Raw genomic sequence first — 56,218 nt, forward strand, 5'->3', positions numbered from 1 at the left:
GACAGGCGGAAATGGGTCGCAAAATGCAGGTCGCGCTCGATGGCGAGTCCGAACGGCAGGCGGACGCTCTCGATTTCCGAAAGACTGAACGATCCGAGTTCGGGGGTTCCGAAGCCGAGGTCGGCCAGTCCGAACAGGGTGTCGCCGTCTTCGTCCAGTTCGGTCGCGAGCCATGTCGCCGCCCCGACCGGGCTGAAGAGTTTGACGACCGGAACCGGGTCGGGCTCGGGGCGGCCTTCGGCCTGGGCTGCGGCATTGGCGGCGGCGTTGGCGCGCAGCCGGTCGCGAAGATCGGGGGTCAGGAGGATCATGCCGCCGCCCTCTCCGTCTCACAGGCGACGGACGCGGCGGCCTCGTCCGCCTCGGGCGCATGGGACAAAAGATAGTCGGCGGCCTTGGACGCCTGCCCGGCGGCGCGGAAGATGGCGCGATTGTCGGAGCGCAGGACGGTCAGCCAAGAGGCCAGATAGTCGGCGTGTCGCACGGTCGGGGCGACGCCGAGCGCGGCGCACAGGAAGGCGGAGCCGAGTTCGGCTGCCAGTTCCTCGCGGGCGTAGGCCGGAGTTCCGAAGCCGCCCGACTGGTCGCGACGGAGCCGGGTCGGGTGGCCGGTCCAGTGGGTCAGTTCGTGCAGCACCGTGCGATAGTAGTTGATCTGATCGAAGAAGGCGGGCTGCGGCGGGATGCGGATATAGTCCTCGCCGGGGTGGTAATAGGCGCGCTCGCCGCCGATGCGGACATCGGCCCCGCTGGCGGCGATCAGGGCTTCGGCTCGCGGGACGATCTCGCGTTCAGGCATGGGCGCAGGCCCGAGATCGGCATTCGCGGCGAGCCGGTCCAGTCCTTCGCACTGGTCGAGATTGAAGACGGTGAAGCGCTTGAGGAAGGGTACGACGCGGGCGTCCTCGCCGGTTTCGCGGGCGCGCTCCTTCTCGGCCTCGGGGGTGAAGCGGTCGGCGTAGACGACGGTCGTCCCGCGCTCGCCCTTGCGCACGGAGCCGCCCGCCGCGAGGGCCTGACGGAAGGTCAGCCAGTTCTGCGAGGCGTAGCCTTCGGAAAAACCCGCGCCCCACAGAAGCAGGACGTTGACGCCCGAATAGCGGCGGCCGGTGGCGGCGTTTCTCGGCAGGCCCGGGCGGCCCGCCCCGGCGCGGCCCCACGGCCGGACCCACGGGAAGGTCCCGGCTTCGAGTTCGGCGATGATCTTGGCCGTCACCTCGTCATAGAGGTTGGCGCGCGGTTCGGCGGCGGGCGAAGCCCGCCCCTTCCCTTTCACTGTCCTGCGCCCGTTCGGGCGGCGCTGCGGCTGGCTGTCCTTACGCATGGCGATCCTCCTTCCCGCCCCAAACCCCACAGCCTCTCCCGGAAGCGGGGGGTGGACGGCGAAGGCGTCCTGCAGGACGCGCCCTGCAAGGCGGGCGTCACCCAAGGGGCCGGAGCGGAGCGGAGGAGCGGCAAAGGGCCGCTTGGCGCGCGCCGGGGCGCGTCCAGAAGGGCGCGTCGGCCACCTCCCGCGCGCCGGGAGAGGTCCAGAATAAAGCCGCCGCGCGAAAGCGCGGCGACCATCAAGGGATGGCATCGCGAAGGCTGGCTGTGCTGCAACTATCCGCAGCTACTAGTTGGCGTCAGCCCATTCCGCTAAAGCCCCCCAGCACTTCTTCGGAGAACTTGACCTGCTTCATCGGCATGTCGGCCTTGCATCCTCTGAATGCCCGTGATGCAGACAAGCTTGGCGCTCCGGAGGCGGGTTGTTCCTTCATGGCCCTCGGCGTAGATGCGGAGCGGAAAGTCGCCGTCCCCGGCCATAACGCGGAACTCGAAGGTCTGCTCGTGCTTGCACGCCTCCTCCATGAAATGCTCCGTAAAAACTAACTCTCCAGCAGAATCTCTCGAGCCCCCGGCCGACATGAAATGGCGGCGTCGGGTTGGCCTCCACGGATCGGGAACCGTATCTCGCCATTTCGATCCGGAGTCGAAAGCGCAGTCGATCTGTTTCCGTTTTGGAGCGCACACCGGGTAGAGGGATCTTCGCTGCGGATCACGACCGTCCGCAACCGCGGAACGAACATTCGCTGCGGGCCAGCAGCTTTACCTGTCGCCTCACGATATTGCGCCATGGCCAGATTGATCGTGGACATTGGGACGGTCGAGCCAGACGCGGACCACACTCTTAGCTCCATGCCGATCGAGGCTCCGGAGGCTGGTGATCCTTGAACGGTCACGACTGGATTGCGCCGATACAAGTCCGCGGTCAGCGGCATGTCGATCGCGCCGACACGATTAGCCCTGTAGGTCTGCCCCGCGACCGCGACGGTGAGTTGGCTCGCAGTCTCCGCTGGGTCGACGGGCACGATCCGGATTCTGAAATGCAGTCGGGAAACGAGGTCGGGATCAAGGTTCAAAACCCGACCCAAATGGACGGGATCAACGAGGTCTCGATAACGCGCCGTGGCCGTTTCACCCGCCGCGCCCGCAACCTGCGCAAGCGAAAGCAAGCCGACCGCACAATAAACGCCGGCTTTGGACATTCTAAGTCCTCCGTAGTTCGATCGATGTTCGTCAAACAGCTCTACGGAAGCCGCGTCCTAACACCCGATTCAAACTGAATGGGCTCAACTGCGACGTTACGCAGCAAAGGGACGCCCTCATTGCCTGTTGAAGCCATCTTCCAAGATGCAGGCGAGTAATTTCGCTTTGCGACACTCGCCCCCGAGCCATCGGCCGGTGAGCGCAAGGAAGCCGTTCCTGCTATGCGCTCAGCTTATGAACCTCGATCCGGCGCGACGTCGCCTCGACGCTGATTTCGAAATGCTCCGCCTGCACGACCTCGGTGACGGCGACAGGCCGATAGGCGACGATGTTGCATCCGCCGCGATGACGCAGGCTGTCGTATACAAGTCCTGACGCCCCCGATGTCCTTACGCCTTCGCCGAACGCCTGCGCGGCCTCATAACGGTTGGAGGCGTAGGCGTCAGGCAAGACGTGCTGCCGACCGCGAATGTCGCGATAGTCGCCGATCAAGACGGAGGTATAGTTGCGATAGGTCCGCCGCATCCCCTTCACTGATCGCGCCACGGCTTCGCGGCGCAGGTGATGGCCGACTTCGGCGGCTGCGGTGATGATCGACGCCGCCGCATACCAGGCGCCGAGGTCCGGACCGCTGAACCGCATGCCGCCCGGCGCGACATGGAGGAAGGACGCCATGACAATGCTCGCATTGGCGCGACCGTAGACCCACTGATCGCGCGGCAGGCGGTCGATCCGTTCGGCGACCAGACGGTCGTTGGTCCATCCGGCCAGCTCCATCACCGCCGCGGCATCGGCCGCCGTGGCGACGGTATCGAACAGACCAATCGGTGGAAAGCGCGACGGCACCAGCCGGTGGGCCGGACGGGGCGCAGCGACGAGCTTCTCCATCAGCTGAAGACGATCTCGCTGTCGTCATAGGCTTCGAACGCCGCATCGAGGGCGTTGGGAGCCATGTAGGCCCCGCCCCGCGCAGCGTCGAGGAAGCGTCGCACCGTCATCAGACCATCCTGGGTCCCGTTGGTCACGAGGTTGATAGGCGGATGCCCGCCGAACACCGCCGCATCATGCGGCCGAAGCAGCCAGTCGACGCCTTCACGCTCATCGGCGAACAGAACGCCCAGGGCCTGATGGATGCCCAACAGCGCCGAGATCCGCGTCAGCACATCGACGTCGAGCGTGATCTCGCCATGCTCGCGCGCTTGCTTGCACCAGTTGTGATAGGTCGAGCGGGACGGGTAGCCGAGGATCAGGCGGCGCTGCTCCTCGTTCAGCCCCCATAGATCGGCGATGGCGGTGAATGTGCGAAGCGCGGGCGCGCTCAGACGGCGCCGGTTCGCCGGGGCGAAGCGCGCCACATCGAGGCGCGGCAGCTCCGCTTGAGGACCGCGACCGGAAACGATGCCTATTGCCATGACCATCTCCTAACAAATCTGGACATAGTCCATATTCGGCCAAATATCAACCGCCGAGCCTCGGCTCCCGCGCACGGCGACGAACTGTCAAGGGCCGATGCGCTCATCTCGCAGGCGACAGCGCCGATAAGGCTCCCAATCAACGCATCAGGCGTTCACCGCCGCGCGGTCGGCCTTGTTCGGGTCGAGACCGTCGCCGTGCGGACACTCGCGCGCGCGGCCTTCGGCTGGTCGAAGCCGCCTCGGCCTCGAAAATCACAACCGCGCCGCTATTTCCGTCGCCTCCCTGACGACGATGTGCGTATCGGGGAACAGTGAGAACAAGAGCCGCCGATCCTCGTCAGTCGTTGGAAACCAGAAGGATCGAACCCTCACACGGCCAAGCGCGGCGGCCGCAAAGGCTGGGTCGGCGAGCGCAAATCCCATCGGCCCGTAGCCGCCTTCCGGTGTCGGGAAGCCAGCGAGCGTGAACCATGCAGATGAAACGCCCAGGTCCTCCCCATAGCGACGGTGAGCGGCCACGATCCTGCGCACAAGGTTGCGCGTGAACACACGGGCCTCGGCGACCGTCGCCTCATCGACGTCGGGCGCGACGGCTCTTTGCCGGGCGAGAATCTGATCCACTGCCGCCTCATAGATCAGTTCCTCGTCATCGGCTCCGCCGTGAAGAAGGACCGCAGAAAAAGGCTCAACGGCGACCGCCCGCATCGCCGGAAGGATGTAGTTGGCGCACGCGGAAGCGCAGAGGCCGTGGACCTCCGCCGTCCAGTCCCGGCCTTGCAGCAGATACCCGACGTCGATCCCCGTTTCGGCGTCGCCGCCCTGCGAGGAAATCGCCAGCGTGACGCCGCGTCGATCGGCGAGGCCCGCGAGGCAGTCGGCCAGGCCAGCGTCGATCGGACCGATATAGCGTAGGCGATTGTCGGGCTGGACCTCGCAGATGCGGCGACCGGCGACAATGGCGTCCACGGCTGCCTTGGCGTTTCGCCAACCGGGCGGCTCCGCCTCTTGCGATTGCGCGAGCGCTTTGGCGGGCAGCATCAGGGCGACGGCGATGAGAAGGAAACCTTGGGCGTGGCGGCGTGAAAACATGAGGCGCGTCGTCATTCCGAACGATGGCGGGTCGGGCGCCTGATCGCCCGCCCCGCCGTCTTGCTCAGTAGAGGCCGGCGAGATCCGCCGCGGGTTGAGTTTGCCGTGCGCCGTCCGAGGGCCTGTTAATCTCGATAACGGGCATGCTGACGATGCCCGAGCCGCCGCCCATCGGCGCGCTCCGTCCGCCGCCTCCTCCGCTGCCGCCGGTCGACGGCCCATCGCCCCAGGCGACCGACACATAAACGCGCCCCCCGGAGATCGAGCCGTCGGAGCCGATAGTCGCGTCAGCGCCGACGGTGACGGTGCGCGAGCTGCCGGTCGTGGTGGTGGTCGTCCCCGGCCCGTTCTGGTTTGCCGAGGTCGCGCTCGACTGGCCGCCGACGACCTGATCGAGTTCGAGACAATCGAGTGCACGCATGTTCATTCTCCTGGAATTAATGAGGTAAATACAGCGACTTCAGAACAACAAGCCGCCAATGTGCGCCGCTCTATTCTTCGCCCAAATCATCCCGTGGGTTCGTACCCAGCGCGATAAATGATGCGCGTTCCTTCGATTACTTCAGCCAGGGCGTCCCGTTCCGCAGCGGACGTTGGAAACCAGAAGCGCCCGATCTCGAGGTTGGGCAGACTGGATCGTAGAAAATCAGGGTCGACTATGGCGAAGGTGCGTCCGCCGAACCCGCCCTCGGGCTGCGGGAAGGCGGAAAGATCGTACCAGCCTGAATCTACGATCCTCCGACCCGCGAACGCCTTGTGCCGCTCGACGAGAAGACGCGCCTGTTCACGGGTGAAGCGCCGCGCTTGATCGACCATCGCTTCGCTGACATCCGGGTTCGCCGCCCGCTGGCGTTCGAGAACGCCCGGAAGGAACCATTGATAGACGCCCTCCTCATCGTAGGGCGCTCCGTGCAGCAGAACCGCCGAATAAGGCTCAACCTCGATGCGCGCGGCGACGGGCAGCAGATAGTTCGCGCAGCTGGAGGAGCACATGCCGCGAACGATCACGGTCCAATCGCGCCCGGCCATGAGTTCGGCTGCCCGGATCGCATCCGCGGCGTCGCCGCCCGGTGAACTGAGGATCAGGGTCATCCCGCTCCGCCCGGCGAAACGTTGGACGCAGGAGGTTAGCGACGGCCCGCTTTCCCCGATGAAACGAACGACGGAGTCGCCGGGGTAGCTGCATGTCACCTGGCCCGCCGCGATGGCGGCGACGGCTGAACGGGCCTGAACGAAGTCCGTTTCAGCATTCGCCTGCGCAGCCCAGGCGGGATGCTGGCAGCCTGCCGAAAGCGCGGCGAGCGCCAGTCCGGAAAGAAGGGTTGGTCGCACCATGTCCTGCACTGTGAACGCGCGGCGGCGGATAAGGAGTCCGCCGCCGCGCCCGAAGCTCAATAAAGCCCTTCCAGATCGGCCGCCGGGCCGCGCTCATTGCCGCGAGGGAAGTTCGGCGTCGTGACGACGGTAACCGTCGTTTCCGACCGGCTCCAGCTGTAACTGCCCCCGACCGATCCGGTCACACCTGTGGGCGTTTGGTTGATGTTATAGTTCACCTGGCCCCCGCGCGTATTGTTGTGGGTGGTGGTGGTGGTCGTCTGGCCATTGTTATTCGAAGGCGGCGAGCTGGGCGCCGGGGTTTGGCCGCCGGTCTGGCCGCTGGATTGGCCGCCGACGACAAGGTCGAGTTCGCAATAGGACAATGCACGCATCAATCGTGACTCCATGTAAGGGATGGTTGCGTCGGGCAGCGCTGCCGTTCGAAGCTCAGCAGAGTTCACGTAACGCCGCAATCCAAACGCTGTTCACACTCCTGTGACAACCTTGCGTTGGCGACCACAACCCGCAGTAGCGGATCGTGCGCGGGGCGCGACACAAAGCCCAGCCGCCCGACGGCAAGTCCCGTCCGCTTCACGGCGCGGTGCGGCGAAGCAACTCCGGCCCCGCTGCGGCGATCAGTCGCTCCCCGGTTCGGAGCAGGCGGACAATGCGCTTCCTCATGTCGTCGTCCGTCGACCAGTCTGTGGTAACCAGATCAGGACCGAACAGGGCGATGGCGATCTCGCGCTGGCTCGGCGCCGTTTCGCCGACCGTCCCAGGCCCGAAGGGCCATCGCCCAACGGTGCGCCCGTGGTTCCCCCCGGAAGAGCGTGGGCAACAGTCGGTCGACCCGGTGGAGGGCTTCGAACTGACCGAGCACACGCAGTCCGATATCGAGGTCCACGAACCCCGCGAGGTCGTAGGCCAGTCGGACCGGACCGCTCAGCACGCTGCCTTCCCTCACTTCGATCCGGATGGACCGAACACCTTCGCCGATGATGATCTGCTCCCGTTCGCCGCCGAGACGCCGGACGGTCGCCCGGCACGGCAGTCGGTCCAGTCGGAAGGCGTCGCCATCGGCCGCCGCGACGGGCGCGGCGCGCACGGTCAAGGCGGCCGGGTCGAAATCGGCGCGCCAGAAGACCGACGCTGGCGACCGGCGCCCGCGGAAATCGCCAGCCCTCAAATCTCCGGTCCGTCTTCGGCCTGGGTCTCGATCACGCGTCGGGTCGGAGAGCGCCGCATCAGCCGGGTCCCGACAAGCGGAAGGATGCGGCCCGCGTCGTCGGGCCGACGAGGCAGCGCCTCCCAAGTCCATCCCGCCAGGTCGAGCTCGAGCATCCGATCGTAGGCGTCGCGCTCTTTCCAAGCGGGAGGACAGCAAAAGGTCCGCGCTTCGCGCATGCCCCTCCTTTCGGTCGCCGGTCGACGGCGCGCGGCGTGTCGCCGCCGGCCAAGCATAAGCGTCAGCGTATGGAGCGATCTTCACGGATTGACCGGAATTTTCGCCCAATACCCGTCTGCGCATCGTTTCTGACGTCGCGAACTACAAGTTTTCGCACCCCAATCCCGATGAGGCGACGGCATCCGGAGCTTGCCGCGCATGATTTCGCCGCGCCTCAAAGCGACCGGCTCGCTGCAGATCAGTCAAGCACCGTCCACGCGCAAGCCTTCTTCAGGCCTCGATAGGGACACAATGTCGCAACCCTGGGTCGTAGAACTCCCCACCCACAGCTTGACAACGTTCGCCGCTGAAATTGAATAATAAGTAGCTCAAATGGCGAGCATAATCATCGGGAGGCTGATAATGCGAACACTGACAATGGATGAATGTGAATACATCCATGGCGGAAGTGGAGACGAACCCGCAACGCGGGTGGACGATATAGTCGTTACCGCGCAACGAAAATTAGATGGCGGAAATCAGAACGTCTTTTTCGGTTCTTATACGACCGGCGCCTTTTACGGTGAAGTCGGCGTGGGAGGCCGCGACGTCTATGTCGGCGGCGGCGTCGGGGTCGGGCGCGGCTTGGGCGTGAGCATGGAGCAGCAGGAAGACGTCTCCACAGGCGTAAACGTCACTCCGACCAGCGCTGGCTTCCGGACCGGAATCGGGGAGTCCTACCAATTTCTCCGTGATGGCGCCCGCGACATGCTCAATGACTTCGTAAAGGACAGGGGGCTGGATCAAATCCCGTCCTTGCAGAATATCCAGCGATGAGATTGTCACTAGGGCTGGATTGGCCAGCGTTCCTATTCGGCCCGTGCCTGGCCCTAGCGATCTCCGCTCTGGCGGGGTGCGCCCGATCGACGGAAGTTGAAGAGCCGCCCCGTTGCGCCCCTGGCGCAAGAAAGATCGACGGCGGAACGATCGAGGTTTGCGGGCAGTTGACGCCCGATGCGGTCGACAGGGCGATCGCCCTGATCGACGACGACACCAGGTCGATCCGGGTTTCCAGTCCGGGCGGCTCAGGTGTCGATGCGATCAGACTCTCGGAACAGATGACCGCCCGAAACCTACGTCTGGACGTCGTCGATATTTGCGCGTCAGCCTGCGCTCACTTTCTTTTTCTTCCAGCGCCTGCCGTATCCGTGAAGGATCGGTCGGTCGTGCTCCTTCATCACACCGATTTCGCCCTCGTGAGCGCGGCCGAAGCGGCGGGACTGAAGGCCACCGCAGAAACGCAGCGCCGCGCGGAACGGCAACGCGCCTTCTTTATCGCGCGCGGGCTGCCCATCGCCCTGCTGACCGATGCTTTTGTCCGCACCGAACCGGTTTGCATCGGACAAACTCCGGACCAGCGCCTCTTCGCAATGACGCGTTTGCGGACGCATATGCCGTCGGCAGACCTGTTGAACAGGGTCCGTCCCACCGCCGTCGATGGCTACTGGCCCAGAAGCGCAGCTGAGGCAGGTCCGATCGCGGAAACGTTCGCCCCCGAAGCCGTGCCTCTCGTTTATGGCGGTGAGGGCCTCATCGGCATCGACGGTCTTCCAAGCCTGCCGATATGCGACGAAACACACGGCGCGGGATCGGGGATGGCCGGATGAACGCCCTGAATGTGGTGCGTGAACTATCAGCCCTCGTGGTTCTGGGCGTGATCGCCTTCGTCGTCTGGAAGGTGGCGCGACGAGCAATGGGAACCCGGTTCGGTCGTCCGGACGTACCGACAGGAACCCTGTGGTGGGAATACGAGCGCCGCTTCTTTCCGCGCAAATCCGAGGAGCAAGCGCCGTCGCTCGACCTGGACGCAGCCGATCAAATGGATCGAGGCGGCGATCAATGCTCGCGGTCAGAGAGCGGCGAACGGTCACAATAGAAAGAATAACGCGGGTCCTCGACATGGCGCGCCGTCGGGCCTTCAATGACCCTCGCAATGGGGCGCAAGCGGTTCTCACCGGTTCAGTGCAGAAGGGACGGCGTTGCAGCATCCGTTCGGTAAAACACTTGTCCTGCAATCCGAGGCGGCCGAATGCGGCCTGGCCTGCCTCGCGATGGTGGCGGCCGCTCATGGTCGCAGGGAAACGCTGCCGGAGCTGCGTCGCCGCTTTCCGATTTCGCTGGGCGGAAGCAGTCTGAAGAGCCTCGTATCGATCGCCGACGCCCTGGGATTTACGGCACGGCCGGTCCGGTGCGAGCTGGACGAGCTTGCATTGCTCGAGACGCCGGCCGTCCTGCACTGGAGTCTCGATCATTTCGTCGTTCTGCGCCGGGTCGACAAGCGACATGCCTGGATCGCCGATCCCGCACGCGGAGAACGCAAGCTGCCGCTGGACGAGGTGTCAAAACACTTCACCGGCGTCGCCCTCGAACTGACGCCGTCTCCGGACTTCGAGAAGAAATCGCGCGTCGACAAGGTCCGACTGGGAGATCTGTGGAGCCGCTTGTCCGGCTTCAAGCCGTTCCTGTTGCAGGTCTTCCTCCTGACGCTGCTGCTCCAGGGCATCGGCCTCATATCGCCGCTTGCCAGCCAGCTCGTGATCGACGACGTCATCGGCCGCGCCGACCGCGACCTTCTGGTGGCCATCGTCGTCGGGTTCGGCGCACTGGCCCTGGTCTCGACCGCGGTTGAGACGTTGCGCGGCTTCATTCAACTCCACGCCGGGCAGCGCCTATCGATCCAGTTGTCCGGCAATTTGCTCAAGCATCTTCTTCGGCTGCCCACGGACTTTTTCGAGCGTCGCCATGTGGGCGACGTCCTCTCCCGGTTCGGATCTCTCGGGCCTGCACAGTCCTTTTTGACCGGCGGCCTGGTCGGCGTGGTGCTGGACGCCGTGATGGTCCTGCCGGTGGCGATCGTCATGGTCCTCTATTCGCCCATCCTCGCCGGTCTCGTTCTGATCAATCTCGTCGTGATCTTCCTGGTCAGGATGGCGGCCTTTCCAACCGTGCGTCGTTTCGCCGACGAGCAGTTGAACCTCTCGGCCAGGACTGACAGCGTCTTTCTGGAGACCGTCCGCGCCGCCCGCGCGATCAAGATCGGCGGTCGCGAGGCCGAGCGGCACGGCCTGTGGCAGAACGCCGTCGCAGAACAACAGAACGTCGCCTTCAGACAAGGCGCCTTCGGCCTCTGGGGTGGGTCGGGTCTCGGCATCTGGCAGACCCTCCACGGTCTCGCCATGCTCTACTTCGGCGCCCTCCAGGTCCTCGACGGTCACATGACTCTGGGCATGTTTTTCGCCTTCCAGAGTTACGCTGGACAGTTTTCCAGTCGGGTCAGCAGCCTGATCGGCGCCTTTTTCACCCTCCGTATGCTGGGGCTTCACCTCGAACGCCTCTCCGATATCGTTCACGCGGAAGCGGAGCGTGGGCTCGACGGTCCTGCACAGCTCTCCAAGCCGCTTTTGGGCGGCCTGGAAGTGCGTTGCCTGCGGTTTCGCTATGGCCAGTACGACCCCTGGGTGCTGGATGGCGCGGCGTTCTCGATACGGCCCGGCGAGGCGGTCGCCTTCGTCGGCCCATCGGGCGGCGGCAAATCGACCCTTCTCAAGCTGTTGATCGGCATCTACGAACCGACCGAAGGGGACGTGCTGATTGACGGTCACCCCATGCGGGCCTTGGGACTACGCGCTGTTCGAGACCGGCTGGGCGTCGTCATGCAGGACGACCAACTCCTGTCCGGCACCATCGCCGACAACGTCGGCTTCTTCGACGCCCATATCGATATGGACAAGGTCGAACGGGTCTGCCGCCTTGCCCATGTCCATGACGACGTCATGCGGACGCCCATGGGCTATCACAGCCTGATCGGGGACATGGGTTCGATTCTCTCCGGCGGCCAGAAACAGCGCCTCCTGCTGGCGCGCGCGCTCTATAAAGACCCCGCCATTCTTTTCATGGACGAGGGCACGGCCAACCTCGATCCCGAGCTTGAACGACAGGTGATGGCCACGTTGGCGGACCTCAAGATCACGCGCATCATGGTGGCGCACCGGGACGCGGCGGTTCGGGGCGCCGATCGCGTCTTTCTGGTCGACAAGGGCGCGATCACGGAGGTCACCGACGCGAACCGCGCGCGGGTGCCGGTCGCCGCCAGCCTGATGGCCGACCAATGAGCCTGTTTCGCAACGAAGCGATTGAAGCCAAACGCCTGAGGCTCTGGGGCGAAGTCCGTCTGGCCCAGCCCCCGTCCCTCATGATCTGGACGGTCGTCCTGACCCTGCTCTGCGCGGTGCTGGCGACGACCCTCATTTTCGGCCGATACACCCGAAAGGAGACGGTTCCCGGCTTTCTCATCCCCGAGGCCGGCGTCGTGCAGGTGCGCACCGTCCAGTCGGGCCGGATCGCTCGCGTACTGGTCCGCGACGGCCAGGCGGTCGCCGAGGGCGCGCCCCTGATCGAGTTCACCTCGGATATCGCCAGCATCGGCCAGGGCCCCATGCTCGATGTCCAGCTGGCCGAAACCGGACACCAGGAAGCATCGCTCGAAAGTCGCCGCGCGGCTGTGGCCCAGGGGTATGCGGACGACCGGCGACGACTCGCCGATCAGATCGCCGCTCACCGCAGAAGCCGAGCGATCCTGGAAAGCCAGCGCCGCGTCCAGGTTGAAGCGCTCGCGCTGTCCGAAGCCGACGCAGAGCGACTTTCACAACTCCAGGCTCAGGGCTATGCGCCCCGCGCCCAGGTCGACGCCCGGCGCCGCGCCGTTCTGGCGGAACGCCTGGCGGTGGCCGACATCGACAGCCGTTTGTCGGAGCTCGACCGCGCCGCGGCTGATCTTCAAGGTCAGATGGCTGCTATTCCTGCAAGGGAGGCCGAGGACCTCGCCGCGATCGCTCGGGACCGATCCAGCCTGGCGCAACGTCGCGCCGAACTTGAAGTGGCGCGCGGCCATGTCCTCAGGGCTCCGGTCGCGGGCACGATCTCGGCCGTACAGGCCCGAGTCGGCATGCTGCCGTCCGGCGAGGTTCCCCTCCTCTCCATCGCGCCCGAAGGCTCTCCCCTGGAAGCGCGGTTGCTGGTGCCGACGCGCGCTGCGGGTTTCCTAGAGGTCGGCCAGGTCGCTCGCCTTCAGGTCGAGGCCTTCCCTTTCCAGCGATTTGGATTTGTCGAAGGGCGGATCGTCGAGATCGCCAGAACCGTAACGAGACCGGGCGAGGCGGCGTTCCTGATCGAACAGACCGCGCCCGTCTACGAGGTCCGCGTCTCGCTCGACCGAGAATATGTCACCGCCTACGGCGAACGCCGCGCGCTTCAGCCGGGAATGGGGCTCCGCGCAGACATTCCGATCGACCGCCGTCGCCTCTGGCAGCAATTGTTCGATCCGCTGCTGGCGGCGGCCAAGCGAACGGGATGACGGCGCCATTGGCGATTGCGGTGCCCAGCAGTCGCTCGGCATAGCCTCGGCCTGCGCCCCAACCGGGCGACCTCGATCAAGGGCGCGGCCAAAGCGCAGCCGATCAGGGACCAATGCGACAAGGTCATTTCGCGTCTCCCATTCCTGCCGCAACCGGATCGGCGATTAGGACACGGCCACCGAGATGATCGATCACGAAACGTCGGCCGGCGAATACGTCGCGGCCCAGGATGACGGCCGGTTGGTCGGCTTCAAAACCAACCACCTTGAAGACGGTCAGGTCGGCGATCCGCAGCTGGGGCGCGGCGACCACGGCTTGCAATAAGAACGAATAACTTTCGTTCGCCGTGATCGCCACAGCTTCCGCTGTCGCCGCCCTCCCCTTTGCGGGCGCAGGCCGTACAAACGTGCAGGCGAATGGCGCGTGGCCGCGATCGACGGACGCTCTCTCGACGAGCCTGTAGGGTTCGCGATCAGCGGCGGCGAGGCCTCGGTCTGGTGGGAGCCGGCCTGCGCCGGCGTCGCGCGCCGCTATCGAATCTAGGGCCGCTCGGTTTCCTTCTCGCTGATCGGATCGAACGGAAACCGGAAGAAAGTATGCGAGATCGCCTTGCCCTCGCGCCTAGACGAAGTGCTGCGCGCGCTCGATGAGGCCGATACGATCACGCGCACGCTCAGCAACGAGGTCCATATCTCAGGCCGCCTCCACAACGTAACCATGTTCTCGCAATAGTCGATCAGGAGGTCTCGCGCCGAAGCATTCCGGGTCCGGCGCCGGCGACGAGCCGGTCGCCTGTTCTGACGAGCCGCGCCACCCGTTTGCGCATGTGGTCGCCCGCCGCCCAATCCGCGGCGACGCGCGCCCCGCCGAACAGGGCGACAGCGATCTCGCGCTGGCTCGCGCCGGCTCGCCCGCCGTCCCAGGCCTGCAAGGCCATCGCCCACCGCCTCGCCCGCGGCTCGGTGCGAAAGAGGCCGGACGGCAGTCGGTTGAGGCGATGCAGGGCGACGAACTGGCCGAGCGCCTGAAGGCGGATGTCGATATCGGCGAAGCCGGCGAGATCATAGGTCAGCCGGACAGGTCCTTCGAGCAGGGTGCCGGCCCGCACCTCGAGGCGGATCGAATGCGTCCCGCCGCCGATGATGATCTGTTCGCGCCCGTCGCCAAGGCGTCGGATAACCGCACGACAGGGCAGACGATCAAGTCGAAAAGCGTCGGGGTCGGCGTCGGCCACAGGCGCTGCCCGGACGGGAAGAACCGCGGGGTGGAGGTCGGCGCGCCAGAAGACGAGCGGGGACCGCGCCCCGAGGAAATCGCCATCCCCAGACCCCCCGTTCATCCACGGCCGGGGTCTCGATGAGCCGGATCGTCGGGAAGCGCCCGAGCTGTCGGTTCGCCTTCACCGGCAGGATACGACCGGCGTCATCAGGTCGACGCCGGAGCGCTTCCCAAGCCCACCCGGCCAGGTCGAGCGCGACCATCCGGTCATAACCCTCTCGATCGCCCCATTCCGGGCGATAACCATCGCTCCCCGCTTCGCGCATGCCCCCTCCTTGCGGCCGCCGCTTGAAAGTCAGTTGGGATGATCCCCCGCCAGTCGGCCGCGCGCGGCGCCGCTCAAATTCAGCACGGCTCCCCTGTTGGCGAAGCCAAGGGAACTTCGTCTAAGCCGTGGGCTGACGCAGCGCCGCGCCGGGCGATTTCCGCCGCGATATGGGGCGCCGCCCGAATACGGCGATGGTGATGGGTTCGCAGTGCTTCGCAGAACGCTTGGGGCGCGCCTTCATCCGCCAGGACTTTTATGCGATCCGCCTCGATATCGACGTCGATGAAGACGATTCGCTCGGCCTCCAGGACCTGCCGCAACTGCACGCCGACACGCTGATAGGCGGCAAGAAGCACGGCATTTCCCGAGCGCCGCACGACATCCTCGAAAATCCTCTGGAGATCCGGCGCCGCCGTGGCGTCCGTTCGCGAGCGCCGCCGATATCCTGGAAGGTCAGCAGTGAGATCGAGCGCCGCCAGCAGGCACGTCAGACGAAATTCGTAGCGATCGCGCAGGGTGCCTGCGTCAAAGCGCGGCGCAACGAACCCGCCGCACGGCCCTCGCTCGACCAGACCCTCTCCGCAAAGGCAGGAAAGCGCCTCACGGATCGGTGTCGTTGACAGACCCAACCGGCGCGCTTCGTCCGCGATCACGATTGGCTGCGCAGGCGGATAAACGCCCTTCAGCATGTTGGTCCGGATCACATCCAACGCCCTTAGGAAGGGATCCCGCTTCTTGGCCATGGCGCCCTCCAACCACAGAAGCGCCGCGATAACGCGCGGCGAAGCTTGTTCGCCAACACGTTGCAAGCTCGTCCGATGCGAACCCGCCGGACATCGTCGGCCTCACCGCCCGTTATCGACGGGTCGCCTTTTTTGGACCCGACGAAGAACATCGTTACGGTGAGGGCCAGTGATCGTCAGCAAAAGGAAGGCAGCCATGGATTCCATGCGCAGGCAGCCCCAGCGCGACAACGACGTGCTGTCCCGAGCCCTCAAGCTGGTGCGTCGCCACCGCGGCATGACTGCCCGCGCCGTGGCAAAGGCGATGCACATGCCGCTTCGCACCTATGAGCGTTTCGAGGCGGGCGGGAGCCGGCTCAATATCGACTACATCCATCGCTTTGCGGCGGCCACGCGCAGCGATCCCCACGCCGTCATCATGGCGGTCGCCATCGGCTCGCCTGAGCTGGCCTGGCGCAGCGCCGACAACAAGCTGGTCACGGCCTTGACCATCGGCGGCAAGCGCCTCAACGGCCTTCTGGGCGATGGGATCGCGAAGCTGGACGGTCGCGCCGTCATTTTGGCCGTGTGCGCCATGTATGATGATCTGCTGGCGGAAAACGAGCGTCAGGAGATGGCGGCGCGTTGGCTCGAGAAGGGCGTCGCGGAACTTACGCTCGCACGTCCCCAACCCGGGCGATGAAATATACGACAAATATAGTTTTGAGTACCGACGTCTAGGGCGCTTACTCTCTGGGCTACGTCTTTAGCGATCAACCAGGGAGTGACTGAAATGACCAAGCTCAAACTGCGCCTCGTCAGCTTCGGCAGCGCCAAGGCTCTGACCCTGCAGGATATCGATGGCGATTACATCGAGTTCACTTTGCAGCCGAGCCGAGTGCCGATGGGTTGATGGAGACGGGCGGCCGACAACGGCCGCCCGCTCTTTTGTCATGGTCGACAAAACGACAGACACCATGTGGCTCGCGCAAGATGTTCACTTGGCTTGGCGCGGAAACGATGTGGTCGTTCTGAAGGTAGCTTCGGATGCCTATAGCTGCCTCGTCGGCGGGGCCGAGATACTGCGCCCCGTAGATCACGCTCCCGATGCTGTGGCTGCGCATCCCGATTACCAGGCCGAATTGCTCGCGACCGGCTTGATCGCGCCTGATCGACCGGCGACGCGGCGGCGCCGCGCCCCACCGCCTGTGCGCGCGCTCCAACCTGAGCCCCACGCCCCTTTCGGTTCGGCCGTACAGACCGCGGTCCTCATTCTAGCCGCTGGCCGGCGATTTGAGGTCAGCCCCCTGGATAGGCTCATTCGCAGCGAACCGCTTCGCCGCGACCAGCCCGCATCCTCGCGGGTCGCCGAGGTCATCGCAGCCTTTTATAGCACCTTGCCGTGGGTTCCCTCTCCTGGGCAGTGCTTGAAGCGCAGCTTCGCTTTGCGACGGCTGTTAGCGCGGGAGGGCATCGTTGCGGATTGGGTGTTCGGCGTACGGACATGGCCGTTCCTCGCCCATTGCTGGCTGCAGATCGACGATGTCCTCCTTGCCGACGACCTCGATCGCGTGCGCGGCTTCAGCCCCATCCTGACGGTGTGACATGGACTATCTATGCGTCACCGGGGGGACGACGCCGCGAGCGCGAGCGCAGGCGATGATGCTCCTTCAGGCCGCCCAGGCGCATGGTTTACCGCATAGGCCCATGGGCCGGTCCGGGTGGCTGGCGTGTGGAGGGCCGAGGCCCCCTCGCGTCGTTAAGGCTGGCCTCTGGACGTTAATCGGAGACGTTTTCGACCGTCGTCAGGGCCCGCTTTCCCGCTTCATCACGGGGTCCGACGATCACGCCTGCGAGCAATCGATCATGCGGCGCTTCTGGGGCCGTTATGTCGGACTCCGCGTGGAGCCAAACGGGCGGATCGCGGGGCTTCTTCGCGACCCTTCCGGCGCCTTGGAGTGCATCGCCTGGGAGTGGCGCGATCTCGTCGTCGTCTCTTCGGATCTGCCCGAGTGGCTTGTCAGCCTGACCCGGCCGGATTGGCGAATTGCATTCGATCGGGTGGGGCGCGCGCTTCAGGACCCGTTGGGTGCTTGGTGGGAAACGATGATCGATGGTCCCACGGTTCTGCCGCCTGGCGCCGTGCAGCCGTTTCCCTCGTCCGTTCCTCCGGTCTCGTCTTGGCGTCCGGACATCTTTGCGCGTGCGAGCGATGAGGACGTCATCCCCGACAAGGCCGCAAGCGCGGCGCTTAGGGACGCCGTGGACGAGGCCGTCCATGCGCTGGCGTGCGACGGCCGACTCGCGGCCGAGCTATCCGGAGGCCTCGACTCCGCCATAGTGGGTTCAAGTCTGCGCGCAAGCGGGCGCGACGCCGGCGCGTGGCTCCACGCTTTCGGCGAAGAGCCGGGCGGAGATGAGAGAGCCTACGCCCACGCCATGGCGGCCAAACTCGGCGTTGCCCTGACGACGCTCCCTCGGGCGCCCGGCCCGCTGACGGAGCGCATGCTTTTGGGCCTCACGCCAGGTCTTCGCCCCGGATTCAACAGTATGGACGCTCCCAATGATGCGATATGGGCGCGGGTCTTGAAACAGGGCGGCTCAAACGTCCTTCTGACGGGCAAGGGAGGCGACGCCGTCTTCATTCAAGGCGCGGGCGCTGACGTATTCTGCGACATTTGGCGGCGACGCGGCTGGCGCGCCGCGCTTTCCTCCTCTTTACCCAACTTGGCACGATGGAATGGATGCTCGGTTTGGTCCCTCATCGCCGCCGCACGGCTCGACGGTCCCGACAGGCCGCGGCTCGGCCGCTCCGTCTCCTTTGCCTCTGGCGACGTTACGCCGTCTATCCACCCGTGGCTGGACGCCGCCTCGGATCTCGGCCCCGCGAAGCGGTATCAAATCGCCGGCGTCATCAACGGGGTCACTTTCAGCGGTCCCTCGCTTCAGTCCCAGACAGTCGAACTCGTCCATCCGCTTCTGGCTCAGCCTGTCGTCGAGACCTGCCTCGCGCTCAGCGCGGAACAACTTACGCTAGGGCGCCGGGACCGGGCCTTGGCTCGAGAGACATTTCGCGATCGGCTGACTCCCGAAATCGCCGAGCGCAGGTCCAAGGGAGAAATGACAGCCTACTATGGACGACGCCTCGCCATGAGCCTCAACGTGATAAGGCCCTGGCTTCTGGACGGTCGACTCGCCAGCGAAGGCCTGATCGTTCGGGAGACGGTCGAGGCTCTGCTTACCGAGGACAGCTTGATCTGGCGAGGGCGCGTCGGCGAGATCATGACAGCCGTCGTCATCGAGGCGTGGGTTCGGACGTGGGAAGCACGATTGGCCGTCAGGTGACGCCAAGGTCTCGTTCAACCAGTCGATGATCTGTTGGTAGAGGTCGCGGATATTCGCCGGGCTCCAGTTGAAGTGCCCCTCCCCCCAATAGGTGATCATCCGGGACCGAACGCCGGTGCGGTGCAGGGTCGTGAAGATGCGCTCGGACTGCGAGAGCGGAACGAAATCCCGGTCGGCCGAGATCAACAGCACGGGATCCTGAATTCGCCACGCCGTCGAATAGGGACTGAGGGCCGCGAATCTCTCCGGGGCCTCCCAGGGCGTCGCTTTCGTTTGCCCCTGACCAGTCTCGACCCAGCCCATCTGCGCCTGGAGGCTAAGGCCTTCCTCGGGACGGATCCGTGCAATGGGATCGAACTCGCCCCATTTCCCGGCGAAGTCGGTCCCCGCCGACCAGGCGATATAGGATCTGAATCTGCGAGTTGACGAGGCGAGCGTCAACGCCGCCGTCCCCCCGAAGCTGTGGCCCAGGATCGCGACGCGGTCCGACGGCAAGGTCGGGTGGGCGGTCAGGGCTGCGTCTACGGCCAGCTCCACGCTCTTCAGCAACTGGTCAGGAACCAAAGCTTCGCCGGACTCGACTGGGATTGCGGGGGAAAGAACGGCGTAGCCCTGCTCCGCCAGGAAGGCGGGTCGAACGCCGTACAGCAATACTCGCGGGTCGATGTACGCGCCGCTGTCCGATGATCCTGGATAGATCGACACGACCAGACCGCGCGGAATCCGCTGCGCATCGCCCGCCGGCAGGGTGAGCCAGCTTTGCGTAGGGCGGCCGAAACGGTCTGAATGGGCCACGGCGACGGCTCGAGAAAAAGCAAGTGTCGCGAACTCGGGGTTTGTCTCGTCGATCCGTCGCGTTCCCCGCCCGCTGCTCAGCCACAACGCCTCCGAGCCTTGATGCCGGAGAAGGCGAACGATCACGTCTTGCGACGCCGCCGCGATCATCGAGCCTTCCGCCAGCGGCTCTATGCCGAAGCTGCGCCGCACGCCTTCCCCGCCCAAGACATCCACACGGTGAGAGTCCGTGCGGGCCAAGGCCCAGTCGCGCTTGGGGGCTGCATTCAACCGCAATCGCAGCGCCTGCATGCCGCTGACGGAGGCGGCATTGGAGACCTGTCCGCCCGGCGAGGTCAGCGGCTCTGCGCCGCTCTCATTCACACGCCACAAGGCGCCGGCCCCGAAGATCAGCAGTTGATCCTCTCCCGCCGCCGCCAGATCGCCGACCGGGCCGGGGATGCCGGACGTGAGAGCTCTCGCCGGGGCGTCGAGCGAGAGCATGAACCAATCGAACCGGCCGTTTCGGCGGGCTCGGAGCACCGGCGCCTCGCCCAGCCAATCCGCTTGCACGCCCCTGAGTTCGTCGATCGCCGACCCGGCGGCCATAGGCGACAGGCCGTCGGACCTGAACCGAGACACCGACCCGTTCCGACCGACACGCCGCAGACCGCCCTGCTCCCATGCAGCGCCGTCGTCTCGTCCCCATACCAGGACCGCGTCGGAACCGGCCGTCCACCTTAGAAGATGCAGGGCGATGTCTTCCTTCGGGGCGGCGATAACCGATGCTGTCGCCGCATCGAGCAGACGCAGACGCGTGCGGTGTTTCATTTCGTACGCCCGTGCGGGTCCAGCTCCGATGGAAACCCCCTCCCCCGAAACCAGCAGCGCAATTGTTCTTCCGTCGGGGGCGGCCGCCATATCCAGGATGGGTGCCTCAGCTATCTGACGGACTTCACCTGAGCGGACGTCGATCTCCATAAGCCGCTGGAGCGGCTTCTCCTTCGCCGTAGTCGCGATTCCGCCCCAGGTGTCGATGCGCGTGGCGGAAGGAACCCTGCCCTCGGCGGCATCACGCCAAAGCTGTCGACTGGCGGCCTGACTGGCGCCGTCGCGCTCCAGCATCCAGGGCATGCCGCCGACAGGCCGGATCGTCAGGAGCAAGCGGTGGTCGTCTCGCCATTCCGCTCCGCTTCCGGTGAGCGGCATGTCGGGGGTAAGGCCGGTCCAAAGGACGGTGCGCGTTTTCACGTCCAGAACGCCGGCTTCCATCCGATGGGTCCCGACGCGATAGACGAGAAGCTGGGCTCCGGAGGGCGACCAAGCCCCCATCACCACGCCTTCGTTTTCGATATTGGGAATCCACTGCGTGGGTTCGGTCGCGCCATGAAGGTCGACGAAGAACAGGTCGGTCGCAGCCCAGACGGACCGATGGCCGCGATCGAAACGCGGCGCGCTGTCAAAGGCGCGTCTTCGTTCATAGACAAGCCAGCGACCATCCGGCGAAAGGGAGGCGTCGCCGAAGGACTCCATGCTTAGGACGTCGTCGATCGTCAGCGAGCGGTCCTGGGCGATCGTCGGAGCGATCAGCAGGGCGTTCGCCAACACGCAAGCCCACGCGGCCCAGATCCACAGGGCAAAGCCGGTCGAACGGTTCGACATCACCAGCGCCGCGTCAACTGCAGCGAAACGACCCTGCCGAGCAGATTGGCTTGGCCGGCGTCGAAGCCGTAACCGGTCCGGCCGTCGTGAAAGGGCGGATCGGCGTCAAAGAGGTTCTGGATTCCGAGCGATGCGCGCAGTCGCTCCAGAGAACCGTTGGTCGGGCTCCAAGTCAGTCTGACGTCCGCAGTGTTCCAGGCGTCGATCGGCCGGCCGTCCTGATCGGCGTAATCCGAAACGTGAACCCAGTGAGCGTTCATGGTCCAGTCGCCCCGCGACCAGGTGAAGCCTGCCCGGCTTCTGAGAGAAACCGGGTAGCCGACCTGATCGAGCAAGCCCTGAACAGGCGAGGCGGAGGTCATCCGACTGTCATAGTCCAGAAGCCATGACGCCGACGCATCCCATCGCAGGGTATGGCCGCCGAAACGCATGGGATAGGCGGCCTGAAGGTCAAGGCCGCGGACCGCGACCGATGCGGTGTTGATCCATCGCCCGTCGATAATGGCGCCGTAGGTGGTCGGCGGGAACAGGCTGCCCGCGCCGAAGCCCGGCGCGGTGGTGTAGCTGCGAACAAGCGCCAGATCGGCGGCGTCGTTCGCCGGATCCACCCGTCGAACAAAGGGCGACAAGGCGGGATCGATGAGGACGTTGGCCAGGTTGCCGGTCGTCGGACGGGCGATCTGATTGTCGAACCGCGTGTCGAAATAACTCGCGCTCAACATTAGGCCGCCTGGGGGGCTGTAGTTGAAGCCCAGGGTCCAGGTTTCAGCGGTTTCGGGGGTCAGATCGGGATTGCCGCCCGACAGATAGATGGAAAGCATACGTGTTCCATCAGGTCGGGGAACGAGCGAAGCGCCGGCGCTGGAGGCGTCATTCAACTGGGTCAGGCCCGGCGCGCGGAACGACGTTCCCCATGATCCTCTCAGCGTCAGATCAGGGATGGGCGACCAGATCGCGCCGACCTTGGGGTTCGAGGTCCGCCCAAAGTCTTCGTAATCCTCCACGCGTCCGGCGATCGACACTTCAAGAGACCGAACGCCCGGCCGTGCGTTGCCGGGTCCGATCAGGGGAATGCGCGCCTCGCCGAAGACGGCAGCGATCAGACGGTCGTGACCCGGCGTGAGACGTACGACGGGCGCGAGAGTGGACAGGAACGTCGTCGACTGGGTCTTGAAGCTCTCGCGCCGCACCTGGGCGCCCACGGCGATACCAAGCGCGCCGCCGGGCAGGGTCAGCGGCGTTCCGCTCAGCAGCAGATTGACGGAACTGGCCGCGCTGCGGTCCAGATTGCTGGAATAGCCCGCGCTGATGAAATCCAGGACGCGAGGGGCGTTGGCGGCACCCGCGCCGAACGGATTGAAGAAGCCGTCGACCGAGGTCGAATAGTCGGTTTCCGGATCGTCCGGCGTGTTCCCGAGCGCTTCTTGAAGGAACTGGGTGTTGATCTGCCCTCGGATGGCCGCTTCGCCGCGTTCTTCAGCGTGGGCCAGGTACCCATCGAGTGACCAGCCTGAACCGAGGTCGAACACGGCGCCCGCAGTGAGCCCGAGACTACGAGACGATCCCACCTGCCGCGACGGGCCCTGGTCGCCCGAGAAGGAATAGGCGAGAAGGTGGGAATCCGCGCCGGTCGGGGAGACGAAGAAGGGGTTGGCGCGCGTCACCGTGAAGACGCTGGCGCCGGGAACATTGGCGAACTCATAGGCGCGGCGGCTGAAGCGCACGTCGGCCGAAAGATCCAAACGTTCGCCAACGGATTGCCGGATTCGCCCATAGGCGCTGTGCCTTTCCAGCTGCGGGATGAGGTCCACCCCCAGAGAGTTCGACTGCAGGTTTGTTTCGCCTGCCGCAAAATCCGTCGGCGCGATCGCCGAGCTCGACGGCCCGGGACGGATCGCGAATTGCGAGACGTAGCTCGCGCTCGCTGCGTCGTATGCGACGATGTTGCCAGGCGCACTGAAAAGCGACCGCCAATCCGACCCGCCGAAGGGACGAAGGTCCCCGTCGAGCGTATAGGGCCGGTCCCGCGAGTTGACGGCGTTCTGGTGCTGATACTCATACGACAGCAAGGCGCTGCCACTCGACCAGGACCGTCCGGCGATATGCGAAGCCTGGGCGGTTTCCATGCCGCCTTGGGCGGCGGACAGCCGCACCGCGCTTTCCTGGCCGTCGAAGGACCGCCGCATGATGATGTTCACCACGCCGCCGACAGCGTCCGAGCCATAAAGAGCCGATGCGCCGTCGAGAAGGATGTCCACCCGCTCTACAGCGGCGGAGGGCAGCGCCGAAACATCGGCGAATTCGCCCCTGAACCCCGTGCCGGCCAATCGACGGCCGTTGACCAGGACGAGCGTGGCGTCGGCCCCCAGACCTCGCAGATTGATCCCCGTCGCGACCACCCCGTTCGAGCCGCCGCGATCCGCGCCGGTCAACAGCGCGCCGGGCGTTCCGCTGCCGGCGTAGTTCTGCGGCAGGTCCGTAAGCGCTTCCGCGACGGTGCCCCGCCCCCGGCTGTCGAGCTCATCCCGGTCCATGATCTGCACCGGCGACGCCAGTTCGCCGGAAGAACGCAGCAGGGTGCCCGTGACGACCACCTCGTCCAGGACGGTGACTTCGTCGCTTGTCGCCCGAGCCGTCCTCTGCACCACGAAGACGCCGGCTCGCCTCTGGGACCAGGTCAGGCCGCTGTCGAGCAGCAGACGGCTCAGGGCCGCCTCGGGTTGCATCCTTCCGTTGACGCCGGGCGAGCGCCGGCCCGCGACAACGTCCGAGGTAAAGAATATCTGCTGGCCGGACTGGGCGCCGAAGGCCGTCAGAGCGTCGCGCATCGGTCCTGCGGGTATGTCGAAATCGCGCGCGGACTGGGCGCAGGCGGGCGTCCCGGCGGAGAAGAGGCAGGCGACCGCGGCGACGCCGGATAGAAGACTCGAACGGCTCATAGACAGGTTTCCTCCAACGCCCCCTCTGGCGTCGAAGAAAGAGACCAACGAGACCCCGGCCTACCCCGGAGCCGAAACCAATTAATTTCCGCGGCGGACCAATCCGACGGACCCGTCCGCCTTGGGAACGGACTTCAGGCCCAAACCATCCGAGGCTGCCGAGACGAAGGCGTCGCGGTCTCCGACCAGGAAGACGCCGTTGATCGCCACGGTCCGGATGCCGGGATCGTCCAGCTCGATCTTGTCTGTCAGATAGCGGTTCATCTCGGAGACGGCCTGCTCCAGCGGGATGTCGGAGAAGATAAGCCGTCCAGAGGTCCAACTGGTCTCGGCGGCGACGTCGACCACCCGGGTCGAGATCGCGCTGCCCGAGACCCTGGTCTGCTGGCCTGCCGCCATGCGGCGCTCGCCGGTCGCCATCTCCGGCGCCGCGACGTCGATCACCCCCGAGACGAGCGTCACGCTGACCGCTTCCCCTGCCCTGCGGACGTCGAACACCGTGCCCACTGCGGTGACGCGCGCATCGCCAGCATAGACGACGAAGGGCCGCTCGGGCGCCGGCGCCACATCAAAAAGCGCCTGGCCATGATCAAGATCGATCCGCCGCTCCCCATTCGTGAACCGCACCCGGATGTGGGAATCGGTGTCCAGATTGACCTTGGAGCCGTCGGCGAGCCGGATCACGCGCTGCTCGCCGACATCGGTCGCAAACGCGCCCCGTCCGCTCCACAGCCAGGCCCCTGCGATGAGGAGCAAGGCGGTCACGCCCACCAGCCCCCCGATCAGGACAGACCGTCCGCCCAAGCCGCTGCGGCGGGCGCGATGACGCGCGCCGTCCAGCGCCTCTGCGATGGCCGGATCGGAGCCCAGGCCCTGGCTTTCGCGCCAGACGCGATCGACGCGACGATAGGCGTCGGCGTTGCCGGGTTTTGACCGCCATTCGAGAAACTCCTCGATGGCGCCGGAGTCGATGGAGGTCGCGCCGAAGCGGGCATGCCACGCAACCGCTTCCTCTTCCGCCTTCTCAACCCTGTTCGGGTTGGTCATGTCGCGCCTCATTCTAGCGCCGGAGTTGGGCGGCGCAGTGGGCCAGGGCCCGGGTCATGCGCCATTCGACGGTCTTGGGAGATATGCCCAGCCTATCCGCGATCTGGGCGTTTGTCAGACCGTCGATACGCGACAGTAAAAAGACATCCCGAAGAGATTCTGGCAAGCCGAGCACGATCTGGGCCAGCATGACCCGGTCGGTTTGGTCGGCCTCGATGCAGTCGCGGACCGCCGCCCCGGCCTCCGCCCTCAACGCCAGTTCGCGGCGCCGTCGCCGCGTCGACGCCAAATTGGTCGCTATCCGCAGCAGGAAGGCTTTCGGGTGACGGATGTCCGCGCGCGAGACCGCCGAAGCCAGGCGCAGCCAGGTTTCCTGAGCCAAATCCTCAATGTCCTGATCGCCGAAGCGGCGCTTGAGCGATCGGGCCAGCCACCGCTCGTTCTCGCGATAGAGAATGGACAGTTCGGCGCCGCCTTCGCCTTCCATCCGTCTGCTTTGATCCGACACGGGCCCGCCTCCTTTCGCAAAGAGGCGGGCCCGGCCGTTGCCGGGTGTTGAGAACGTGATTGAGGCACGCGCGAGCGCCTTTAGCCCCATTGGAGCCTGGACATACGCGCCCGCCACGCCGAGCACCGGAGAGTGTAGGTCGAACAGTTCAATCGAGGTTCTCACGCCTCGGCGTCCAAACGAACGCATCACAATGCTCGTCCAAATCCCTGCTGCTGACAAGGGGCGGTTTCCGACGACGCCCTCATGTCGTAGGTTGCCGCGTCCGTCCGGATCGCCGTCGTCGTGTCCAAGCGCTCTGCGCCAAGGGCGGCGGCCATGCCAACAGTCATGATTTCTCACTTTTCGGGCGGACGCCTAACCCTTCCATGGCTAAGGTTCAGTCGACCCCCGACGGCGCCCACGCCCGAATGTGGTCATGCAAACCAGCCGTGCTAGAGTCGAAGTCATGAAGGACGCCCTCGATCATCTGCCTGAGCGTCAGCAGCGCGAGCTGGCCCGAATCCGGTCGATCCTGCTGGAAGAGTTCGACCGTGCGATCCATGCCGGCGGCGGCCCGACCCAATCGTGGCGTCGCGACGGCAAGATCCTGAAGATTATCCTGTTCGGTTCGTATTCGCGCGACGATTGGGTCGATGCGCCCGAGACCGGTTATCTGTCCGATTTCGATATCCTGGTCATCGTCAGCCACGAGAAGCTGACCGAGATCGCCAACTACTGGTACGTCGCCGAGGACAAGATCGAGCGCGACCCGGCCATCGGCCGGATCGTCAACGTCATCGTCCACACTATGGCCGAGGTGAACTCGGGCCTGACCCAGGGCCAGTATTTCTGGACGGGCGTCATCAAGGACGGCGTGGAACTCTATGCCCTGCCCGGCCATCCCTTCGCCACACCAAAGCCGCTGACGCCGCAGGAGGCGGCGGACATGGCGGAAAAGTATCAATCGGAATGGCTCGGAAAAATCTCTGAGGCGTTAGCTGGGGCTGAGTTCTATGCCGCACGTCAGAACGTAAAGGACGCGGCCTTCCTCCTTCACCAAGCGGTCGAGCGCGCCTATGCGTGCTTCCTCCTCGTCCACGCCTTTTATTTCCCGCGCTCTCACAACATCAAGTTCCTCCGCTCCCAGGCCGAAACCTTGGACAAGGCGCTGATCGCCGTCTGGCCGCGTGAGCATCGCGCGGACCGCCGCCGGTTCGAGATGCTGAAGCGCGCCTATGTCGAGGCCCGCTACTCCGACCAGTACGACCTCAGCGCCGAAGACCTGGCCTGGCTGATGGACGGCGCCCATCGCCTGCGCGATCTCGTCGAAGCGGCCTGCCGCAACCGGCTCGCCACGCTGCGGCGCGAGGCCGGACGAGACTGAAGGCGCAGCGCCGTGGCTCAGGAGGATTTGTGCGGAAACGCTACTACGCCATTATCCTTATGATACTCACGCTTGGGGGTTGTGCGACAACGACACACGTTTACCAAGTTGAGGTCTGTCTGATCGGGCACGAGCAGGAAGAGGAATTTTATGCCTTCATGCAGACCGTGGCGACGACCAGTCATCTGGTCTTTAAAGACGGCAGTGAACGCTTTGAGCGAGATATGCAGGAAATCGAACACATCGGGGACTTGAGCGCCCTCCCCGGGGAGACGATCTATTTCGGCGCAGAGAGCGAATCTGGCACGGGCGGCTTCACCGCAGCGAACATCGGTCTGAATCCTCTTCAGATCGCCGTCGGCATGTCGCCAACCCGGGACAGATCTTTTGATGATCGGGTGATCAATCGAACGATCGATGAAATCAGCCGACGCTGGACGGCCCATCGTGTACCCGCCTCGGAGACCTTCAAGCCGCGCTCAGGCTGCGGCGAGGTCGCCCGTGATTAACATCATAACGTCGGCGTTGCTCCCGTCGTCGCGCTTCTGGCCCGCACCTTAATGGAGCTCATCCTCGCGTGATGACGGCGCATCGGCGAGGTCATCGCAAAGTAGAGGCGATATACAATCGCGCGCGTTATGTGTCTCCCATAGCAGCTCCGGCCTCATGAACGTGCATGACCGGACATCAGCCAGCGTCCCAATAGGTTCTTGAAGTCTGCCGTGCGTGTCTGTTCCCGGTCCCGGCCCAGTGCATCACCGCTCACGGCGGGTTGCAGGCAAATCAACGAACGGCAGTCGGGTTTCGGCCGCTGGATACCGCATTTACTCCGAGCCCGACGGAGCCTTCTGGCTGGCGGACGCCGAAAAAGCGCCGCACCGATGCACGCGCGCCGCCTGCTGCTCGCTTCCTTGCGGATGCTGACATCGCTCTCGGCCACAATCAGGCCCTGCGGATATCCGGGGTTCGCAGCAATCCTCGAGAGCCCCAAGCGTCGCCGAACCGCCCTCGCCCCCAACTCGAAAACCCAGCCCGCTGTTGGGCTGGCTGAACTCAGCGGCGCTTGCCGAGGCAACGAAGGCGACGCCTCGACGCCGAATGGAGTTCGCGCCCTACCGGGAGGAGGACACCCGATCAGTCGTCCATCTCGAGCTCATCGACGCCCCCCTTCGCCTACTGGTGGCGGCAACAGAACAAGCAGTTGACGGGCCGAACGCTCGTCGCCCCTCGGCGACTCGCCCCTGAAATCCCGCAGATTGGATCCGTCGATCAGGCTCCCGATAGTCAACACTGAAACCACCGCGAAATCGAACCGGGCTGAGGTCAGGAACGCAGACTGATCGCCGCCATGCCGGGAGCGGGCATTGGCGGCGGGCCTGGGAACAGACGTTTCGTCCTTCGGTCTGCAAAGGTCCGCTTTCGACCCGTTGCGGACATTCATTTCGGCGGGCAGGTTCGGCATCTGTGAATACGCGAGGGCTTTCGACCGTGGAACACAAAGAGGTTTTAGTTAGCGCGCCCGGCTCGTTCATTTTGGTCGGTGGTAGCATGGAAGTCGATGCTCCCCCGTTTGGGGATGGTCCGGTCCGACTTTGGGCAGATGAGCGTTGCGTCTGTATCGGGACTCTCTCTGAAGTCGATGGGCACACGCGTGTGGTTGTTGGATCGAATATTGATCACTCGAACCTCGCGCTGGCCTTCAGTGGCGAAATCGCCACTCCAGCAAGGCGACTGGTGATCAGCGACGCGGAGTTGAACACGTTGATCGAAGTCGCCGTTCCCGCTTACCTGACCAACCTATCGATCTGGACGAATGACGCACGCGAGCCGACCATGATCGCAATCAACGTCACTGATCGCTAGGCCGCTTTCCACCCATAGTCGACAATGACCGGGCCCGCTTTTGGGCCCGGTCGCAAGTCACAGATCGATCTGCTCTGATATCTCCAGGGCGTCGTCGACTTCGATGCCGAGATATCTGACGGTGCTCTCCAGCTTCCTGTGGCCGAGCAGGAGCTGACAGGCCCGCAGGTTGCCGGTCTTCTTGTAAACGAGCGAAACCTTCGTCCGCCTGAGGCTGTGGGTCCCGTAGCCCTGCGGTTCCAGGTCGATCATCTGAACCCAATGATCAACGAGCCGCGCGTACTGACGGGTGCCGATGTGCTGCCCTGGTCGGCTGCGGCTCGGAAACAGCCAGTCATCGTCGCGCTGTCCGCGGACCGACAGCCAAGCGGCGATGGCGTCTCGCGCAGGCTCCGTGATCTCGAAAGGAACAGGCCTTCCAGTCTTCTGCTGGATGACAATCGAGCGCTGGCGAAGCACACCGCTGGGCGCCACATCGCTAACCCGGAGCCGAACCAGGTCACAGGCCCGCAGCTTAGAGTCCAGGGCGCAGTTGAACATCGCAAGGTCGCGCACCCTCCTCGCGACCTTCAACTGCTGTCGAATTGCCCAGATGTGCTTCGGCTTGAGCGGCGCCTTGGGACCGATGAGACGGCCAGCATTCCACGGCCGCTTGGGTTGGATGAACAGGTCAGACTCGCGCATGGCCAACCTCCATTAAGGTCGCCTCCCTGTGTCAGTTGCCAGTCTACGCTCTTGGCATCTCCTCAGCGCCAGAACCGGACATTCTCACCTTGCCGAAGAGACGACCTTCGCTCGAGCAGCGAAGCGGAATCCAAGACCACTGGGCTTCTGCCCACGCAGCCTGGCGCGAGAAGCAGTCAGTCTGGACGGGAGCCCGTTCCCCAGAAGTCGTCCGGCATATCGACGAGACCGTTCTCGTACCGGGCGCCGCCCGGCACGTCCGCGGCAAGGAAGATCGGCCCGTCCAGGTCCACGTAGTCGCAAACCTGGGCCAGAAGCCAGGCGGGAGCGGCGGCGAGGCTGGAGCCGCCCATGTTGCCGATCATCAGTCGGAGCCCCAGCCGTCGGGCCACGGCGACCATCTTCAGCCCCTCCGTCAGGCCGCCGCACTTGTCGAGTTTGATGTTGGCCACCTGGTAGCGCCCGACGAGCCCCTCCAGGTCTGCCAGCCCCTGGAGGCTCTCATCGGCGGCTACTGGAAGGGGCGGATTGCATCCGGCGAGAACCTCATCCTGCCCGCGAGGGAGCGGCTGCTCCAGCAAACTCACCGCGAACCGCACAAGCGTGCTGGAGAGCGCCTCCAGCTGATCCGCACGATATCCCTCGTTTCCGTCTGCCATCAGCCAGGCGTCCGGCCACGCCTTGCGGATCAGAGCCAGACGCTCGCGGTCGGCCTCCAGATCGCCCTCGAGCTTCAGCTTAAACGCCCGCGCCTCGCGAAACGCCGCCAGCCGCGCCGCCAGCACGTCCGGGGGATCGGCGCCTAGCGTACAGGTGGTGACCAGCGGGCGCGGCTGGGGCAGGCCAGCCATGCGCCAGACCGGCTCTCCAGCCAGCGCCGCCTCCAGCTCCCAGAGCGCCGCGTCGAGCGCGTTGCGGGCACCGCCGGCGGGCAGCAGCGCCTGCAGCCGACCCCGGTCCAGGCCTCGCTCGATCTCGGCCCGCACCTCCTCGATCGCCGCCAGCATCGCGTCCGGACCGTCTCCAAGATAGAAGACGCCCCCCGCCTCGCCGCGGCCCGCCGCTTGCCCTTCCACGATCCTGACCCGCACGCCGGGGATACCGGGAAGCGTCCGGCCAGCGATGCGCAGGGGTTCGCGAAAGGCGAGCGGCTCGATCCACGCCTCCAGCCGCCGACCCCTCATGCCCGCGCCGTGGCCTCCGGTCGCCGGTCGCCCCGCATCGCCAGCATGAAGCAGGCGGCGCCCAGCAGGCCGGCCGGCGCCGACACCACGACCACCGCTTGGCCGAGCATGGCCTCGCCGCCGAGCAGGTCTCCGATCAGGGCGATGGCGGCCGGAGCCGTCGCCGTCCCCAGGGCCGTGGTCAGGACATAGGCGGCGATGCCCCGGCCGCGGATCTCATTGGGCAGGTTGAGGGTCAGGGCGATGGCGCCGACGGTCGGAATAAGACCGGCGCAGATCAGGGCGAGTCCGATCAAGACGGCGAACATCTGAACGGTGGTCGCGACGGCGAACAGCGACAGCGGCGCGATCAACAGGGCGGCGACGGCCGCCGGCAGCAGCACGGCCGCGCGACCGCCCCGCCGCCGGCCGAGTTCGGCCAGCTGTCCTCCGGCCAAGGCGCCTATGATCAGGCCGGCGAGGGTCACCGCACTCAGCCAGCCGGCGAAGGCGCCGGGGGTGAGGGCGAAGTTGCGCATCAGCAGAGGCGCCGGCCAGACGTGGGCGCCCTGGGCGGCGACCACGGCGAACAGCAGCCCTCCCAGCAGGGGCGCCAGAAAGCGGCGATGGGTCCACAGCTCCCGCCAACCGGCAGCGCCGCCTCCGTCCGCCGTCTTTTCCTGGCGGTCCGGCTCGCGAAGCGCGAACAGGAGAAGGAACAGCACCAGGCAGAGGGCCGCCGCCCCCACATAGAGGGCGCGCCAGGGAGTCAGGCCCGCGAGGACCGGGGGCAGCCGCGTCAGCAGGTCGAAGGCGGAGCCGCCGATCAGGATGCCGGCTGCCTGGCCGCACGCCTGGCCGCCGACGAACAGGCTGGTGGCCACGGATCGCCTCTCTGGCGGGAACAGGTCGGCGATGATCGAGAGCCCTGCCGGCACCAAAAGCGCGGTGACCACCCCCAGCGCGATGCGCCAGGCGACCAGGGGCCCGAAGGAGTCCGCCAGCCCAGTGCCGGCGATGGCGAGCCCCCAGACCACGATCCCGGCCAGCAGGAGGCGCACGCGGTTGCGCCGGTCGATGAGCCAGCCCATGGCCAGCGAGCTTAGGCCGTAGGACAGGCCGAAGACGGTGCCCTGGAGCAGGCCGATCTGGACGTCGCTCAGGCCGAGCTCCAGCCTCATCGGCTCGATCAGGAGCGCCGTCAGGGTGATGTCCATCGAGGTCAGGAACGCCAGGAGGACCAGCACCGTAAGGCCGCGCCGGGCGGCCGCCGCCGGCGGATAGGTGGGAGTCGCCGCGAGCCCGGTCATGCGGGTTCGAACCGCAGCCGGACGGTGCGGCCGCTGGTCAGCAGGAAGCCGACCTCGTCGAACTCCAGGCTGACCCCGACGGGCAGGGCGGAAAGGCCCGCCCCGCGCCAGAGATCTGGGCCGATCGCCGACAGGCCGTAGTCTGTCGATCCCCAGGGACTCGCCAGCGTCAGGGTCGGCTGCTCTCCGTCGACCCGAACGAAGGCACTCAGACCCGCCGAAGGGCAGGCGTAGTCGCGCTCCATAAGGCGTGCGTCCGCCGGCGGCTTCACCCGCTCGAGCCGCTCGGTCTGGCCGAACTCCTCCGCCTCCAGGGCGACCACCTCGTCTTCGTGACGCACCGGCCGCAGCTTCAGGTCCGTCGGCAGAATGGGGGCGGTGATCGCGCCGGTTTCGTCGCGCCGGGCCGGCAGGCTCATGCCGGCGATATCGAGGACCTGGTCGCCGTCGCGCTCGCCCAGGCCCAGCACCCGGCCGGTGGCGCGGGAGTGGAACACTCCGGTCGCCGGCGCCCCGCCCACGTCCTGCGGCCGCGTGGGAAGGCCGGTGAAGCAGGCGTCGATCACCGCGTCCGCCAGGTCGTACATCTCCAGGGCGTTGCGGCCGTTGGTCATCAGGATGAGGTCGAACTCATGGTCCGGGACCTTCAACATCTGGCTGGAGCCGCCCACCACCCCGCCGGCGTGATGGACCGTACGCAGCCCCCGATGTTCCGACACCGTCAGGCCGAGGCCGTAGCCATGGCTGGCCCGGGGTGTCGTCATCGCCTCCCAGGAGGCGGGGCTTCCCACCCGCGGCGCCGACATGTGGGCGAGCCAGCGGAGCATGTCGTCGACGGTGGAGACGATCCCCCCCTCCCCCGCCACCGGCGGGCCGAAGACGCCGCGAGTCCAGCCGCCGTCAGGCCGCGGAAGGTGCAGGGTGGCGCTGTTTGGCAGAAGGTCGGTGTCCAGCAGCCGCAGGCAGGTGTCGTGCATGCCCACGGGCTCGAAGATGCGCTCGCGCAGCACCTCGCCTAACTCTGGCCGGTGATCCGCTCGACGATTTCGGTCAGCAGCACATAGCCGCCGTTGTTGTAGTTCCAGCTGGCGCCGGGCGGGAAGTTGACGCTGTCGATGGAGGTCAGCATCTCTAGCTGGGCGCGCGGCGGGATCGGCCGCCCGGGTCCGGCGCTCAGCATCACGAGGTCCAGGCTGTCGCGCATGCCGCTGGTGTGCGACATCAGCTGGCGCAGGGTGATAGCCTCGGCCCAGGTCGGCAGCTCCGGGATCACCTGGCGCGGGCTGTCGTCGAGAGAGAGCCGTCCCTCCTCGGCCAGGAGCATGACCACGAGCACGCAGAAATGCTTGGAGGTGGAGCCGATCCTCATGCGAATGGAGGGGGACAGCGCCACCGGCAGCTCCACGCTGGCCATGCCGACGCCTCGCCGGTAGATCGGCACGCCCCGATGGGCGACGCCGAGGGCGAAGCCGGGCGCGTCGGTGCGGTCGAAAGGGTCGAGAAGGCGGTCGAGGGCGGCGGGGTCGATGGCGACAGCGACGGACACGGCGTCTCCAGTACAAATGCGGAAGAGGACCCGCCTTAGAAGCGGGTGGTGAGGCTCACGCCGACGGTGCGGGGCTGCAGCAGGGTCACCTGGGCCGGGCCGCCGGCGCCGGACAGGACCGTCGAGGCGGAAAGCTGGCCCGCCTCGTCGAACAGGTTTCGCACGTACAGCTGACCCTCGACGGAGCCGAAGGTTCCCGCCAGCCGCAGGTCGATGGCGGTGTAGGCGGGCAGCTCGTACTGCGGCAGGCCGGCGCTGAGGTCGAACGAGGCGACGCGCTCTCCAACGTGGCGGACCGTGGCCCCTACGACCGGCCGCCAGCCCTCGCCGGAGAGTTCATAGTCCGCAGTCAGGGCCAGCGAGACCTCAGGCACATTGGGCAGGGGGTCGCCGGCGACGCCGCCCAGCAGGGGCGCATCCTCGTCGAGCCGCGCGTCCTGCCAGGCGAGCGAGCCGCCCAGGGTTAGCTGAGGCGACGGCCGGGCGGTGACGCTCACCTCGGCTCCGTCGATGGCTGCGGCGCCGGCATTGGCGATCACCGACACGCCCCCGGCCACGGTGGTCACCTGAATGTCGGACCAGTCGATGTGGTAGAGAGCCGCCTCCACCGTGAAGTCCCGCGCCGCCGCCTTGTAACCGAGCTCGTAGCTCTTCAGGCTGTCGGAGGCGAAGGTGGCGTCGGCCAGCGGCAGGCCGGTGACCGGGTCGTTGACTACGAAGTTCGGACCACCTGGCCGGTAACCCGTGGCGAAACGGGCATAGACCATGCTCCGCTCGTTGGGCCGGTAGCGGGCGTTGGCCAGCCAGGTGACCACCTCGTCGCTGGCCGCGGACCGCGGGGTCGGGCCGATCAGAAGGCCGGAGGCGATCTGCTCGAAGCTCTGGTCGTTGCGGGCGTAGCGCAAGCCGCCGGTCACGTCGAAGTCGTCGCTGATCCGCCAGGTGAGATTGCCGAAGGCGGCGATCTCCTCGTAGCGACTGGGAATGGCGACGGTGGCCAGATTGATCGGCGACACGGCGCCGGCGAGGTCGTAGGCAACGACGTGCTGGCCGTTATGGCTGCGCTCGTCAGTGTAGTAGGCGCCCGCCAGCCACTGCAGGACGCCGTCGCCCTCGGAGGCCAGGCGGATCTCCTGGGCGAACTTGTCGACGCTGCGGTCCTGGTCGGCCGCCACGGCGCTGAACGCCAGCCCCAGCCCCCCGAGCACCGGCACATAGAGGGCCGAGGCGTCCTGGCGGAAGCTCGTCTCCGCCGTCTGATAGCTGGAGACCGAGGTCAGGGTCCCCCAACCCAGGTCGTAGTCGACGGTCGCGCTGACCAAGCGGAAGGACTGCTCGAAGGGCTCGTCCTTCATGCGCCTCTGCTCGCGCTCCCCGTCGACCGGCTGACCCGACAGGGTGAAGTCCGCCGCGGGCACGCCGTCGCGCGAGATCTCCTGGGCGAAGGCGGTCAGCCGGAGGTCGAGGTCATCGCTGGGCCGGAACAGGAGGTCGAGCCGGCCGCCGTAGACGGTGGACTGGTCCACATCCTCGCGGTCCACGGCGAGGTTGTCGATGAAGCCGGCGTCGCGCGCATAGAAGGCGGAGCCGCGAAGCGCCGCCTGGTCCGCCAACACCACATTGCCCGAGGCCGCGGCGTTGGCGTTGACGCCGCCTTCGCTGGTCGCCGACACGCCCGCCCTCAGCGCATAGTCGTCCCCGGCGAGGCTGGGAGCCCGCGTCACATATTTGAGCACGCCGCCCATGGCGCCAGCCCCATAAAGGGTCCCCTGGGGCCCGCGCAGCACCTCGACGCGGGAGACGTCGAACAACCCGACGTCCAGGGCCAGGGAGGAGGCGTTGGAGAAGGCGGTGCTCGATCCATAGGGGACCTCGTCGACGTAGATCCCGACGGTCGGGCCGATGTCGATGCCGGCGGTCACCCCGCGCAGCGACACCTGCGACTGGCCGACCCCGGCGGAGGTAAAGCTGAGCGCGGGCACCATGGCGGCGAAGTCCCGGAACTGGGTGGCGTCAAGACGGGACAGGTCCTCAGCCCCGAGCGCGGTGATGGCTTGGGGCGCCTCCAGCGCCCGCTCCTCGCGCTTGGCGGCGGTGACGATCACGTCCTCGATCCGATGCGCCTGTGCGGGGGCCTCCTGGGCGTGGGCCGCCGGAACCAGAACGAGCGCCACGGCCGATCCGGCCAGCATCCAGGTCCGCGAGTTCATGACGTCCCTCCCTTGTCACAAAACGGACGTTCATTCATTATTGAGGAGCTGTCAAGGGTCTTGACCCGGGGCCGCCCATCCGTGACGAACAGGGTTCAGACGGAGTCCCCATGCCCAGACGCAACGCCGAGCACATGGCCGCCCAGCGCGAGCGGATCCTGCGCGCGGTGTTCGAGTGCATCGCCGAGCGGGGCGTCGAGCGGACCTCCATCGCCGACATCCGCCGCCGCGCCGGACTGAGCGCCGGAGCGCTCTACGTCCACTTCTCCAACAAGGACGAGATGGTCGCCGAAGCCCTGCGCTACGGCAGCATGACCGAGGCCACCCTGCCGGACAGCTGGCCGGAGTTCCTCAAGGTCGCCTCCTCCTTGAGGAGCCAGCTAGGCTTCGACATCGCCACCGTCGCCCGCATCCGGCTGCACATGCACGCCGAGAGCGTACGCCCGGGCCCCCTGCACGACCTCCACCGGCCCATTCTGGAACGCAACCTCGACCTGCTCGCCGAAAGGCTCGCCCATCTGGCGCACAGGGGGGAGATCCGCCTGAAGATGAGCCCGCGCCAGACGGCAGTCAGCATAAGCGCCCTGATCGACGGCGCCCTGTTCATCGGGCTGGCCACCGACCGCCCGTTGAAGGAGCTGGAGCCGGAGATCCAGGCCGCCCTCGCCTGCCTGGTCGAGGTCCCCCCCGCGCCCCGTGCGAGACGGGGCACCGCCGAGACCCCTCAGCCCAGTCCGAAAAGTCCGCCTCCTCGTCCAGCCGGCAGGCCACCTGCGCCAGATCCGGCGCGTTGACAACCAGACCCTTGTCATAGCGGCCGGTGGGTGTCGAAGGCACCTCGTCAGGCTCAGCGAATTGCCCTGCTGCGGATCCTCGGGCCTCATCGTTTATTGATGATGAAGGCCGAAGGTCCCTACAGCGCCGATTTCGTTGAAAAAGGCGGCTGTTAAGATCGCCACCAGTAATGGGCGCGACGGCTTGGTGCCGCTTCAGGCGACCGCCGGAGCTGCTGGCGGGATCAGTTTGGCGAGTTTGCGCAGGTTCTGGGCGGTGGCGGCGAGGAGGAACTCGTCTTTGGCGCCGTTGGGGCCTCTCAGGCGCAGTCGGTCCAGCTTCAGAATGCGCTTGAGGTGGGCGAACAGCATCTCGACCTTCTTCCGTTCGCGCCGGGAGACGACGTAGGCGTCGGTCTTGGCGATGTCGCGGGCGAAGTCCCGGGCGCCTTCGTGGATGGAGCGCGTGACCTTGCGCATCGGCGTGTTGGGGCAGCAGCGGGGCTTGAAGGCGCAGGCCCGGCAGTCGGCCGTACTGGCGCGATAGCGCAGGGTGTCGTCAGGCGGCGCCTGGGTCCGGGGCGTCGAGAAGACGCGCCGACCGTGGACCAGCGTCTTGCCCGCCGGGCAGCGGTAGAGATCCTGGGCGTGGTCATAGGCGAAGTCGCTGCGCGAGAAGGTTCCGTCGATCCGCTCCGACTTGTCGATGACGGGGATGTGGGGCTCGATGCCCTGGTCGTGGACCAGCCAGTCCAGCATCTCGGCCGAGCCGTAGGCGGTGTCCGCCGCCAGCCGGGCCGGCCACAGATCATGATGCTCGCGCGCCCGCTCGATCATGGTGCGGGCCGCCGTCACCTCGGCCTGGCGCACCGCCGTGGACGGCTCGACATCGACGATGATCGCGTGGTCCAGGTCGATCAGGTAGTTGGTCGCATAGGCGAAGAAGGCCAGGCCCTTGTTGGCGCCGGTCCAGCGCGAGGCCGGGTCGGCCGGCGAGATGAACCTGGGCGTCACCGGGGTCGCGCCGCCGAAGGCCGCATCATCCAGCACGGCCAGGTACTCGTCGATGGCGCGGCTGGCGGCCTCGGGCGGCAGACCTTCGTCGCCGGGCACGCAGCGCTGGCGATTGGCGTCGGCCTTGATCAGGCTGGCGTCGACCGCGAAACCCTCGCCGCCGACCAGGCCCTCGGCGATGCAGCGGCGCAGCACCGTCTCGAACAACTCGCGCAGCAGATCACTGTCGCGGAAACGACCGTGGCGGTTCTTCGAAAAGGTCGAGTGGTCCGGCACGTCGCCGTCCAGGCCCAGCCGACAGAACCAGCGATAAGCCAGGTTCAGGTGAACTTCCTCACACAGGCGCCGCTCCGAGCGGATGCCGAAACAATAGCCGACTAGCAGCATCCGGATCAGCAACTCCGGGTCGATCGAGGGGCGACCGATGGCGCTGTAGAACGGAGCCAGATGCGTCCGCAGGCCGTCCAGTTCCACAAAGCGATCGATCGCGCGCAGCATGTGATCCGCCGGCACATGCCGCTCCAACGAGAACGCGTAGAACAGGGCCGACTGATCGACCCGCCGCTCGCCCATCATCGCTGCACCTCCGGTCTCAACGACCAGAGTGAATCAGCGCAGCGCCCTCATGCCAATTGCCCGGGACGCCTTTTTCAACGAAATCCGCCAGGAGCGGACATTGGCGTCAAGCCGGTCATCGGACTCTCGGGAAGGTCGCGGCGCCCCTGAGCAGGACGCCGCGTTCGCAATCAGGGTTGCGCTTTCACCGGCAAACGGAAGGGGGCTCCGAGCCGATTGAACGCATTCATCGCGGCGATCGCGATGGTGAGGTCCACCAGGTCCTTCGGCTCGAACGCCGCACTGGCAGCGGCATAGGCCTCGTCCGACGCGTGGGTCTCGCTGACGCGGGTCACCTCCTCCGCCCAGGCCAGCGCGGCCCGATAGGTTTCGGGGAACAGGTGCGGGACCTCCTCCCACACTGGGACCAGGACGACCTTGTCGATTGGCATCGTCTTCAAAAGGTCCCGCATGTGGAGATCGATACAATGAGCGCAGCCATTGATCTGCGACACCCGAAGGAACACGAGGTGGATCAGTTCTTCCGGAAGGTTGGTCCCGGTCATGAGGTAGTGGTGGACGCCGTAAAGGGCCTTCGCGCCCTCCGGCGCCACAGAGTGCCAGGTCAGGCGGGTCATCGTCGTCATGGGGAGGTCTCCATCCTGCGCCGTCCATCGGCGCGGTGAAGACTTGACGAGGCAGGCCGGCGGGATGTGACATCCGGACGGCTGCACTGCGGGCATGTCACATCTCAGGCCGTTCGATCGTCATCCTTCCACGACCACCAGGAATGCTGCGCGATGACGCCGACGGACTTGAAAACCGAAACTTTCGAAGCGGAACGCCCGCGGCTGCTTCGTCTTGCGTACCGGATGCTCGGCTCGCTGAGCGAGGCCGAGGATGTCGTTCAGGATGGCTGGCTCCGGTGGACAGGCGTCAGCCTGAGTGTCGAAGCGCCCGCTGCCTATCTCACGCGCATCATCACCCGCCTGTGCCTCGACCGTCTGAAGTCAGCCCGGGCGCGCCGAGAGACCTATGTCGGGCCGTGGCTCCCCGACCCCTTGGTGGAGGCGCTCGATCCGGTGGAGACGATCGCCGACGACGTCACGGTGACCCTTATGCTGGCCATGGAGCGTCTGTCGCCGCTCGAACGCGCGGCCTTCCTTCTGCACGACATCTTCGAGGTGCCGCTCAAGGATGTCGCCGCCACGCTCGATCGAGAGCCAGCCGCGGTTCGGCAGCTGGCGTCCCGCGCCCGCAGAAACGTCAAAGCCGAGCGGAGCCGCTATTCGCTCGGGGCCGCGGAAGCTGACCGGATCGCGCGCGCCTTCTTCGAGGCCGCGCACGGCGGCGATACGGCGCGCTTGGCGGGTCTCCTCGCTCGGGACGTCGAGATTCACGCTGACGGCGGCGGCAAGGTGTCGGCGTTCCGCAACATCGTGCGCGGCATCGACAACGTCCTCCGGCTGTTCAGCCATGTTTCAAGCAATCCGCGACAACGGCCGACCCTGGTCCGCACGGCCGTCATCGACGGCCTGCCCGGCTACGTCAGCTACAACCCGGACGGCCGTCTCCAGACGACCGCGCTGGATCTCGAGGATGGACGGATCCGCGCGATCTACATCGTCCGCAACCCAGACAAGCTGACGCACGTGACTACAGGCTAGCCGAGAAGAGGCTGAAACGCGCCAGTACCGGACATTGGCTTCTCGACCGACAGCTGACATTCATCTCGGGTAGCGCTCTCGGCTTGGTTGACGACACCATTAATTCTATTATTTTGGAATTATGGAATCCGAAGCCGCCATCCTCGCTCTCGCCGCCCTGGCCCAACCGACGCGCCTTGAGGCCTTCCGTCTGCTGGTGCGGCACGAACCCGAAGGCCTACCCGCCGGCGAGATCGCGGATGCCCTGGCGGTGCCCGCCAACACCATGTCCGCGCATCTCGGGGTCCTGTCCCGCGCCGGTTTGATCAGTTCGGAGCGCCGCAGCCGATCGATCATCTACCGAGCAGACCTGGATCGCCTTCAGGCGCTGGTTGTCTTCCTGCTGAAGGACTGCTGCCAGGGCCGCGCTGAACTGTGCGAGCCGCTGCTGGCCGAACTCGCGCCGTGCCGCGCCTGAGGACCTCATGGACGTCGTCATCTACCACAACCCCGCCTGCGGGACGTCGCGCAACACCCTGGCCCTGATCCGTCACGCCGGGATCGAGCCCCACGTCGTCGAATATCTGAAGACGCCGCCCAGCCGCGCGATGATCTTGGACCTGGTCGAGCGCATGGGCATTCCCCTACGCCGCCTGCTGCGCGAGAAGGGCACGCCCTTCGCCGAACTGGGCCTCGGGGACCCCGCGCTGACGGACGACCAGCTTCTGGACGCCATCCAAGCGCATCCGGTTCTGCTGAACCGCCCGATCGTCGTCTCGTCGCTGGGCGTGAAGCTGTGCCGGCCGTCCGAGGCGGTGCTCGACCTCCTGCCCCCCGAGGGGCTGAAGCCCTTCACCAAGGAAGACGGCGAAGTCGTCATCGACGCCGAGGGCCGGAGGGTCCGCTGATGGTCAATGCTGTGATTACTGAACAACCAAAGCGCCGCCTGTCTGTCCTGGATCGCTGGCTGACATTGTGGAGATTCGCGGCCATGGCGTTCGGCGTGCTGCTGGGTACGGTCGTGCCGGGGCTGCCCGCTTGGATCGACGACCTGTCGGTCGGGACGACCAATATCCCCATCGCCATCGGCCTGATCCTGATGATGTATCCGCCGCTGGCGCGGGTGAAGTACGAGGAACTGCCGCGCGTCTTCGCCGACAAGCGCGTGCTGCTGCTGTCCCTGTTCCAGAACTGGGTGCTGGGGCCGGTGCTGATGTTCGCCCTGGCGGTCATCTTCCTGCGCGACCAGCCGGAATACATGACCGGCGTCATCCTGATCGGCCTGGCGCGCTGCATCGCCATGGTGCTGGTCTGGAACCAGTTGGCGCGCGGCGACAACCAGTATGTGGCAGGGCTGGTCGCCTTCAACTCGCTCTTCCAGATCGCCTTCTTCAGCCTCTACGCCTGGCTGTTCCTGACCGTGCTGCCGCCCCTTTTCGGACTGGATAGCAGCGTGGTCGATGTCAGCGTCTGGACCATCGCCGGCGCCGTCCTGGTCTACCTGGGTCTGCCCTTCCTCGGCGGCTTCCTGACTCGGCGGGCGCTGGTCGCGCGCAAGGGGAACGACTGGTACGAGGCGCGCTTCCTGCCGCGCATCGCGCCGGTTACCCTGATCGCCCTGCTCTTCACCATCGTCGCCATGTTCAGCCTCAAGGGCGGCGAGGTCGTGGCTCTGCCGCTGGACGCCCTGCGCATCGCCATCCCGCTGACGATCTACTTCTTCGTCATGTTCGTGGTCAGCTTCCTGATGGGACGGCTGATCGAGGCGGATTACCCGCGCACCACAGCCCTGGCATTCACCGCCGCCTCCAACAACTTTGAACTGGCGATCGCCGTCGCCATCGCTGCGTTCGGACTGGCCTCGCCGGTCGCCTTCGCGGCTGTCATTGGCCCGCTGGTCGAGGTGCCGGTGCTGATCCTGCTGGTGTCGGTCGCCCTCTGGCTGGGCCGCCGCTACTTCCCCGATACCGCCCCCAAGAAGAACGTCTGCTGATGGCCTTCAACGCTGTGGAGTTACCTGAACCCACCGCCGACCTGATCGCCGCGCTGGAGGCCGCCGGACTGCCGACGAATGACCTCCACGAACCTGGTCGGCGCTTCTACCGCTTCGAGGTCGACGGCAGGCCGATCGGCTACGGCGGGCTGGAGCAGATCGGTCTCGACGGCCTGATCCGCTCCATTGTCGTCATCGACAGCCATCGCGGCGCCGGCCACGGCTCAGCGATCCTGTCCTTGCTGGAAACTGAGGCGGCGGGGCGAAAAGCGGCCGGCCTCTACCTGCTCACGACCACGGCGACCGCCTTCTTCGAGCGGCACGGTTACGTCGTCCTGCCGCGTTCGGCGGCGCCGACCGCCATCGCCGCCTCCCGCCAGTTCAGCGCCCTTTGCCCGACCTCGGCGACTTTCATGTTCAAGGAGTTGCGTACCCAATGACCCGCCTTCGCATTCTGCCCGATCCCGACCATATGCCCGCGCTCGACCCGGCCTATCTGTCCAGCCAGCCGGCGCTGGGGCTCGGCCCGAACGACCATCCGCCCCGCATCCTGCTGCTCTACGGCTCACTGCGGGATCGGTCCTTTTCGCGCCTGTGCGTCGAGGAGGCCGCTCGCCTTCTGCGCTTCATGGGCTGCGAGACGCGCATCTTCGATCCGTCTGACCTGCCGCTGACCGATCAGGTCGACTACGACGATCATCCCGCCGTCCACGAACTGCGCGAGCACGCCCTGTGGTCGGAAGGCATGGTCTGGAGCAGCCCGGAACGCCACGGCCAGATTTCCGGGATCATGAAGCTTCAGATCGATCACCTGCCGCTGAGCATGGGCGGCATGCGCCCGACCCAGGGCCGCACCCTGGCGGTCATGCAGGTCTCCGGCGGCTCGCAAAGCTTCAACGCGGTCAACACCCTGCGCCTGCTGGGCCGCTGGATGCGGATGATCACCATCCCCAACCAGTCCAGCGTCGCCAAGGTTTTCATGGAGTTCGACGACAACGGCCGGATGAAACCGTCCAGCTACTACGACCGTATCGTCGATGTGATGGAGGAACTGGTGCGCTTCACCGTCCTGACGCGGAGCCATTCGGGGCAGTTGGTGGATCGCTATTCCGAGCGGAAGGCGTCAGGCGTGCCGATCGATGCGGCCAACGACCTGTCCGCGATCGCGACCAGGTCTGCGTAGCCTCAGACTGGATTGTTAGAGAATGGCCACGGAAATCAGCGGCGAATCCAGCTCAGTCCACAGGCGCCCGAGCGCGCCACTGGCCGGTTCGCCGACAGAGGTCTTCGCGGTCTTCCTCAAGCTCGGCCTCACGTCGTTCGGCGGGCCCGTCGCGCACCTCGGCTATTTCCGGGACGAGTTGGTCTCGCGACGCCGTTGGATCGATGAAGCCGGATACGCTGATCTGGTCGCCATGTGCCAATTCCTGCCCGGTCCAGCCTCCAGCCAAGCGGGCTACGCCTTGGGCTTGTGGCGCGCCGGCCCATTGGGCGGCGTTGCGGCATGGTGCGCCTTCACGCTGCCGTCCGCCGCGCTTCTGGTCTTGTTCGCCATGGGCGCAGCCTCGCTCAACGGTCCGGTTGGAATGGGCCTGCTTCATGGACTGAAGCTGGTGGCCGTGGCTGTGGTCGCTCAGGCGGTCTGGGGGATGGCCCGTACCCTGACCCCCGACTGGCAAAGAGCGGTCATTGGCCTAGCCGCTGTTGTAATCCTGATGTTGCTCGACGGAGCGACAGGTCAGATCGTCGCCATCGTCATCGGCAGCCTGGCTGGGCTGCGCCTCTGCCGGACGACGAACGCCACATCAGCGTCAACTCCAAGCTTCCCGATTTCACGGCGCGCCGGCGCAACGGCCCTGGCCGTGTTCGTTCTGCTTCTGGCGGGCTTGCCGCTCGCTTCCATGGCGACAGGCCTCCACGGCGTCGCCCTGCTGGACGCCTTCTATCGAGCCGGCGCTTTCGTTTTCGGAGGCGGTCACGTCGTTCTGCCCATGCTCGAAGAAGGCGTTGTGCAGCCCGGCTGGATCGATTCTGATGGCTTTCTTGCGGGCTATGGCGCAGCCCAATCTGTACCGGGGCCGCTTTTCACCTTCGCCGCCTATCTGGGCGCCGCCATGGAGCCTTCTCCAAATGGATTGGCCGGAGCCGCCCTCTGCCTCGTGGCGATCTTCGCCCCGGGATTGCTGCTGGTGACAGGCGTGCTGCCGTTCTGGAGTCTGCTGCGCGCCCGACCGGCGGCCCAGGCAGCGATGCGCGGCGCGAACGCGGCAGTCGTCGGCATTCTGGCTTTCGCCCTCTATACCCCTGTAGGAACCGGCGCGATCCTGAGTCCGATCGACTGCCTCGTGGCGCTGGCGGGCTTTGTTCTGCTGACGGTGTGGAAATGCCCACCATGGATAGTCGTTGCCCTGACCGCCGCAAGCGGGGTCGCCGTCGCATTGATTTGATACTAGCCGCACCCGTCGCGGGCGCCTGAAACAGTTCGCCGCCCCCCGTCGATGCGTCCAAACCTCTTGCACAGTGAATGAGACGGACCTTGCATTCGAAGCCCCGTAGCGGCATGCATGCCGTCGTTCACCTTGGACTCGGCGCCCCTGGGCTGCCGGGTGGCTATCCCGTCCGCCGATCCGTCGGGAAACTGAGCCGCCGCATGCGGCTCGTCCAAATGAAATCCTGAATGTCCATTATTGCCTTCGCGCGCCAGCAATGGCTCGCCAACCCTCGCCGCGATTTGCTGGCGGGCGCCGTCGTGGCCCTGGCCCTGATCCCGGAGGCCATCGCCTTCTCCATCATCGCCGGCGTCGATCCCGCCGTGGGCCTTTACGCCAGCTTCGTCATCGCCGTAACCATCGCCTTCGTCGGTGGGCGACCCGCCATGATCTCGGCCGCGACCGGCGCCATGGCCCTGCTCATGGTTACGCTCGTCCGTGATCATGGCCTGGAATACCTGTTCGCCGCATCGATCCTGTGCGGCGTCTTTCAGATCATCATCGGCCTGCTGAAACTGGGCCGCTACATCCGCTTCGTCAGCCGCAGCGTCATGACCGGCTTCGTCAACTCTCTGGCCATCCTGATCTTCCTGGCTCAGATGCCGGAACTGATCGGCGCCAACTGGCAGACCTTCGCTCTGGTCGGCGCTGCCCTGGTCATCATCTACGGCTTCCCTCGCCTGACCAAGGCCGTGCCGTCGCCCCTGGTCGCCATCGTCCTGATCAGCGGCTTCGTGATGATGACCGGTCTGGATGTCCGCACGGTTGGCGACATGGGGCAGATGCCTTCATCCCTGCCGATCTTCCATCTGCCGGCCGTCCCGCTGACCTGGGAGACTCTCATCATCATCGCGCCGGTCTCGGCCACATTGGCCTTCGTCGGCCTGCTGGAAAGCCTGCTCACGGCGAACCTGATCGACGACCTGACCGACACGCCTTCTGACAAGGACCGCGAGACCCGCGGTCAGGGCATCGCCAACATCCTGTCACCCCTGTTCGGCGGCATGGCGGGCTGCGCCATGATCGGCCAGTCGATCATCAATGTGACCTCCGGCGCGCGAGGCCGCCTGTCCACGCTATGGGCTGGCCTCTTCCTCTTGTTCCTAATCCTGGTGCTTCAGGATTGGGTGGCGCGAATACCCATGGCGGCTCTGGTGGCGGTGATGATCATGGTGTCCATCGGAACCTTCGACTGGAGCTCAGTCCTGAAGCTGCGCTCAACGCCGTTCCAGTCATCCATCGTCATGATCGCGACGACGGCGACCGTCGTAGCCACCCACGATCTGTCCAAGGGCGTCGTCCTGGGCGTGATCCTCTCGGCCGTCTTTTTCATGCGCAAGGTCGGTAAGACCGTGGTCGTCGAAGAGATTGAAACACCGGAAGACGGCGTGCTGCGCTACCGCGTATCTGGGCAGTTGTTCTTCGCCTCAGCCGATGTCTTCGCCGCAGCCTTCGAACACCACGGCAGCCCCAGGCGCGTGGAGATCGATATGACCGACGCCCACCTGTGGGACCTGACAGGCGTCGCCGCCGTCGACAAGGTCGTTTTCCGTTATCGGAAGCAGGGGGCCGAAGTCGAGGTCATTGGCATGAACGCTGATGGCCAGACTCTGGTGGAGCGGGTGGGACGTCACGACAAGAGCCACCTTCCCGTCGGGCTGTCGCATTGATGAGCCCTTCTAAGAGGGTTCGTCATTCTTACCCCACCGGAGGGGTTTTCGTCGGCTTATCGCCAGGTGTCCTCGCCTATCCGCGCTCATGTCGGCGACGCGCCAGAAACGGACCTTGGCAGGACACACACTTTCAGACGTTTTGCCGGACTGCCGCAAGGCCGCTGCTGAAGTACCGCAGAAGCGCTCATGGAGCCCTCGATATTGGGCCATGAAGAGTAAGCACGCGCTGCGATTGATCTTGGCCCAAGGCTCGCTGACGATATGCCCATGGCAAGCCGCGAAAATCACTATGTCCCGCGCTGGTACCAGGAGGGCTTCTTCGAACCCGGAAAGCGCACCCTCGCCTACCTCGATCTAGAGCCGGTGCAATATCCACAACCGGATGGGACATTGAAGCCCGGCAGATCCCGGTGGCATCGCCCGACCTCACTCTGCTTCGTCGAGACCGATCTTTATTCGACGTTCTTCGGCACCTCTGTGAACGACGAGATCGAGCGTATGCTGTTCGGTGCCGTGGATCGCAGTGGGGCGTCTGCCGTCCGCGCGTTTATGGGAGAAGACAAGAACGCGTGGATCCGGCACTTCCAGACCCTGTTCAGCTACATTGACACCCAGAAGCTGCGCACTCCAAAGGGGCTGGCTTGGCTCCGCGCTCAATACCCTTCGCTGACACAGAACGAACTCATGCAGGAGATGCAGGGCATCCGCATGATGAACTGCACGATCTGGAGCCAGGGCGTTCGGGAAATTGTCTCCGCTGAAGCGTCCGACGTGAAGTTTCTGGTCACCGACCATCCGGTCACCGTCTACAATTCGGCCCTGCCGCCGAACGACCCCCGGAACGCCTACCCTCATGATCCATCGGTTGCGCTGAAGGGAACTCAGACCATCTTCCCGTTGAGCCGAGACTTCTGCCTGATCCTGACCAACCTCGAGTTCGCCCAGGAGCCCGGCGTCGCGCCGCTGGAGAAGCGGACCTTCGCTCGCAACTTCCGTCAGGCGATGGTAAAGGCCGACGCCTTCATCAGATCGCGATCGCTCGAGCGCCGGGACGTTCTCAAGATTAACGCGATCCTGAAGGCCAGAGCGGGACGCTACCTGGCGGCGGGCCGGGAGGATTGGCTCTACCCCGAGGATCACGTGCCCGCAGAATGGAGCGCGTTGGGTGAGCCTCTCCTGCCTCCCAAGGACGAGCTCTGGGGTTTCGGCGGAGAGATGTTCGCCAAGATGGAGGACGGTCGGGTCTTCTATCAGGACGCATTCGGTCGCACCGAGAAACCTCACGAGGCGCTGACCAAGGTTGCGGCCGACCGGCAGCCCACCGATGCGTGCGGGTGCGGGTCCGAATACGCCTATCGCCTCTGTTGCGCGACGCGACCGGTCCACCTTCGGCCAAGCTGGACGGCGCTCAGCATCCGCGAGCGCAACATGGCCCTCTTCAACGCCATCATGGACATCACGGGGTTCAACGAAGGCAAGACCTGGGATGAGGTCCGAGGCGCGATGACCGACGAGAAGATCGCCGAGCTCTACGGTGTGTTCGCCGCCTTCTGGCCGCTTGAGACGGATTTGCTGCAGCTCCTCCCGAAGCCCGATGGTCGTCCCCGGGCCGTCTACACCGGCCTCATCCATCCGGAGGCGATCAACCGCTACGTCGTGGGAATGGTTCCCTACTTCGGCGAGGTGATTATCCAGCACCCCTTCGTCCATGCCGGCACGGTCGCGAAGGAGTTCAGCCCCGTCGAACACCCTCGGGCGTACCGTCAGGAAGTTCTCAAAGCGCTTCTCACATTCCTGAAGCTCTTCCCGTTGGTGGATAGCGGCCTCGTCAACCTGGTGCCCGATCCCTGCTTCTTCGACTTCCACCTGCGCGATCAGATGATGCAGATGGCGCAAGCCCGTGCGGCGCGCCGACCGGCGATGGGTCCGAAGGATGATTTTGCCTTCCAAGTGATCGAGGCGGACGGGCGGCGCGCCATGATGATGATGCCCGCGGACGTCTTCGAGCGCCAACTAGATGACGGAATTCCGGGACTGGAAGACGTCAGCCGCGAGGATCTTCGCGAGGGGCTGGCCGAACTCAAATTGCGCGACCCGCTGGTCTCGCTTCAGCCGGATTCGATGCTGGAGGGCGTTGAGAACAGCATGCTCACGATGATGAGCCTGGCACCGAATTTCGAGATGGCCATGTATCTGGCGCAAGCGACGGGTGCCGCCATCGTCACGGATTCTCCCGACCGATGGCGTGAGATTACCGAAGCCATGCTGCTGAAAGGCGAGCCGTCACATGGCGGCTTGAACGCCTTGGGGCGCACCATGGAGAGCGAGACGTTCGCTTTCTTGGTCGAGCCCATGGACGTGCTCAGTCTAAGTGGGGGGAACGAAGCGTCGGTCTATCATGAGCTGTTCGCCAAGGCGTTCCGCTACCTACAAACCCGCGCGACTAAAGGCCCTAAGCCAAACGTCGAGTCCTCGATCGCCGCTCAGTTCACACGCTCACATGTCACTGGGCAAAAGGTGATCGCGAAGGTCGGTCATGAGTCTTTGTCCGCCAAGATCCAAGCAGCTCTGCCGGCCCAAGGCATTCAGGATCACACGATCAATCGCCTTCTGCTAATGTCCAGTTCGGAGCACCACCTGTCGAGCGTTCCGATGGCGTTCTTCATCCGCAGCGCAGACGCTGCGGCGATCAATCCGGTTCCGGCGCGACTTCCCGGACTTTCGTAGGCCAGCGCCGGTGCAAGGGTGACTTTGGCCGGCATTCGTTCCCACGTATGGGCCTGGGTAATTTCAGGCGGGCGGAAGTCGACTGGCTTGAACCATAAAGTGCCGCTGACGTAAACGGCGGCAGACCTGCATACTATGTCGGTCGCGCCATCGGCACAGGCAAGTCTATCATGCTGATTGCTCCCCCGGCTCCAAGAGGAGACCGCGACCAAGGTCTCCCAAGCGATTGAGGAACGACGCATGGCCAAGCCATCCGCCCACACCACGGCGCTCGCCGATCTGATGGCCGCCTTGCTCGCACTCAAGCCAGCCGGCGCGAAGGGTTTCGAGGGCCTTCTAGCGAAGGTATTGTCGGCGGCGTCCGGGCGCCCATTCCGCTTGGCCAAGTCCGGGCTGCAGAACGGGAAGGACGGCGCCACGTCAGCTCGAGACGGTCAGATCGCATTTGAAGCCAAGCTCTACACCGGCAAACTCCCTGACAATGAGGTGCTCACTAAGATCACGCGGCTGATCGATGCATCGACGCCGCCGGACGTCTGGTTTTTGGGTGCCACCGTAGAGGTCAGCACTCAACTCTTGGACCCCATGGAGGGGGCGGCCAAAAAGAACGGCGTTGCCGTTGAGGTCCTTGACTGGCCGGCGACGTCATCGGTGCCGCCGCTCGCCGTCGCCTGCGCGGCAGCCGCCAAGGAGGCTGGCACCTTTCTAACCAGCCATCTCGCCGACGCCGTGATGGCGAAAAAGGCGCGCCTGGCGTTGGAGGTCCTAGCCAAGTCCGACGCGTTCGAGGCGCCGATTGCGGCGTTCAAGGTTAGCTTGCAGGCGGCGTCGATGGGCATGGCCAACGCCGTTATGGCCAACCAAACTTGGCTGGACGACAAGTTCTCGGACCGCGCTCGGGCCCGGGCGGCCTTCGGCCAGGCGATTTCGCCCAAGGCGAAAGCGGCCATGGCGCACCGGCCGCGTGACAGTCTGACGGCCTCGCTGAGGACCGAAATCATCGCGTCACCGAGCAGACGCGTGCTCGCCGTCGTTGGCGGCGAAGGTCAGGGCAAAACTTGGCTGGTGGCAGACAGCTGGCTGCAGCTGACGCGGCGGCCTCTGGCGCTGTTCGTGTCGGCCGGCGACATGCGCACAGCGGCCGCCTACGGCGAGTTCAGCTATTTCCTGATCAATAAGATCATGGAGCAGACCGGCGACGACGACACGGATCTGACCCGCAATCGCTGGAAGACGCGATTGAAGCGCTGGAAAAACGCGCCGAGCGAAGATGGTCCGCGATTCCTGGTCTGTGTCGACGGTCTAAACCAGCAGCCCCGCTTTGAATGGCCGCGTTGGCTCGACGACGCGGCCGCGAAAGTCGCCGACATGGGCGGCGCGCTCGTCATCACCGTACGCCGAACCTTCTTCGATGAGCGGCTGAGGCGTAGCTTGAACACCGACATCAAGGTGATTGACGTCCCTGAGTGGACTAAGGCGGAGCTGGACGAAACCCTGAAGGAAAGGGGGATCGATCCAACCAAAGTTGCGCCCGACGTCCATGCACGGCTCCGCAATCCCCGGATCCTCGCGATCGCGTTCGAACTCCTCGACAACGCCCAGATCCAGAACTTCACCGAGCTCAGCGTCGAGCGACTGCTGTTCGAACATATCCGAACAGGGGCCCGCGACGGCGAGACGCCGGAGACGGCAGAGCAGTTCGCCCGACGTCTATCGTTGCACGCGAAGGAAATCCTCGAACGCGTGAAGAGCCAGCACACCGAAGATCGGCTGATCTTCGATCAGATGGCCGGCAGCGCGGCACCCTACATTCTCACCCCCGATCTCATGGCAGTGACGACCGAACACTTCTTCAAGCCGGTCGAGGGCGAGGCGGGCCTGTACAGCCTGTCAGACACCGGACTGACGCTGGCGCTCGGTCTGGCGCTGCTCAGCGCACTGCGCGCCGCCGACAGAAACGGGAGGGATGCGGCGGAGGAGCTCGAGCGGGTGCTGGAGCCTGTCGCGGCGCTGGATAAGACCGCAGAGGCCGTTCTGGCCGCCGCCATGGCGGCGAGCGTGGATGAAACCTGTCCGAACACGATCCGATCGGCGCTCATGGTCGGCTTCCTCACCCTCCAGAATATCGGCGACGAGCTCTACGACCCCTTCCGGAGCATCGTGCGGAACGCACCGGAAGCGGCGCTCCTGGCGCTTCAGGACGCCGTCACGACGTCGCGCCATATCGCGCACGCCGACTGGTTGTCCGCGGCCCTCCGCGAAGTTCGCGAGGTGGAACGGTGCTGGGACGTCATCGCGCGGTATGCGATCGAATGGCTGCGGTCCTACAGCCTCGCGCCCGAAGTCGGCCTGATGTTCTCGGCCAGACATGAGGGGGCCGAGGTCTACGCTAAGAAGCTCGCCGAGCAGACGAAGAAGCTGAAAAAGCGGCTCAAGGGCCTGTCGCCCGCGGAAAAGATGTTCCTCGAGAAGAAGATGCACCGTATCGATGGAGACCCGTCCGAGCTGCAGCGCGAAGCGCTGGAACTCATCGCAGGACGCGCGCTGGCACCGTTCGCTGAAGCCCTTGTGGCCTGCGCCTACTCCATGGCGCTGAACTCGAGCTACAACGATCCCTACGATCAGTTCCTGGCCCTAGTGCGATTCAATCGGATCGACTGGCTTGACACCAAGGGAGAGATGATCGCGGCGTCTGACGTCCTCGTTGACCCTGGGGCGTCCTCCACCGCGCGCTGGGCGCGCGTGCAGCTGCTTCGGGCGCTCAGCCGGGAAGCGGATGCTGAGCAGGCAAAGGCCTTGGTTGAAGAACTGACGGTTGACCGAACGCACTTCCCCGGATGGCGGCTTGTCGAGAAATACTGCGCCTCCGATCCCTGCGATCCCGATGCGACGCAGCCGGACAACATCGCCGAGACCGCGGTCGGCTATGCGGACTTGGATGTCGCGGAGCTGACCAAGAGCCGATCGATGGGGAGCGAGGACCACTTCTTCAGGGACGCTCGCCCGGGTCTCGCGCGCTTCATGCCTGGGGTCGCCGTCGCTAAGCTGCGGGAGTACGCCAACGCGGTGCTCGATGGATCGACCAAGATGCAGCGGCTCGGGATCACCGGACTGGAGGCGGACAGCGCGGCGCTGCATGCGGAGACCGCGTCCCGGTTCTTGAAGATGGCGGCCGACCTGAGCTCGCCGCGGGACCCCGAGGACGCCCAGTCCCGCGAGAACTGGGTAAGCGCCCAGTATTCGCTCCAGATTGGCCTGCCCCATTTTGACGGCGACGCCCAGATCGACGCTCTGACCGCCCTGCCTCCGCATGGACCGCCTCTAATCAAGCTGGCCGAGGTGGTTCGGCCCGCCTCGCCTGAAAAGCTTGAGGCGGCCTTGGAGAAGGCGCTGACGTCGAACGACATCAATCGGCAGCTAGTCGCGCTCGTCATCGCCCGGAGTTCAGGGTCGAGGTTGACCGCGCGGGCTCGGGAGATCATCGGCGATCTCGCGGTCGGTGACCATGACTCGGTCCGCGCCATAGCCATGGACGTCATCGCCCACCTCGACGACGAGGCCTTGATCCGTCGGGTCGTCGACAGCGGGTGGCCCAAGGTCGATATCGACGCCCGGGATAACAAGTTCGAGGTTTGGTATGGCTCGCTCGTGATGATCGCTGCCGCGAAGCTTGGACTGATCACCCACGAAGCCCTCCTCGACAAGACGACATCCGAGCTGTGGGGGCATGCGGCGGACATGGTCGGACCGGAGCTTGGCCAGCTGGTGACCGGGCGCCTGCGTCTCGCCATCGCCGCAACGCTGGAGCTCGAGCTGGACTTTACCCCGCCGGTCGTCCTGCAAAAGGTCCCCCCGGTGTTAAAGCCCGGCCTGTTCGAACTGGTCGAACCTAAACCCGCGTCCGGCTTCGAGGGCCTCGTCGCGCGGCTGAACGAGACCGACGAGGAGTTCGAAGCGCGACAGAAGTCCGGCTGGGCGAACTTCGAGACGTTTCAGGCGGCGCTGACGCCGGAGCAGGCGAGGATCATGGTCGAGGACGTCGGCTCCGCCGGCGTAGACGCGCTGATCGCTGCCTCGCCGTCAGACGCTCGTGCCTTGGCGACGACGCTGCTTGGTTTGGAGCGGCGTAAGCGGAACCAAGTGGCCAACTTCGCCATGCGTCTCGCCAAAGGTCTGTCGAAAGATGAACCCGCTCTGGCGGCCGGCCTTTTTCGAGCCATGGCTGGAGAGACCGGCATTGTTCGTCTGACCTTCGGTCCCGCCGCTCTGTCACTAGAGTCGCTCTCGGTCTGGGGGTCTGCGGCGGGCGTGGAGATGGACACCCTACGCACGGCCCGGCTGGACGACGCCGTTTCCGACGAGGGTTTGGCCAAGGAGGTCCTAGCTGCCTTGGTCTCCGATCAGATGGCGTTCCTGGATCGGTATGCTCGCGTGAAGCTGCAAAGCCCTGTGCCCGCCGATCAGGCCCGGGCGCTCATGGTGCTCGGTTTCGGGCTCGAAAGCCCGTTGGCGACGCAGGAGCTGTCGCGCCCGACCATCAACGAAGGCCTGATCTCCAAGGCGAGAGAAGCGGCTTTCTACGCCTACGAGCGAAATCGGTGGGCCAGGATCTGGTTCGAGAAGATGGCCGCCGCCGACGACCCCGCCGACTACTGGCGCTACAGCGTCCTGTTCAACAAGATCGTCGACGGGCGGTTCGAACTTTGGGAGCCCGAGGCTCCTCGCACCGGAGCCGCGATCGGACCGTTCGGCTCTACGCTTATCGACGACGTTCGGCGTCGCTCAGGCCGCTGGGTCTCGCGTCGGAAGAAGACGCTGTGCGGTGACAAGACCCCGAGCGTGATCTTCAGCTTGTTGGAGACCTGATCGGCGCGCGCTGACCTGCCGGCACCGGCTGACGCCCGTCCTTAGGAGCCCCCCAGACAGCGGACGCGCTGAACGTCCGCTTTGAGTCAAAAGCCGTACTGGAATGGGCTCCCGAGTCCTGTCGAGTTCAGTACTCGCGATCCGCTGCGAGAAGTACAGGGTGAAACACCTCCCCCACGGCTGAAGACCTCGAGCGCCTTGGGGACATCCACCGGCAGCTCCAGAAACTCATGGTCGGGTTCCACCCTGCGGCCCACGACCATGCCCCACTCTTCGCCACCATAGCCGCCGTGCAGGCTTGTGGCCAAGAATGGAACGGCCAGCCCGACATATGGCGCGTGGGGATTCTATCGGCCCCGGCCCGCCCAGGGATTGAACGTCGCTCGGCCAGAGTTGAGGATGCGCCATGTGCAACAACTATCGCCTGCACGTGCCGGCCAACCAAATCGCCGCGCCATTCCGTGACGCGGGCCGGTCGCTCGGCTTTCCGAGCGGCCTGCCCAACCTGCCTCCGGCCGACTACCGCATCGGCGACATTGCGCCCGTCGTCACCCGAGGCGCCGATGGCCCGCAGCTGACTATGACGACCTGGGCGTGGAAGAGCCCGACCGGGAAACCCGTCTTCAACTTCCGCTCGGACGGCCGGTCTTTCGCCAACTCCGTCCGCTGCCTGATCCCGGCCGACGGCTTTTACGAGTTCACCGAGCCTAAGGCGCAGGGCAAAAAGACGAAATGGCTGTTCACCATGGCCGGCCAACCATGGTTCTGGATCGCCGGCATCGTCAAGGACGGGGCCTTCGCCATGCTGACGACCGAACCAGGCCCCGACGTCGCGCCCTATCATGACCGCCAGATCGTCCTCTTGCCGCAGGGTGCTGGCGTCCACTGGCTGGATCTCAGCGCGGCCGAAGACCTCATGCTGCGGCCCTGCCCGGCCGGATCGTTGACGGTGCAGAAAGTCTGGCCGGAATCGCCATGACAGCCGAGACCGATCTGCACAAGGCGGCCCGCTTCGAAGCCGAGGCCCATGACCTTCACCGCCGATCGCGCGCGGCGGCCAACCTGCCCGCGTCCATCATCCTGCGCTTTCGCGCACTGTGGAAGGAAGAGGCGGCGCGCCTGCTGCGGCGCCCACGCTAGGCCGCGGCAGGGCGACTCAGTTACACCGCTGAGCCATGACGCCCGACCAACTGAACGATGCCCTCGAGGCCATGGCTGCCGCTGCCGGCGACGACCCCAACCTTCTGCCGGGCCTGATCACGGTCGAGACTGACCACTGGGTCAACGTGCTGTCTGCTGTGCGGGCGAAGTGCACGGCCCTACACGACGGCCTGCGCCATCGAGACATCGTCATCCACGTAGGATCGCAGCAGGAAACCAAGGTGCTGACCAGAGCCGAGGCAGGCGATCGAGGCGAACCCTATCGAGATCTTCTGCCGGCGGGTTGAGCGCCACTCCGCCGCCAGGATAACAGCGGAGGGCGCTCGTCTCCCCGGAGCGCCGCACGGGGCCAGCAAGCGCGACGCTGTGTGCCAACCGGCCCAGCGCGGAAGAGTTCCATGCGTGGGAACCGTCTATCGCCTCCCGAGCTTTATCGGCTCGCTCAGGAGGTCGATCATGGTCGTCAGTTCACGCGCCAACCTGCGCGATCAGGCCGGAGTGAAACTCGTTCGGATAGAGCGCCTGGCCAAGCAGCAGCGCGAGATTTCCTTTCGTCTCTCGTCGCATCGGGACGGCAGCAAACGCCTGATCATGGATGAGGCAGAGGCGCACCGCGCTTTCGCGCGCGAAGTCGCCGCCTCCCTTCAGGACCCCGTCGTCCTCGGTCTGATCGAGCGCGGCGTCCTGCAGAACTGAAAACCCCTCGCCGGCGCTTGGGGCATCCGGCGAGGGGCTCGGCGGTTCTACAGAGGGCAGCCCCGAGGATGGGGTGGGCTGCGAAAGGCCAACTGGCGGGCGCTTGCCGGGTTCCAAATGATCGCCAATGGACGTCGCTGCAAAGTCGGATAGCACGGTTCCAGTCCCTCGGAACGCTCAAGCCTCCGATACGTTGGCCGACGGGTGGAGCGATCGAGGCGGAGGCGTCGACGTTCACGCCGTCATCAACACGCCAGAGGACCATCCATGCTTCGTTGGGCCATCATCTTCTTCATCATCGCCCTGGTCGCCGCCGTGCTCGGCTTCGGCGGCATCTCGGGCATGTCGTTCGAGATCGCGAAATTCATCGCCATCATCGCCGTCATTCTGTTCGTCGTCTCGCTAGTTGTGGGCGGCATGCGCGGCCGTGGGCCGCGTATCTGACGCGTCATTTCTAGAACGCGTAAAGGCCCGGCCGCCGGTCGGGCCTTCTTGCTGCCGGCGCCTCACAGCCTCCGGGAAGTCAAAGCGTCTCTAGAAACGAGAAAGCCCGCCCTCCTGAGAGAGCGAGCCTCAATAGCGCCATTAAACTGGCGCGTTCGCTTAAACGACCTGCAGCTGACCTGCCGAAGTCTTACCCGAGCGCTGGTCGCGCTCGAGTTCATACGACAGCGCTTGGCCTTCGTTCAGGCCGCTGAGGCCAGCACGCTCGACAGCCGAGACGTGGACGAAGACGTCGCCGCCGCCAGCGTCAGGAGCGATAAAACCGAAACCCTTGGTAGGATTGTACCA

The 56,218-nt window shown here is 65.5% G+C and carries 53 protein-coding genes, 2 pseudogenes and 1 other annotated feature (2 of these 56 running past the window's edge); of the genes and pseudogenes, 28 read left to right on the forward strand and 27 right to left on the reverse strand.

The annotated features are described in order from the left end of the window. Both ABC419_RS09740 and ABC419_RS09745 read right to left on the reverse strand, forming a co-directional pair. Positions 1-311, reverse strand: partial view of a DUF2958 domain-containing protein gene (locus tag ABC419_RS09740; RefSeq protein WP_200165137.1) — the 5' portion only. 118 nt of this gene lie to the left of the window's left edge; 311 of the gene's 429 nt are visible here — the first part of the coding sequence; it begins with the start codon at positions 309-311; its stop codon lies off the left edge, out of view. Further along, a complete protein-coding gene (locus tag ABC419_RS09745) occupies positions 308-1,324 on the reverse strand; it encodes an ArdC family protein (RefSeq protein ID WP_200165138.1) in 1,017 nt (338 codons plus the stop codon). Before ABC419_RS09745 ends, ABC419_RS09740 begins: the two co-directional genes overlap by 4 nt. 344 nt (positions 1,325-1,668) lie before the next feature. Here ABC419_RS09745 and ABC419_RS09750 point away from each other — a divergent pair, with 344 nt between their 5' ends. After that, positions 1,669-1,872: a hypothetical protein gene (locus ABC419_RS09750; RefSeq protein WP_200165139.1), complete on the forward strand. Its 204-nt coding sequence runs from the start codon at positions 1,669-1,671 to the stop codon at positions 1,870-1,872. Here the strand turns inward: ABC419_RS09750 and ABC419_RS09755 are convergent. From ABC419_RS09755 to ABC419_RS09800, 10 genes are all read right to left on the reverse strand, one after another. After that, positions 1,869-2,528 (reverse strand): hypothetical protein, encoded by a 660-nt coding sequence (locus tag ABC419_RS09755; RefSeq protein WP_200165140.1) that lies wholly within the window; start codon positions 2,526-2,528, stop codon positions 1,869-1,871. The two genes, ABC419_RS09750 and ABC419_RS09755, sit on opposite strands and share 4 nt — an antisense overlap. 220 nt (positions 2,529-2,748) lie before the next feature. Next, positions 2,749-3,417, reverse strand: a complete 669-nt coding sequence (locus ABC419_RS09760; protein ID WP_200165141.1) for an RES family NAD+ phosphorylase — start codon at positions 3,415-3,417, stop codon at positions 2,749-2,751. Then, a complete protein-coding gene (locus ABC419_RS09765) occupies positions 3,417-3,941 on the reverse strand; it encodes an MbcA/ParS/Xre antitoxin family protein (RefSeq protein WP_200165142.1) in 525 nt (174 codons plus the stop codon). The genes ABC419_RS09760 and ABC419_RS09765 overlap by 1 nt, the downstream gene beginning before the upstream one ends. Positions 3,942-4,196: 255 nt before the next feature. Continuing rightward, entirely contained in the window at positions 4,197-5,033 is an 837-nt protein-coding gene (locus tag ABC419_RS09770) for a hypothetical protein (protein ID WP_200165143.1), read from the reverse strand. Positions 5,034-5,097: 64 nt separating this feature from the next. Further along, a complete protein-coding gene (locus tag ABC419_RS09775; protein WP_234288049.1) occupies positions 5,098-5,454 on the reverse strand; it encodes a hypothetical protein in 357 nt (118 codons plus the stop codon). 86 nt (positions 5,455-5,540) lie between these two features. Then, positions 5,541-6,428, reverse strand: a complete 888-nt coding sequence (locus ABC419_RS09780) for a hypothetical protein (RefSeq protein WP_234288050.1) — start codon at positions 6,426-6,428, stop codon at positions 5,541-5,543. Continuing rightward, complete coding sequence (locus ABC419_RS09785) at positions 6,425-6,742, reverse strand: hypothetical protein (protein ID WP_200165145.1); 318 nt, start codon at positions 6,740-6,742, stop codon at positions 6,425-6,427. The genes ABC419_RS09780 and ABC419_RS09785 overlap by 4 nt, the downstream gene beginning before the upstream one ends. A gap of 199 nt (positions 6,743-6,941) precedes the next feature. Next, positions 6,942-7,091, reverse strand: a complete 150-nt coding sequence (locus ABC419_RS09790; protein WP_312218065.1) for a hypothetical protein — start codon at positions 7,089-7,091, stop codon at positions 6,942-6,944. Continuing rightward, on the reverse strand, positions 7,066-7,536 hold the full coding sequence (locus tag ABC419_RS09795) for a hypothetical protein (RefSeq protein WP_234288056.1): 471 nt from the start codon (positions 7,534-7,536) through the stop codon (positions 7,066-7,068). Before ABC419_RS09795 ends, ABC419_RS09790 begins: the two co-directional genes overlap by 26 nt. Next, complete coding sequence (locus ABC419_RS09800; protein WP_412878174.1) at positions 7,533-7,754, reverse strand: hypothetical protein; 222 nt, start codon at positions 7,752-7,754, stop codon at positions 7,533-7,535. Before ABC419_RS09800 ends, ABC419_RS09795 begins: the two co-directional genes overlap by 4 nt. A gap of 403 nt (positions 7,755-8,157) precedes the next feature. Here ABC419_RS09800 and ABC419_RS09805 point away from each other — a divergent pair, with 403 nt between their 5' ends. The 5 genes from ABC419_RS09805 (at position 8,158) to ABC419_RS09825 (ending at position 13,147) form a co-directional block, all read left to right on the forward strand. Beyond that, positions 8,158-8,571 (forward strand): hypothetical protein, encoded by a 414-nt coding sequence (locus ABC419_RS09805; protein WP_200165146.1) that lies wholly within the window; start codon positions 8,158-8,160, stop codon positions 8,569-8,571. A gap of 167 nt (positions 8,572-8,738) precedes the next feature. Continuing rightward, positions 8,739-9,401 (forward strand): hypothetical protein, encoded by a 663-nt coding sequence (locus ABC419_RS09810; protein WP_234288051.1) that lies wholly within the window; start codon positions 8,739-8,741, stop codon positions 9,399-9,401. Continuing rightward, positions 9,398-9,670, forward strand: a complete 273-nt coding sequence (locus ABC419_RS09815) for a hypothetical protein (protein WP_234288052.1) — start codon at positions 9,398-9,400, stop codon at positions 9,668-9,670. The genes ABC419_RS09810 and ABC419_RS09815 overlap by 4 nt, the downstream gene beginning before the upstream one ends. A gap of 103 nt (positions 9,671-9,773) precedes the next feature. Then, positions 9,774-11,906 (forward strand): peptidase domain-containing ABC transporter, encoded by a 2,133-nt coding sequence (locus ABC419_RS09820; RefSeq protein ID WP_200216566.1) that lies wholly within the window; start codon positions 9,774-9,776, stop codon positions 11,904-11,906. A gap of 116 nt (positions 11,907-12,022) precedes the next feature. Continuing rightward, positions 12,023-13,147, forward strand: a complete 1,125-nt coding sequence (locus ABC419_RS09825; protein ID WP_412877593.1) for an HlyD family secretion protein — start codon at positions 12,023-12,025, stop codon at positions 13,145-13,147. A 124-nt stretch (positions 13,148-13,271) separates the two neighbouring features. Here ABC419_RS09825 and ABC419_RS09830 read toward each other — a convergent pair whose 3' ends face one another. The 3 genes from ABC419_RS09830 to ABC419_RS09840 all read right to left on the reverse strand — a co-directional run bounded on the left by ABC419_RS09830 (position 13,272) and on the right by ABC419_RS09840 (position 15,437). Then, positions 13,272-13,505, reverse strand: a complete 234-nt coding sequence (locus ABC419_RS09830) for a hypothetical protein (RefSeq protein ID WP_200165151.1) — start codon at positions 13,503-13,505, stop codon at positions 13,272-13,274. A gap of 379 nt (positions 13,506-13,884) precedes the next feature. Further along, positions 13,885-14,382: a DUF2285 domain-containing protein gene (locus ABC419_RS09835; protein WP_200165152.1), complete on the reverse strand. Its 498-nt coding sequence runs from the start codon at positions 14,380-14,382 to the stop codon at positions 13,885-13,887. 389 nt (positions 14,383-14,771) lie between these two features. Then, complete coding sequence (locus tag ABC419_RS09840) at positions 14,772-15,437, reverse strand: GntR family transcriptional regulator (protein ID WP_412877592.1); 666 nt, start codon at positions 15,435-15,437, stop codon at positions 14,772-14,774. Between the two features lie 196 nt (positions 15,438-15,633). Between ABC419_RS09840 and ABC419_RS09845 the strand changes: the two genes are divergently transcribed. From ABC419_RS09845 to ABC419_RS09855, 3 genes are all read left to right on the forward strand, one after another. Beyond that, positions 15,634-16,119 (forward strand): helix-turn-helix domain-containing protein, encoded by a 486-nt coding sequence (locus tag ABC419_RS09845; protein WP_200165154.1) that lies wholly within the window; start codon positions 15,634-15,636, stop codon positions 16,117-16,119. Positions 16,120-16,369: 250 nt separating this feature from the next. Continuing rightward, the gene (locus tag ABC419_RS09850; protein WP_200165155.1) at positions 16,370-17,020 is read left to right on the forward strand and encodes a lasso peptide biosynthesis B2 protein; all 651 of its coding nucleotides are present in this window, start codon (positions 16,370-16,372) and stop codon (positions 17,018-17,020) included. Between the two features lie 502 nt (positions 17,021-17,522). Continuing rightward, positions 17,523-18,761, forward strand: coding sequence for an asparagine synthase-related protein (locus tag ABC419_RS09855; RefSeq protein WP_409450012.1), 1,239 nt, complete (start codon positions 17,523-17,525; stop codon positions 18,759-18,761). Positions 18,762-18,773: 12 nt separating this feature from the next. Here ABC419_RS09855 and ABC419_RS09860 read toward each other — a convergent pair. From ABC419_RS09860 to ABC419_RS09875, 4 genes and pseudogenes are all read right to left on the reverse strand, one after another. Continuing rightward, positions 18,774-21,197 (reverse strand): annotated as a pseudogene (locus tag ABC419_RS09860) (alpha/beta hydrolase family protein); the annotation flags it as partial. Continuing rightward, positions 21,197-24,136, reverse strand: coding sequence for a TonB-dependent receptor (locus ABC419_RS09865; RefSeq protein WP_200165157.1), 2,940 nt, complete (start codon positions 24,134-24,136; stop codon positions 21,197-21,199). The gene ABC419_RS09865 and the pseudogene ABC419_RS09860, both read right to left, overlap by 1 nt. A gap of 81 nt (positions 24,137-24,217) precedes the next feature. Then, positions 24,218-25,183: a FecR family protein gene (locus tag ABC419_RS09870; protein ID WP_200165158.1), complete on the reverse strand. Its 966-nt coding sequence runs from the start codon at positions 25,181-25,183 to the stop codon at positions 24,218-24,220. 13 nt (positions 25,184-25,196) lie between these two features. Then, positions 25,197-25,856: an RNA polymerase sigma factor gene (locus ABC419_RS09875; RefSeq protein WP_200165159.1), complete on the reverse strand. Its 660-nt coding sequence runs from the start codon at positions 25,854-25,856 to the stop codon at positions 25,197-25,199. 283 nt (positions 25,857-26,139) lie between these two features. Between ABC419_RS09875 and ABC419_RS09880 the strand changes: the two genes are divergently transcribed. The 3 genes from ABC419_RS09880 (at position 26,140) to ABC419_RS09890 (ending at position 28,920) form a co-directional block, all read left to right on the forward strand. Then, positions 26,140-27,057, forward strand: coding sequence for a HEPN domain-containing protein (locus ABC419_RS09880; RefSeq protein ID WP_200165160.1), 918 nt, complete (start codon positions 26,140-26,142; stop codon positions 27,055-27,057). Positions 27,058-27,086: 29 nt separating this feature from the next. After that, complete coding sequence (locus ABC419_RS09885) at positions 27,087-27,566, forward strand: hypothetical protein (protein WP_200165161.1); 480 nt, start codon at positions 27,087-27,089, stop codon at positions 27,564-27,566. Positions 27,567-28,545: 979 nt separating this feature from the next. After that, positions 28,546-28,920: a hypothetical protein gene (locus ABC419_RS09890; protein WP_200165162.1), complete on the forward strand. Its 375-nt coding sequence runs from the start codon at positions 28,546-28,548 to the stop codon at positions 28,918-28,920. A 57-nt stretch (positions 28,921-28,977) separates the two neighbouring features. Here the strand turns inward: ABC419_RS09890 and ABC419_RS09895 are convergent, their stop codons facing one another. From ABC419_RS09895 to ABC419_RS09915, 5 genes and pseudogenes are all read right to left on the reverse strand, one after another. Beyond that, a complete protein-coding gene (locus ABC419_RS09895; protein ID WP_412877590.1) occupies positions 28,978-29,604 on the reverse strand; it encodes a tyrosine-type recombinase/integrase in 627 nt (208 codons plus the stop codon). Positions 29,605-29,780: 176 nt separating this feature from the next. Then, positions 29,781-30,788: a dipeptide epimerase gene (locus ABC419_RS09900; RefSeq protein ID WP_412877589.1), complete on the reverse strand. Its 1,008-nt coding sequence runs from the start codon at positions 30,786-30,788 to the stop codon at positions 29,781-29,783. Further along, positions 30,785-32,077, reverse strand: a complete 1,293-nt coding sequence (locus ABC419_RS09905; RefSeq protein ID WP_051582080.1) for an MFS transporter — start codon at positions 32,075-32,077, stop codon at positions 30,785-30,787. The genes ABC419_RS09900 and ABC419_RS09905 overlap by 4 nt, the downstream gene beginning before the upstream one ends. Continuing rightward, positions 32,074-33,623: pseudogene (locus ABC419_RS09910) on the reverse strand (serine hydrolase domain-containing protein). Before ABC419_RS09910 ends, ABC419_RS09905 begins: the two are co-directional and overlap by 4 nt. Before the next feature lie 35 nt (positions 33,624-33,658). Beyond that, positions 33,659-35,833 (reverse strand): TonB-dependent receptor, encoded by a 2,175-nt coding sequence (locus ABC419_RS09915; RefSeq protein WP_412877588.1) that lies wholly within the window; start codon positions 35,831-35,833, stop codon positions 33,659-33,661. A 110-nt stretch (positions 35,834-35,943) separates the two neighbouring features. Between ABC419_RS09915 and ABC419_RS09920 the strand changes: the two genes are divergently transcribed. Then, a complete protein-coding gene (locus tag ABC419_RS09920) occupies positions 35,944-36,627 on the forward strand; it encodes a TetR/AcrR family transcriptional regulator (protein ID WP_025977278.1) in 684 nt (227 codons plus the stop codon). Positions 36,628-36,822: 195 nt separating this feature from the next. Here ABC419_RS09920 and ABC419_RS09925 read toward each other — a convergent pair whose 3' ends face one another. Both ABC419_RS09925 and ABC419_RS09930 read right to left on the reverse strand, forming a co-directional pair. After that, on the reverse strand, positions 36,823-38,196 hold the full coding sequence (locus ABC419_RS09925; protein WP_412876289.1) for a transposase: 1,374 nt from the start codon (positions 38,194-38,196) through the stop codon (positions 36,823-36,825). 170 nt (positions 38,197-38,366) lie between these two features. Next, positions 38,367-38,822, reverse strand: coding sequence for a carboxymuconolactone decarboxylase family protein (locus ABC419_RS09930; RefSeq protein WP_200165167.1), 456 nt, complete (start codon positions 38,820-38,822; stop codon positions 38,367-38,369). A gap of 153 nt (positions 38,823-38,975) precedes the next feature. On the opposite strand from ABC419_RS09930, the gene ABC419_RS09935 reads away from it, so the two are divergent. From ABC419_RS09935 to ABC419_RS10005, 15 genes are all read left to right on the forward strand, one after another. Continuing rightward, a complete protein-coding gene (locus ABC419_RS09935; RefSeq protein WP_200165168.1) occupies positions 38,976-39,842 on the forward strand; it encodes a sigma-70 family RNA polymerase sigma factor in 867 nt (288 codons plus the stop codon). Positions 39,843-39,963: 121 nt separating this feature from the next. Next, complete coding sequence (locus ABC419_RS09940; protein ID WP_200165169.1) at positions 39,964-40,299, forward strand: ArsR/SmtB family transcription factor; 336 nt, start codon at positions 39,964-39,966, stop codon at positions 40,297-40,299. Between the two features lie 7 nt (positions 40,300-40,306). Continuing rightward, positions 40,307-40,729, forward strand: coding sequence for an arsenate reductase (glutaredoxin) (gene arsC, locus ABC419_RS09945; protein WP_200165170.1), 423 nt, complete (start codon positions 40,307-40,309; stop codon positions 40,727-40,729). Further along, positions 40,729-41,814, forward strand: a complete 1,086-nt coding sequence (arsB, locus tag ABC419_RS09950; protein WP_412877587.1) for an ACR3 family arsenite efflux transporter — start codon at positions 40,729-40,731, stop codon at positions 41,812-41,814. Before arsC ends, arsB begins: the two co-directional genes overlap by 1 nt. Then, on the forward strand, positions 41,814-42,254 hold the full coding sequence (gene arsN2 / locus ABC419_RS09955; protein WP_200165172.1) for an arsenic resistance N-acetyltransferase ArsN2: 441 nt from the start codon (positions 41,814-41,816) through the stop codon (positions 42,252-42,254). Before arsB ends, arsN2 begins: the two co-directional genes overlap by 1 nt. Continuing rightward, positions 42,251-42,997, forward strand: a complete 747-nt coding sequence (gene arsH / locus ABC419_RS09960; protein WP_200165173.1) for an arsenical resistance protein ArsH — start codon at positions 42,251-42,253, stop codon at positions 42,995-42,997. The genes arsN2 and arsH overlap by 4 nt, the downstream gene beginning before the upstream one ends. 22 nt (positions 42,998-43,019) lie before the next feature. After that, positions 43,020-44,261: a chromate efflux transporter gene (gene chrA, locus ABC419_RS09965; protein ID WP_234287791.1), complete on the forward strand. Its 1,242-nt coding sequence runs from the start codon at positions 43,020-43,022 to the stop codon at positions 44,259-44,261. Positions 44,262-44,392: 131 nt separating this feature from the next. Beyond that, positions 44,393-44,454, forward strand: a sequence feature (sul1 is cis-regulatory element that is thought to sense ions involved in sulfur or methionine metabolism; They are found in Alphaproteobacteria). 37 nt (positions 44,455-44,491) lie between these two features. After that, entirely contained in the window at positions 44,492-45,973 is a 1,482-nt protein-coding gene (locus ABC419_RS09970; RefSeq protein WP_200165174.1) for a SulP family inorganic anion transporter, read from the forward strand. A 270-nt stretch (positions 45,974-46,243) separates the two neighbouring features. Next, on the forward strand, positions 46,244-48,703 hold the full coding sequence (locus ABC419_RS09975) for a DUF4238 domain-containing protein (protein ID WP_200165175.1): 2,460 nt from the start codon (positions 46,244-46,246) through the stop codon (positions 48,701-48,703). Between the two features lie 240 nt (positions 48,704-48,943). Then, a complete protein-coding gene (locus tag ABC419_RS09980; RefSeq protein ID WP_200165176.1) occupies positions 48,944-53,569 on the forward strand; it encodes a hypothetical protein in 4,626 nt (1,541 codons plus the stop codon). A gap of 406 nt (positions 53,570-53,975) precedes the next feature. Next, the gene (locus ABC419_RS09985; protein WP_200165177.1) at positions 53,976-54,548 is read left to right on the forward strand and encodes an SOS response-associated peptidase; all 573 of its coding nucleotides are present in this window, start codon (positions 53,976-53,978) and stop codon (positions 54,546-54,548) included. Continuing rightward, the gene (locus tag ABC419_RS09990; RefSeq protein WP_200165178.1) at positions 54,545-54,709 is read left to right on the forward strand and encodes a hypothetical protein; all 165 of its coding nucleotides are present in this window, start codon (positions 54,545-54,547) and stop codon (positions 54,707-54,709) included. Before ABC419_RS09985 ends, ABC419_RS09990 begins: the two co-directional genes overlap by 4 nt. A 71-nt stretch (positions 54,710-54,780) precedes the next feature. Beyond that, on the forward strand, positions 54,781-55,017 hold the full coding sequence (locus tag ABC419_RS09995; protein WP_200165179.1) for a hypothetical protein: 237 nt from the start codon (positions 54,781-54,783) through the stop codon (positions 55,015-55,017). A 115-nt stretch (positions 55,018-55,132) separates the two neighbouring features. Further along, entirely contained in the window at positions 55,133-55,426 is a 294-nt protein-coding gene (locus ABC419_RS10000) for a hypothetical protein (RefSeq protein ID WP_200165180.1), read from the forward strand. A 267-nt stretch (positions 55,427-55,693) separates the two neighbouring features. Further along, positions 55,694-55,870, forward strand: a complete 177-nt coding sequence (locus tag ABC419_RS10005) for a DUF1328 domain-containing protein (RefSeq protein WP_200165181.1) — start codon at positions 55,694-55,696, stop codon at positions 55,868-55,870. Between the two features lie 159 nt (positions 55,871-56,029). Here the strand turns inward: ABC419_RS10005 and ABC419_RS10010 are convergent, their stop codons facing one another. Next, a protein-coding gene (locus ABC419_RS10010) for a cold-shock protein (protein WP_200165182.1) crosses the window boundary here: on the reverse strand, positions 56,030-56,218 show its 3' portion. The gene runs 21 nt beyond the window's last position; only the last 189 of its 210 coding nucleotides appear in the window; the start codon falls outside the window, past its right edge; the stop codon is at positions 56,030-56,032.

Origin of the sequence: Brevundimonas phoenicis (assembly GCF_047237745.1) — a bacterium.
Lineage (GTDB): Bacteria > Pseudomonadota > Alphaproteobacteria > Caulobacterales > Caulobacteraceae > Brevundimonas.

What these genes read in the sequence shown, in the direction of transcription:
- ABC419_RS09745 (WP_200165138.1), bottom strand. Translation starts at nt 1,324, where the DNA reads ATGCGTAAGGACAGCCAGCCGCAGCGCCGCCCGAACGGGCGCAGGACA.
- ABC419_RS09755 (WP_200165140.1), bottom strand. Translation starts at nt 2,528, where the DNA reads ATGTCCAAAGCCGGCGTTTATTGTGCGGTCGGCTTGCTTTCGCTTGCG.
- ABC419_RS09760 (WP_200165141.1), bottom strand. Translation starts at nt 3,417, where the DNA reads ATGGAGAAGCTCGTCGCTGCGCCCCGTCCGGCCCACCGGCTGGTGCCG.
- ABC419_RS09765 (WP_200165142.1), bottom strand. Translation starts at nt 3,941, where the DNA reads ATGGCAATAGGCATCGTTTCCGGTCGCGGTCCTCAAGCGGAGCTGCCG.
- ABC419_RS09770 (WP_200165143.1), bottom strand. Translation starts at nt 5,033, where the DNA reads ATGTTTTCACGCCGCCACGCCCAAGGTTTCCTTCTCATCGCCGTCGCC.
- ABC419_RS09775 (WP_234288049.1), bottom strand. Translation starts at nt 5,454, where the DNA reads ATGCGTGCACTCGATTGTCTCGAACTCGATCAGGTCGTCGGCGGCCAG.
- ABC419_RS09785 (WP_200165145.1), bottom strand. Translation starts at nt 6,742, where the DNA reads ATGCGTGCATTGTCCTATTGCGAACTCGACCTTGTCGTCGGCGGCCAA.
- ABC419_RS09800 (WP_412878174.1), bottom strand. Translation starts at nt 7,754, where the DNA reads ATGCGCGAAGCGCGGACCTTTTGCTGTCCTCCCGCTTGGAAAGAGCGC.
- ABC419_RS09805 (WP_200165146.1), top strand. Translation starts at nt 8,158, where the DNA reads ATGCGAACACTGACAATGGATGAATGTGAATACATCCATGGCGGAAGT.
- ABC419_RS09815 (WP_234288052.1), top strand. Translation starts at nt 9,398, where the DNA reads ATGAACGCCCTGAATGTGGTGCGTGAACTATCAGCCCTCGTGGTTCTG.
- ABC419_RS09840 (WP_412877592.1), bottom strand. Translation starts at nt 15,437, where the DNA reads ATGGCCAAGAAGCGGGATCCCTTCCTAAGGGCGTTGGATGTGATCCGG.
- ABC419_RS09845 (WP_200165154.1), top strand. Translation starts at nt 15,634, where the DNA reads ATGGATTCCATGCGCAGGCAGCCCCAGCGCGACAACGACGTGCTGTCC.
- ABC419_RS09850 (WP_200165155.1), top strand. Translation starts at nt 16,370, where the DNA reads ATGGTCGACAAAACGACAGACACCATGTGGCTCGCGCAAGATGTTCAC.
- ABC419_RS09855 (WP_409450012.1), top strand. Translation starts at nt 17,523, where the DNA reads ATGATCGATGGTCCCACGGTTCTGCCGCCTGGCGCCGTGCAGCCGTTT.
- ABC419_RS09865 (WP_200165157.1), bottom strand. Translation starts at nt 24,136, where the DNA reads ATGAGCCGTTCGAGTCTTCTATCCGGCGTCGCCGCGGTCGCCTGCCTC.
- ABC419_RS09870 (WP_200165158.1), bottom strand. Translation starts at nt 25,183, where the DNA reads ATGACCAACCCGAACAGGGTTGAGAAGGCGGAAGAGGAAGCGGTTGCG.
- ABC419_RS09880 (WP_200165160.1), top strand. Translation starts at nt 26,140, where the DNA reads ATGAAGGACGCCCTCGATCATCTGCCTGAGCGTCAGCAGCGCGAGCTG.
- ABC419_RS09895 (WP_412877590.1), bottom strand. Translation starts at nt 29,604, where the DNA reads ATGCGCGAGTCTGACCTGTTCATCCAACCCAAGCGGCCGTGGAATGCT.
- ABC419_RS09900 (WP_412877589.1), bottom strand. Translation starts at nt 30,788, where the DNA reads ATGAGGGGTCGGCGGCTGGAGGCGTGGATCGAGCCGCTCGCCTTTCGC.
- ABC419_RS09905 (WP_051582080.1), bottom strand. Translation starts at nt 32,077, where the DNA reads ATGACCGGGCTCGCGGCGACTCCCACCTATCCGCCGGCGGCGGCCGCC.
- ABC419_RS09915 (WP_412877588.1), bottom strand. Translation starts at nt 35,833, where the DNA reads ATGAACTCGCGGACCTGGATGCTGGCCGGATCGGCCGTGGCGCTCGTT.
- ABC419_RS09920 (WP_025977278.1), top strand. Translation starts at nt 35,944, where the DNA reads ATGCCCAGACGCAACGCCGAGCACATGGCCGCCCAGCGCGAGCGGATC.
- ABC419_RS09925 (WP_412876289.1), bottom strand. Translation starts at nt 38,196, where the DNA reads ATGATGGGCGAGCGGCGGGTCGATCAGTCGGCCCTGTTCTACGCGTTC.
- ABC419_RS09930 (WP_200165167.1), bottom strand. Translation starts at nt 38,822, where the DNA reads ATGACGACGATGACCCGCCTGACCTGGCACTCTGTGGCGCCGGAGGGC.
- ABC419_RS09935 (WP_200165168.1), top strand. Translation starts at nt 38,976, where the DNA reads ATGACGCCGACGGACTTGAAAACCGAAACTTTCGAAGCGGAACGCCCG.
- ABC419_RS09940 (WP_200165169.1), top strand. Translation starts at nt 39,964, where the DNA reads ATGGAATCCGAAGCCGCCATCCTCGCTCTCGCCGCCCTGGCCCAACCG.
- arsC (WP_200165170.1), top strand. Translation starts at nt 40,307, where the DNA reads ATGGACGTCGTCATCTACCACAACCCCGCCTGCGGGACGTCGCGCAAC.
- arsB (WP_412877587.1), top strand. Translation starts at nt 40,729, where the DNA reads ATGGTCAATGCTGTGATTACTGAACAACCAAAGCGCCGCCTGTCTGTC.
- arsN2 (WP_200165172.1), top strand. Translation starts at nt 41,814, where the DNA reads ATGGCCTTCAACGCTGTGGAGTTACCTGAACCCACCGCCGACCTGATC.
- arsH (WP_200165173.1), top strand. Translation starts at nt 42,251, where the DNA reads ATGACCCGCCTTCGCATTCTGCCCGATCCCGACCATATGCCCGCGCTC.
- chrA (WP_234287791.1), top strand. Translation starts at nt 43,020, where the DNA reads ATGGCCACGGAAATCAGCGGCGAATCCAGCTCAGTCCACAGGCGCCCG.
- ABC419_RS09970 (WP_200165174.1), top strand. Translation starts at nt 44,492, where the DNA reads ATGTCCATTATTGCCTTCGCGCGCCAGCAATGGCTCGCCAACCCTCGC.
- ABC419_RS09975 (WP_200165175.1), top strand. Translation starts at nt 46,244, where the DNA reads ATGGCAAGCCGCGAAAATCACTATGTCCCGCGCTGGTACCAGGAGGGC.
- ABC419_RS09980 (WP_200165176.1), top strand. Translation starts at nt 48,944, where the DNA reads ATGGCCAAGCCATCCGCCCACACCACGGCGCTCGCCGATCTGATGGCC.
- ABC419_RS09985 (WP_200165177.1), top strand. Translation starts at nt 53,976, where the DNA reads ATGTGCAACAACTATCGCCTGCACGTGCCGGCCAACCAAATCGCCGCG.
- ABC419_RS09990 (WP_200165178.1), top strand. Translation starts at nt 54,545, where the DNA reads ATGACAGCCGAGACCGATCTGCACAAGGCGGCCCGCTTCGAAGCCGAG.
- ABC419_RS09995 (WP_200165179.1), top strand. Translation starts at nt 54,781, where the DNA reads ATGGCTGCCGCTGCCGGCGACGACCCCAACCTTCTGCCGGGCCTGATC.
- ABC419_RS10005 (WP_200165181.1), top strand. Translation starts at nt 55,694, where the DNA reads ATGCTTCGTTGGGCCATCATCTTCTTCATCATCGCCCTGGTCGCCGCC.